Below are 53,571 nucleotides of genomic sequence, written 5' to 3'. Positions count from 1 at the left end.
TGAACGATGGTATTTTTATTATCCTGTTTGTTTAGTTTGAAATTTTGATGGACGCTTAGCTCAGTTGGGAGAGCATCGCCCTTACAAGGCGAGGGTCACTGGTTCAAGCCCAGTAGCGTCCACCACTTTCTCTAAGTGGAACGATGGTATTTTTATTATCCTGTTTGTTTAGTTTGAAATTTTGATGGACGCTTAGCTCAGTTGGGAGAGCATCGCCCTTACAAGGCGAGGGTCACTGGTTCAAGCCCAGTAGCGTCCACCACTTCTCTTTATTTTATATCACCTTTCGTAATACAAAACGCTAATCACTGGTTCAACAACTTCGTTGCGAGCCGACAGCAGCGTCCACCACTTCTCTTTATTTTATAACACCTTTCGTAATACAAAACGCCAATCACTGGTTCAACAACTTCGTTGCGAGCCGACAGCAGCGTCCACCACTTCTCTTTATTTTATATCACATTTCGTAATACAAAACGCCAATCACTGGTTCAACAACTTCGTTGCGAGCCGACAGTAGCGTCCACCACTTCTCCTATCGTTCGTACGCTCTTTAATCATGCCAAACGGTCTATTGGCCAATTTCCTTGTGGTAACCCGTGAGTTTAACGACTAGACTTTGAATGCGGCACTAGCAATGTGCATTTAATGTGGGGGATATTATGAAGCTCGACTTAGCTAAGCAATCTCAGTTACTGATAGCAGAAGATCAGGCGCTAGCTAAAAGCCACATGAAGTATGCATTAGACCAGCTTGGATTTCAGCACGTAGACTATGTCGACCGCGCTTCTCACGCCATTACCGCCCTCACGAATCAACATTATGATGCAGTTATTTGCGCATATGATCTCCGAGAAGATCACGGAGGATACGGGCTTTTTGAACAGTTACGAGCTGAACATACTATTCCTTTAACCACCGGCTTTGTGTTTACCAGCGCCGATACCAGCCCCGAAGCCGTGCACGCTATAATAGAGTTACAACCCGACGAATTCCTTGCAAAGCCTTTTTCTGTAAATCAGTTAGACAAACGCCTTTTTAAAGTGCTCCGGCGAAAAAAGGTTCTAGCTGAGGTTTACGAACATATGGATAGAGGCAATTTTGAAGATGCATTAGACGCTATCGATGCTTTTCTTATAGAGCCACGTAATGCTGAGTATTTCCCCTTAGCGCTTAAAACCAAGGGCGACTTACTGTTGCTTTGCGCGCATTACCACGATGCCAAAGACTTCTTTGAAGCGGTTATCAATGTGCAAGATTTCGCATGGGCCAAATTCGGACTCAGCAAGTGCTATGTACAACTAGAAGAATTTGACAACGCGGAGAAAACGGTACTTGAGTTAGCCTTTAACCGTAAAACTATGCTTCCTGCGTACGATCTATTATCGGAACTTAAAATAAAGGAACACGCTTTTGATGACGCGTTAGAGTGTATCACCGTTGCCAGCGATATTTCTCCTAGAAATATTTCCCGCCACCAAAAAGCGCACCAACTCTCGCGTATTACTCACGATTACAAAAGCCAATTCGATAGCGCAAAAAAAGTGGTGCGATATGGTAAAGACTCTATTCACGATACCCCCGATATCTACCTTGCGGCGGCGCGAGCTGGGGTCGATTTTGCTATGACTGCTGATGCAGCTGATACCAATAATATAGTTAAACAAACCAACGACTATTTAAGACAGTTAAAAACCGCCCACCCTAAAGCTAAAGTCAATGAGCAACTGCACGTTATTAATGCCCGCTTGTGTTATTTACAAAACGATAGCGATAAAGCAAAAACCATGATGGAAGCGCTTAATTTAGATCATTGGGAAGATAAGCCAGCAGAAGAACTAATAGATACAGCAAAAGCGTTTCATGAAGTTGGTTTACAGGGAAATTCAATAAAGATACTGGAAACCTTGGAGCTGAAACAAGCCAATAATGGCGATAACGACAGCTTGCTTAGCCAATATATAAAACAAGAGAAAACAGAAAAGGCCACCATAGCGCTAAGCCCAAGAAGCTTGAACAATGCTGCCGTATTACATTACCAAAAAGGCGAACTCACTAAATCTTTCGAGGTATTTCACCAAGCTTTTAAAATAATGCCCAAAAACCCCGCCATTGCGCTTAATTTGCTACAAGCGCTAATTAGCAAACGCGGCGCCCCTCAAGGGGACACCGTTGGGATAGCAAAATTGATTAAACGCTGCCGTTTTTCCATAGAAAACGCTAAGTTATCCGAGGAACAGCAGGTTCGTTACGAGAATATTAAAAGCCGGCTGCTTCAGGTAGCGTAAACCACCACCGTTTCGTGATATACGCTATCTTTGTACTCAAGTTCATGGCTAAAGCGCATACCTAGCTTTTTCATAATATTTATCGAGGCGGCATTGTCAGGGTTTGCTATGGCAGAGAATTGATCGATGCCATTTAAGTACAGCGCATCCTTTATCGCTTTGGCGGCCTCGGTAGCATATCCCATGCCCCAATAGGCGCGCTTGAAACGCCAACTAAGCTCAACGTTGTCTATCTCTGGCGTTGCCGTAAAAAAACCAAATGGACGAACAAGGATCCAGCCGATACTTTCTTTACTATCAAGCGTTTCTACGCGCCATAACCCCCAACCTAATGCTGGGTTTGAGTAGGCTAAAACCCGGGGTATAAATATATTGTCGATGTCCTCCTTTGACGACAATTTCCCCCCGTTGATATAGCGCATTACTTCTTCATCTTGATCGAGTTCCCAAAGAAACTCTTTGTCCGCTTCAGTTACATAATGAAAAGAGAGACGAGCACTATTTCTTACAAGCATATATTTCCTTATATTCAACTCTTATTGTTATGTGTTATTGCTAACTTTTTATTATTTTGACAGTGACTAAGCTAGCCTCCAAGCATTGCTAAATGCTTGGTCGCACCTGTATTACCTTCGTGCAGAAAATGGGTTTCATGTTTTTTCCCTAAACATTCAACTAAAAAATGCTTCACTTGTTCAACGTCGCCGTGAGTCAACAAGTCTCGCATATCTATTCCCTGTTCGCTAAATAAGCATAAATGCAATTTACCGTTTGCCGCTACTCTAAGTCGATTACAACTTTTACAGAAATCTTTACTGTAAGGCATGATTAAACCTATTTTCCCGGCATAATCAGGGTGAAAGAACTCTTGAGCGGGGCCTGCGTCTTTACGCCTTATTAAAGGCTGCCAACCATTTTCAATAAGTGTTTCCCGTAAAGGGCCACCGCTTTGATGTTGTTGGGTAAAAAACTGTGGTAAATCTCCCGTTTCCATTAACTCAATAAAACGTAAGGTAACGGGCATTTCTTTCAACCACCCCAGAAAACGGTTTAATCTAGCATCAGAAAAATCGTTCAACAATACTGTATTTACTTTGACTTCTAGTTCAGCCTCTACTGCCGCATCTAAGCCCGATAAAACCTCTTTCAATTTATCTTGCCCTGTGATGGCAGCAAACTGACGAGGGTCTAAACTATCAATGCTCACATTAACTTGGTGTAAGCCCGCTTGCTTCCACGCTTTAGCATGCTTCGCCATGCGCGCTCCATGGGTGGTCATGGCTACCCGTTCAATACCGGGTGTATTTGCAGTAAGCGCTAATATATCAAGGAAGTCTCGTCGCAGGGTGGGCTCGCCCCCGGTTAAGCGAACTTTAGAGGTACCTAATTCGGCGAACGCGTATAACAGGGTTTGAATTTCATTGGCGCTGAGAAACTGATCACTAGAAGGACCTTGGTACCCATCGGGCAGACAATACTGACAACGAAAGTTACACGCTTCCGTTAACGATAATCGTAAGTAATGAAATTGTCTTCCAAAGCTATCTTCTAACAAAGTTTCTCCCAATTCAGGTTGTACCAATAAAAATGGATGTATTGCAGTGTATTATACCTAGTGTACGCCCGCGCAAAGCAGAATGAAATAATCACGGCTGTATAAATAATAATGATTCGTTCTCGTGCTCCTCTATTTTCCTCGTTAAAAGGGCGTCCAGCTTGTTTTCTTGCATGGCACTTAGCCTTGGAAAACTTTACTATAGGGTATATACGACAGGCTTTCTTGCCCTAATCATTCATGCTTACCCTTTGAACCTTTTGGGCCATAATCAAGTAACAGCCTGCAAACAATAACAACACTAATAAAGAGTAGTCATTCTTCATGCGACCACGCAACTACACCGTTCACGATAATGCCCCCGTAAAATGGCAAGTTCTGCGCCAGCTTTGGCCGTATCTACTCGAGTTTAAAAGTCGCGTTGCGCTTGCTCTGGTGTGTCTTGTGGCAGCAAAACTCGCCAGTATCGGGCTTCCTTATGTACTTAAGTATACGGTAGATAGTTTAAACGGCGACTTAACCACCCTTGCTATTGCTGTGCCAATTAGTCTCATTGTAGCCTATGGCGTTTTACGGCTGTTGAATGTATTACTCGGTGAAATACGAGATACCCTGTTTGGTCGTGTTACCGAACGGGCTATGCGGCGGCTGGGGTTAAAAGTTTTTAACCACCTGCATCATTTAGACTTAGGTTTTCATTTAAATCGTCGTACCGGCGGCCTTTCAAGAGATATTGAACGAGGCACTACAGGTATCAGTTTCTTGATGCGCTTTATGGTGTTTAATATTGTGCCCACCTTGCTCGAAATTTCACTGGTAGTGGGTCTGCTCTTATTTCAATTTGGCGTGTCGTTTGCTCTTATCATTGTAGTTAGTGTTATTTGCTATGTGGCTTTTTCTAAAAAAGCCACTGACTGGCGTACCCGCTACGTACAACAAATGAACGAAGCCGATTCAACCACCAATTCCCGCGCAGTTGATAGCTTGCTTAACTTTGAAACCGTAAAATATTTCAATAATGAAACCTTTGAAGCTAATCGCTACGACAGTGATTTAGCGAATTGGGAAGTTGCCCGGCGGAAAAACCGTTTATCGTTATTCGCCCTAAATGCGGGGCAAGCCAGCATTATCGCTATTGCTATGACCGCAATGATGGCAAACGCTGCGTTTGGGGTTATTAACGGCAATATGACCATCGGTGATTTTGTCCTTATTAACGCATTCACCATGCAAATATTTATGCCACTTAATTTTTTAGGCTTTGTATACCGCGAGATTCGGGGCTCTTTAGCCAACATCGATAATTTGTTCGCGCTATTAGCTCAATCGCCGGCTGTAGTAGACAAACCTGACGCCCGAGCACTACATGCGCCCACTGCCTCTATACAATTCGATCAGGTACACTTTCGCTATCACCCCCCTCGCGCTATCCTAAATGGGATTAGTTTTAACGTTAAAGCTGGCCAAAAGGTGGCCATAGTAGGGGAAAGCGGCGCTGGAAAATCTACCATCATGAAACTGCTGTTTCGCTTTTATGACGTGAATGACGGCGCTATTCGCATCAATGGTGAAGATATACGCGGGCTAACCCAACAGAGTTTGCGTAGCCATATTGCTATCGTGCCGCAAGACACAGTGTTGTTTAATACCACGTTAAAAGAAAATATTGCTTATGGAAACCCGCAGGCAGATGAAGACGCCATTGCCAAGGCTATCGAGCTGGCCCACCTTACTCCGTTTATAGCCAAGTTACCTGACGGTTTAGACACTACGGTTGGCGAACGGGGGCTCAAACTCTCAGGCGGAGAAAAACAGCGAGTTGCCATCGCCCGTGCACTCTTAAAAGGGGCGCCAATAATGGTATTTGACGAGGCCACATCATCGCTTGATAGTGGCTCTGAACAGGTCATACTTGATGCGCTTCGTGATGCGGCAAAAGGCCATACTAGTTTGGTCATTGCTCATAGGCTCTCCACAATAGTAGATGCAGATGTCATTTTAGTTATGAGTAACGGTGAAATTGTTGAGCATGGTAGCCACACGCAACTACTACAAAAAGCTGGTATTTATGCCACCTTGTGGGACGCTCAGCAAAAGAACACTGCTACCCCCGCAGAATAACAGAAAACCATGACGGCTAAAGAGAACACATGAACCCAACACTCATTAAACAAACGGTTAATCAAGTGATGCCCTTTGGTAAGTACGCAGGACGTCGGCTTTTTCACTTACCCGAGCCGTACCTGGTATGGTTTCATAAACAAGGGTTTCCTAACAATAAGCTCGGTGAACAGCTTGCTCTGATGTATGAAATTAAACTTAATGGCCTAGAATCCGTGGTAGAGCCATTACTCGACGAAGACTAATTGTTATGTATGCGACTCCTAAGAAATTAAAAGACACCATCGTCAATCAACGAAGTCTGCAACTGCACAAAGCAATAGCTGACAAAGTTCTCGCGTCGCCTCACCTATTAGAAAAGGCGAAAGATAACCTAGAAGCGCGTTATAACAATGGACTAATGCGTTACGGAAGCTATATGTTATGGCAAGGAATTTTAGAAACGGCGGGCTCGCCAGAAACCTTTAAGCAACTCCTTTTAGCCCAAGATGAACGAACGGCGAGTTTACGTAAAAGCACAATATTTGTAGGGATACTTACGGAACAAGAACGTGAAGACGCCCTTTCCGCTATGCCGTAGGCTGCCCATTGTGGGCAGTAACCTTTATAAGCAGGCTTTTATAGATGATTTATACGACTTCCCTATTTTCAATTGACTGGCATTAGCCACTACCACAGTGTCGCTGGTGGTGCTGGTAACCTTATGTTTATTGACCACAAACGACTTGTGAATTTGAATAAAGTCTCGCCTAGGTAAGGCTTCAAAGAGTTGTTTTAGCGTACTGTTGACTAACACCATGTCTTTTTCATTCCATACCTTTACATAATTGCCATAGGCTTCAAGATAGCGAATATCCTCTACCTTTAATCGATGGTGTTCCCGGCCTACTTTTACCCGTAAAAACGGTACGTCATTTTGTGAATCGATGCGACTTCGAACTTTTTCTAACGCTTTAGCTAAGCGGTTTGCGCTTACCGGTTTTAGCACATAATCAGCTACATCAAGTTCAAAACCGTCAACGGCGTACTCCGAATAAGCGCTTACCACCACAACCTCGGGTGGGTTCGCCATCACTTTAAGCATTTCAATGCCACTTAATGCTGGCATATTTATATCTAAAAAAAGTAAGTCTACCGGGTGTTTCGCTAGATATGTGAGCGTGTCTGCCGCATTAAAACACTGGCCCACTATATGAATATCCTTATGTTGGTGTAAATGATGTAAAATCACTGTATGAGCTAAGGGTTCATCATCAACAATTAATGCCGTTATCATGCTTGTAGCTCCAATGATAATATGGCTATCCAATACCCATCGCGCGCTTCACTTATTAGGCGGTTATTTACCCCAGGTAACAGCGACAGTCGTCTGTGGACATTGGCTAACCCTACCCCGCACTGATCTTTTTTGGTTCCATTTAGGCCGCTCTTGGCTCTGTCTGGGTTTACGCCATACGGCACATAGGCGTTTTTACAGATAAAGTGAAGTACGTTATCGTCAATGGTCATCTGTATATCTAAAAAACTTCCGGTTGGCGTTTTCTCTATGCCATGTTTAAACGCATTTTCTAAAAGCACAATAAGCAATAAAGGAGGAATTCGATAGCGTGAGTCTGTTTGAGGCCAAGAAATATTGAAACGGCAGTCGGTTTGATACCTAAGCCTTTGCAATGCCAGGTAATCATTTAAATAGGCTATTTCATCTTCAAGCCAAACCCACTCTTGCTGCCCTTGGTACACCGTATAGCGCAGTAAACTTGACAGGTGTTCAATGCTTTTGGGCGCTTGGTCCGATTGCTGTAGCGTGAGGGCGTAAAGGTTATTAAGCGTATTGAAAAGAAAGTGTGGGTTAATCTGCTGCTGCAATAATTGTAACTCGGTGCGTACCTTATCTTTGGCAATACTGGCTAGTTTCACATCAAAAGATTTACGCTCAAAGGCTAATATAACGGGCGTGGTTACCGCTAAAATGACGAACATAAATCGAAAATTATCTAAATCAAAAGCGTTGGCGTTCTCTGAAGGCAATAACGTTAATTCAGACACATTGCTTAGTGGTAATAAAAGGACAGTGGCACTTAGTAGCGGTGCAGATAGTAAAATAAACAAGAGCGAGCAGGCTGCAAAGGGCGTTAAGCCATGTACAGAGAGTACCCGTCTTATTAAGCAGTATCGATTTATCCAATAAATAAAAAACAAAATAAGGCCTAGCCATAAAAACTGGCTAACGTAAGCCAAAAAACGCGGAAATTCACTTACTACCAGATACAGATCCACACGCATTGCCAGGGGCTGATTATTCATTGGATCAGGGGTAGATAGGAAAATGCCCGTACACCCTATAACCCAAATAAAAATAGTCGTTGCTACCATCGCATCAAGTGAGAATACATGCTGTATCCAGCTTGGCGCTTTCACACCTATGCGAAACTGCGACTTATGAAAATGATGCAGTGCCCCTAAGACACTCGCAGTAATGAAAAACCAGATTATTTGACTGTCCAATTTTTGATTGCTTAACTCTGGAGTTAACAAAGATGGCTTAGGAGAAATCTGCGCAGAAATAGCCGTTAGCGAAAGTGAGGTATGCAGTGGAAATACAAACAGCGCCCCCGAATACAAGGTAAAAAGAGCGAGCCAAATTATCCCCCCTCTCGGCGAGGACATGTTACTTAGTGCGGCCTGCGCAAGTAAATAAGGCAGCGCTAGAATAAGCGCTTTAAGGTGTAGCAGGGTAAACAATACTACCCCGCCATTTTGCGCAGCAATAAAGACCACATTTGCCGATAGAACAATAGCTGCAAGCAAGGGCAACGTCGCTTGCAGCATGTCGTTATGCTTTTTTAGTTGTAAATTCATCGAGGTCTCTTTAACAGCTCGTACATACAATGACGGTAAAAATTGTCAGATGCACAGCAAAAATGACGAAAGTGTGTTTTTAGTTGATAAACGTAAAAAGCGCCGAAGAATCTTACCTTTGTCATTTTAAAACCGCGATTCATCACCCCTGTATATCCCTAAACACACCAATACGTATAGTGGCGCCTAATATTGCTACTCACCATCATACCTCACCCTCTCGGGATTGTGATAGACGGAGACGTTTCTATGCTAAGTATTTCTAATTTAAACAAAACCTACTTCGATGGCACCAAAGCCATCAGCAATATTTCATTGCAGTGTCCTACCGGTATGGTAGGGCTTTTAGGCCCAAACGGCGCGGGCAAATCAACACTTATGCGAACACTTGCCTGTTTGCAGCCTCCCGATTCAGGTTCCATTACCTTCAACGGCATTAACGTTCTGCAAAACCCGAATGCATTGCGATCCCAGCTCGGGTATCTGCCTCAATCTTTTGGGGTCTATCCTCACATGAGTTGCCGACAATTGCTTTGGCACATAGCCACCTTAAAAAAAATTGATAAACGGCAAGCAGCCCAGCAGATAGCCACATTATTGTCTCTTACCAACTTAACTCAAGTCGCCAATAAACCGGTTACCAGCTATTCGGGGGGGATGCGTCAAAGGTTTGGTATCGCGCAAGCTTTATTAGGCGATCCTAAGTTTATTATCCTTGACGAACCTACTGCCGGGCTTGACCCCTTAGAGCGACAGAGGCTACACAGTTTACTGGTGAAAATAAGCAAGCAAACCTTAGTGCTGCTTTCCACTCATATTGTGGAAGACATAGAAAATTTATGTAGCCGAGCGGCAATTATGATGCAAGGGAAAATTGTCGATAGTGGCGAAATTGCAGCGTTAATTGCGCCTTTGTCAGGCAAGATCTGGGAAATGGATCGGCGCCCAGAATGTGGCATTGTGGTATCAGAAAGTTACCACTTCGGGAAAGATAGATGGCGGGTTTATCACTCTGAAATACCCCATACAAACGCCATCGCGTGCGAGGCTACGTTGGAAGATAGGTACTTTTTCCAGCTCAATAAGGAGCCTAGCTAATGCTTCTTTTCATCTCGGGTATTATCAACGAGTGGCGATTATACCTTCGCCAACCTAGCGTTTGGCTGAGCCTACTTATCGTTCCAGGTTTTGCCTTTCTGCTTGCGCAAGGCCTTTCCGTGGAGGGAGATATTCTTACCAAGCGACTTACACTACTTAATAATGCCTCTATTATGCTTACTTTGCCCATTGCGGTGGGCCTGTTAACCCCTTCGCTATTACAACGGGACCACATAAGCCAGATGGCGGCGCTTATCTATGTTACCCCTTCCACGGCACTTAGCCGCTATATTTATCGCGCCAGTGCATTTTTCTCACTACTCATGCTGCTTATGGCCATAAGTGTAATACTCCAAGTGGCCACCATTGCCCCGTCTTTATCTCAAACAACGGGGCTGCTGGGTATTACGCTACAAAACTTAATTGTGTTGGATATACCAATACTTTTATTGTTTACAGCAATCGCCATGTTATGTGGGCGTTGCTTTAACTCCCCCATGCCAACCTATTTCACGCTGTGTATAGTGTGGGTAAGTTACGTTATGTTGGCATCGGTTAATGGCGCGCCGATATTAGCTGGGAGCAAAATTGTAAACCCTCAGCTGTATTTCATTATGTCTTGGCTCGACCCTTATGGGTTTACCGACATCTATCGCCAGATAGAACAAAACGCAAACTGGGCTATTACCCCAAAAACCGCGGTCAACAGGCTGATATATGGGGCTATGGCCATAGCCATGTTATATCTATCCCGACCTTCTCTTGTCCCCACTTTATACCCAGCACTTCCCCCTATCTCCGGGGGCGAGACTACCGGCTGGCGTAAGATGAAAGGCAACACTACTTATTTACTGGCTTTGCCTTTCACCAAACTGCTAGCACCGCTTAGGTACAATAAAAGAGCCATAGTCACCTGCAATAGTATTCAGCTTCTTATTAGGCCCCCCTCACTGTTAATGGCATATTTCATATACGCGGGCATGGTCTTCTCTGAAGTATTGTCTGCCATAGATTACGCAGAACCTTTTGCTACTATTTTTCCTACCAGCGCCGATGCTCTAGGCCGCATAGTATGGGATGTAATGCCTTTTGGTGGGTTTGTGCTTATGAGTATCTGGGCTTGGCAACTGTGTTGGCACAGCAAAGCAAAAGGGATAGATGAACTCACCGCTGCCACACCGATAACAAATCTACAGCTTATTGCGGGGCAATGTTTCGCCCTTGTGTTTATGTGGGCCGCGTTTCTTTTACTCACAGCAACGGCGACGCTAATTGCTGAACTCTACTTTGGCAGTAGCATTTCGCTTCTAACTTATTGCGCCACCCTGTTGCTAACTGGCCTGCCCGTTCTGCTTTTTGGCCTTTTATGTATCGCCATTCATCATCTATCGCCGGCGCCACTTATAGGCGGAGCACTGTGTAGCATGTTAATACTCATTAAGTTTAGCTCACTTATGGGGCTATTCGGTATTCCCCATCCTCTATGGGACATTTCAGGGACCCCCTTGCAACCCGCCAAACTAAGGGTGGGCTTTGAAATGAGCATTTCCGCATTATTGCCCTTTCTACTTTACTGGCTAGTGATATGTGTCACATTACTTGCAGTGGCGATATGCCGAACTCACCGCGGCACCGGTTATACGCATTTAATGAGCAAAGGTACATCTGTCCCCTTAGTGACGTGTATGCTTCTCATTTTGTCTGCCACTGTGTTTATGCATAGCGCACTAAAACAAGAACGCGCGCTCATGATGCCTAACGAGCGCCACCTTATAAAAGCAAATTATGAACAGCGTTTCCAACATTGGCAGCAAATTCCGCAACCCGTGGTAAGTAAAATAGATGCTACCGTTCATTTTTACCCCCAGAAAGGCTATGCCGACATTGCGCTTAATGTATCGCTTAAAAACAATAACAATACTCCTATACACCGTGTTCTTATCGGCAATCACCCCGACTTTTTACCAAATCTCCTGCAACTAGAACATGCAAAACTACTAAGCCACGACACCCAAACTCAGCAACGTATTTTTGCATTTAGCCGCCCACTTAAACCGAATGAAGAGCGTCTTTTAATGGTCAATCTACGGGTTGAAAACCAAACCTTGTGGACTTCGCCTACCCATCATGTGGTGACCGAACCATTTAGTTACCTAAGAGGCGTGCCGCTTATACCCCACGTTGGATTTAACGATAACTTCACCCTTGCTGATCCTACACTTAGAAAAGAATATGGGCTGTTGCCACAGCGTTTCCCTTTGCCCAGCGAACTCACCCAGGCAAATAGAAACGCCAATAGCGAGGCGAAACCAATCATCCTAACATCTACAGTTATTGCACCTGTTAACTACCACGTAGTCGCACCCGGAGAACTATCAAAAACATGGACGATAGAGCAACAGGGGCAAAAACGGCGTGTATTCCGCTTCGAAACCGGGGCGCCAATAAGCGCCATACCTGCATGGATAGCCACCACCTTTAAAAATACTAAACACCCTTTAGTGGTAGCCAAACGACCGCTAATGTTAAATATGATAGGCACGGATGACGAAGATGCCAGTAAGGTTCACATAAAGGCGGTAGAACACACGTTGTCTTGGTTTGAGAACGAGGTAGCGCCCTACCCTTACAACCAATTAAACATGGTTTTCGCGCCAGATTTAGGCCCAAGCGGGTATGCGCTGCCACAAGTCCTTATTTTTGATCATTTACTTTCCATGCGTGCTAAACCGACTACGCCGCACCTTGATCAAAGGTACAGACGAGCGGTACATGAGATTGCTCACCAGTGGTTCGGCCACCAATTGGGTTTCGGGTTATCCGCCGATAGTTCATTGCTAATCGAGTCGTTAGCAAAATATGTTGAGCTGGTCATGCTTGAAAAACACTATGGGAAAGATGCTATGAATGCGCTGATTGAATACGAAAAGAGACGCTACCAACAGTTTCAGCAAAGGTATGTAGGCCAGCCAGTGGCCTTTATAAATGCCAGCGAAACCCCCGATATTTACTCTCGCGCTACCCTTGTATTTGCGCAATTTCGACAACGTATCGGCGATAAACCTATTACCGACAGTTTGCAGCATCTATTTGAGCAACAACGTATGAGCAAGGCCCCCGTTGCAGCAATAGATTTTGTTAGGCAGCTAAAGCAGCACACAGAGGTGCAATATCATGCTGATATTAACCGCCTGTTTCTTGCTCCTGGGTACAGGTAATCAATAATAAGCACCAAGTATGTCTAGCCGAACAGACGGGCTCTTATCGTGGACATAAAAAAGCTGCGAATTCGCAGCTTTTTTTGTCTGACAAAGAAAGTTAACTTCGGTTAACAGTACTTTATATAGATTGGGCTTTATGCACTACGTAAATGATCGGCTACTAAGAATGCCATCTCTAATACTTGATCGGCATTTAGTCGCGGATCGCACTGAGTTTTGTACGCTTGTGCTAAGTCATCATCACTAATTTGATAGGCTCCCCCCGTACACTCGGTAACGTGTTGGCCCGTCATTTCTAAGTGAATACCACCCGCATGCGTACCTTCGGCTTCGTGGGCTTGGAAAAACTGTTTAATTTCCCGCAAGATAGCATCGAAGTTACGGGTTTTATAGCCACTAGATGCACTGAAGGTATTGCCGTGCATTGGATCTGAACTCCATACCACATTACGCCCTTCTGCTTTTACTTTGCGCAGTAACCGTGGCAAGTTGTCCGCTAAATTATCTGCACCCATACGCGTAATTAAAGTTAAACGCCCTGGGTCGTTATGCGGGTTAAGCGCATCGATGAGACGAATAAGTTCATCTTCTTCCATGCTAGGCCCTACTTTCACACCGATGGGGTTATGAATACCGCGGAAAAATTCAACATGCGCGTGGTCAAGTTGACGCGTACGTTCTCCAATCCATACCATGTGAGCCGAACAATCATAAGGCTTACCCGTTAGCGTATCTACCCGGGTTAGCGCTTGCTCGTAGTTAAGCAATAAAGCTTCGTGCGAAGTAAATAGCGAGGTTTCATGTAAGGTAGTGCTAGATTGTGAATTAATGCCAATAACATCCATAAACTCTAGTGAGTCTTGAATGCGCTTCGCCATATCGTGATAGCGCTCTTTTAATGGGTTATTTTCAACAAACGCCATATTCCAACGGTTAACTTCGTGCAAATCAGCTAAACCGCCCTGGGCAAAAGCACGCAGCAAGTTAAGCGTTGAGGCACTACGATGATACGCTTCAAGTAACCTATCTGGGTCGGGTTGTCTCGCCGCTTCGGTAAACTCAAAACTATTGATAATATCGCCACGATAGCTAGGTAAGGTAACGCCATTAATGGTTTCGAAGTTCGATGAACGCGGTTTAGCATACTGTCCTGCCATACGGGCTACTTTTGTTACCGGACAGCGGCCTGCGAAAGTAAGCACAATCGCCATCTGCAGAATAACCTTAAAGGTATCGCGAATTTTAGGTGCATTGAACTCATCAAACGATTCGGCGCAATCGCCCCCTTGCAGTAAAAAGCCTTTTCCAAGGCTTACTTCACCTAATTGGCGTCTTAACTCTCGCGCTTCTGCAGCAAAAACCAAGGGTGGATAGCTACTAAGGGTGTCTTCTACTTCTTTAAGACGTGCGTTATCTGCATATTCAGGTTGCTGAAGGATTGGCTTTTGTCTCCAGCTATCTACTTGCCAATTACTCAATGAGGCTCTCCTAAGGATTCGTTGTCGGCGGAAAAAGTACGAACGGTCAGTGCGGGGATTTTACCACAAAAATTAGCCCACTATAGGGGCACAAACTTGAATTTCTAGAAAGTCGTCCCGTTCTTTCACAGCAAAGTGACAATCGAAGGTATTTTCCAGGTTCTGCGCCGTCATAACTTCGCCTACCGCGCCATAACTTGTAACCTGCCCGTGCTTCATAAAAATAATATCTTGGCCATAATTAGCGCTTAAAGAAATATCGTGACAACTCAGTATTAATGTATTGCCCAATTCACACAACCGCGTGCATAACGCCAGAAACCCATATTGATGGCGAATATCTAACCCCTGCAAAGGTTCATCTAACAACAACACTGCTTCGCCTTGTTCGATGGCCGGCCATACCTGCATTAGAGACCGGCAAATCTCTACTCGCTGGCGTTCACCGCCCGATAAGCGGTTTATCGATTGGCTAAAATACCCCCCAACTTCTAATGCCTTTTCCAGCATCGTCGGCACAATACTTTGTTCATCATGGGAAAAAAACGACAAATAATCGGCTACTGAAACGGAAAATACCGCTTCAGAATGTTGGGCGAGTATGCTTCTAAAGCTTGCTAATACGGGTAATGGCCATGCTTCTATAGGCCTTTGATTGAGTAGCACCTGCCCAGCTGTGGCGGGCACTATGGCCCCTAACGTGTTAAGTAGCGTTGATTTACCCGCACCATTAGGCCCTAATATATGTATGCAGCGACCAGATGGAATAGTTAAATCCACTTCTTTTAGTCGATGGGATACCGACACTTTATCTACTTCGAACGTTGCTTTCATCGAAGCTGCCCCTTCAACAACGCCCATACCAATAAGGGGCCACCAAGTGTTGCAGTAATCATTGATACTGGAAGCGTAATTGCACCAGTATATTCTGAAGCTAATACCACCATTAATAATAAACTAGCCCCACATAAACCGCTAATAGGCAGTAGTAAACGGTTATCATGGCCCAAAAATAAGCGTAACACGTGGGGAACAAGTAACCCTACAAATGCAATCGCGCCGGCTATAGACACTGCGGCTCCTACCCCAATAGCACAAGCAATTAAACTTTTCTCAGTAAGTCGTTGTACCTGCACGCCGCTGCTTAGCGCGGCTATATCGCCAGCATATAAGCGGTTGAAGTACACCGCTTGTTTAATTTGATACGCAAGGCTAAGCACAATGATTGGGCCGCTCACTAATAAAATGGGCCATGATGCTTGATACACGCTCCCCATTAGCCAAAATGTTAGGTTGCGCAGTGATTGTGCATCGCTAAAAAGGTATAACCAACCAATAATTGCGCCACTTAGGGTAGAAATAGCAATGCCAGACAAAATTACCGCAGTTGCAGAACCTAGCAGGGTGCGCGCCAACCGATAGATGACAAACGTGGTCGTAAGCGCGCCAATAAAACAGCCTAGGGGTAATATATAGTGTAGATACCCTTTCGCCCAATCTGGGGTAATGAGCAATAACACTGCAGCCACTAAACTAGCTCCACTCGTGATCCCTACTATGCCGGGGTCTGCGAGGGGATTTCGCAACACTACCTGTAAGGTGGCGCCGCTCACCGCTAGTACAGCCCCCACGAGCACCGCAGTTAGCACCAAGGGTATCTGTAGTGCCAGCGTAATATGCTGTTTTAATGACAAGGGAGTATCTTGTAGCCACACCCGTGCAAGCACTGCCAATACTAAAACAGCGCTTACACTAAAGGCGAGTAAAAACGCAGATTTGTGTGCTGATTTACCGGCCATCTACTAACCTAGTTTAAGGTGTTCAATAAGCCCATCGGCAGCGTCTTCAATAAGATCCAACACCAACTCAAAGCCCCCTTTCCCGCCATAGTAAGGGTCTGGTACTTCTTCTTCGTCAGCACCAGCTAACGCCAAAAATAAGTGAATTTTGTGCTGATACTCGCTAGGACATATTTTATGCAAGTTATCGAGATTGCTTTTATCCATTGCCAAAATGTAGTCAAATTTTTCAAAGTCACTTTCATCTACACGACGGCATTTAAGACCTTTAAAGCTATAACCTCTCGCTGTTCCCGCCGATTGCGATCGTTTGTCGGGCGCTTTACCAATGTGATAGCCATGGGTGCCAGCAGAGTCGATAATGAGATCAAGGCCGGCATCAGCAGCTTTTCGAATGAACACCGCTTCTGCGGTTGGGGAGCGGCAAATATTACCTAGACATACAAACAACAACGATGTCTTTTCGCTCATGTTGAATTCCTTTTTAATGCTATAGACGGTCTGTGACTAAACTTTATGGTTAGTTTCACGTATGATGGCCGCTCGGAAAAATGTGGAGCTGTTATGACCGCACATGTATTAATGTTAAGTAGTTCACGTGAAGGTGACGAAGCCTATCTAGCACACGCTAGAGCGCATATTCTTGCACACTTAGGGGATATTCGCGAACTCCTGTTCGTTCCCTTCGCTGCTGTTACCCAAAGTTATGATAATTATGTCGAGGCTGTAGCAAAAGCACTGCCTGAATGTACGCTCATTGGTTTGCACACCCTTGATGATCCTGCCTCTGCTATTCGCCATGCTAAAGAGAATAACCAAGCGATTGTTGTTGGTGGCGGCAATACTTTTCACCTTTTGCATACGTTGTATCGTCAGGCGTTAACTGTACCGCTTAAGCACGCTATCGCTGATGGTGCGGCCTATATTGGATGGAGCGCAGGGTCAAATATTTGCGGGCAGAGTATTCGTACAACCAACGATATGCCAATTATTGAACCGCCAAGTTTTGACGCCCTTGAAATAGTGCCGTTTCAAATTAACCCGCACTACACAGATTTTCATCCGCCAGGGCACAATGGCGAAACCCGTGATCAACGACTTGCGGAGTTCACAACCTTAAACCCAACCCTTCCTGTGGTGGGTATACGAGAAGGTACCGCTTTAGTGTTTAGCAATAAAACACTATCGTTGATAGGTGACAAAGGCGGCTTTATTTTTAAAGGTGAAACAAAAACCGCCATAGGGCCCAACGACGATTTAACTGAGTTGCTCGATAGCGGTGAATAAAAGGTGTTGATGAGGTACCCGGTTGTAGGGCACTTCTAGTAATAAAGGCGCGGGCAATTCCCGTTTTAGGGTGGCTAAGTTTTCGTTATAGCGGGCCATATCTCCGCTAATATCATTTGCCACCCAACCTTTTAGTGTTAATCCATCGCGTATTATCGCCTCAGCAGTTAAAAACGCATGGTTCAAGCACCCTAGTTTCATTCCTACCACCATTATCACCTCCATGTTTAACGACGAGATTATATCCGGTAAAAACACCCCTTGGCCTAACGGCAGTCGCCATCCCCCCGCTCCTTCCATAAGCAATAATTCCGGTTCATAATGCTGTAACGTTTCCAGCCCCTTCGTTATGACTTTGCCACTCAGCTCAATATCGGCCTCCGCCGCAGCAATATGGGGTGCAATGGCGGGAATTAGCCGAATAGGGTTTATTTCATTAATGGGTACGGCTATGCCACTTGCTTGTTGTATAGCACTAGCATCCTCATTAACCCAAACACCATTAACATTTTCGCAGCCCGCCGCTATGGGTTTATAACCCACATTCGTTTTCCCAAGCGCAGTGGCCCCTTCTAATAATAAACGGGTCACATAGGTTTTTCCCACTTCCGTGTCGGTGCCGGTGATAAAGTACTGTTTCATCGCTTCTCTAATCTAAAATGGCTGACCAAATAAGACAAAGGCAGCCCAAGTTCACATTGCTGTTCGCCCATAAGGTTACGATAGGCCATATCTAACGCAGCAATATCCCGTTTATTTAAGCTTTGCTGATGGCTATGGGTAACCCCTGCTCCCACGTTTTTAATGGAGCGCAGCACCCCCATTACGTGCGGGTGTCTATCTACATAGACGTTAGTAATTAAGCGGTTTACTGTAAAGCCGATGTGAAGAAAGGCGCTAAGCCATTGCGTGTAGGTTGCCATGGTCGTCAGTGCAGGAGATAAGCCTGCAGCCGCTCTCGCGTTATGAAGCTCTTCAAATGAACCGGCTACCATAATACTAAGCTCGGCAATGCTGCCCGGTTTCATTACACGATAAAGCTCTTTTGCCACCTCGCACGGCGCTGAACACCACTGCAGTGCCATGGAAGAAAATATCCAATCGACAGACATACTAGGCAATGGCAGCTGTTGCGCACACCCGTGTAAAAAACTTATATGCGGATAGTTGTCTTGGGCATAACGCACCATACCTTTTGCAATATCCACCCCTTGTACTTGAAAGCCTCGGCGGTGTAAGTGCGCAGTATGTAGCCCTGTACCACACCCCACATCAAGGCCTTTGCCCGGTAAAGATAACGGCAAAAATGCCATTGCCTTGGCGGCAATTACCTTTTGAATACGCGCTTCGTTGTCGTATTGGCAAGCAGCCTTACTAAATGTACAGGCAACTTTTTGTGTATGCGACATGTCACCGGCATCACAATCGCGTTTTTTTTCACTCGGCGAAGGTATTGGTAAAATCGCATTCACAGTAACGCCTCGTATGCTAGGGTTAATGCATCAATTAGTACATCGACATCCTGTTTACTATGGGTTGCACTTAGGGTTATTCGAAGCCTATCTTCACCTTTAGGTACGCTGGGATAACGAATCGCCGGAACCCAAATACCTCGTTCTTTTAGGCCATCACTTAGCGCCATCGCGCGCTGTGGCGACCCTACAATAATAGGCTGTATGGCGCTCGTACTTGGCTTAAGTAGTAACACGTCTCGCCCTTTATTCGGGCTAAATTGGGTAACAAAGCGGTGGCGAAAATACGCTATATTGTCGTGTAATTGCCGTTGTCTGCTATTATCTGACGCGAGATAGGTTAGCGAATATAAGGTTGCTATCGCTTGGGCCGGTGGCATCGCGGTGGAATAAATGTAGTGTTTTGCAAAATTTATCAAATAATCGATTAAATCTTGACTACCAGCGATAAACGCCCCCGCGGTGCCTATTGCTTTGCCAAAGGTACCCATAACCACAGGCACCTGTTGCTGAGATAGGGAAAGTGACTCTGTTGTGCCTAACCCTCTCTCTCCCAACACCCCCATGCCGTGTGCATCATCTAGCATTAACCACGCATTATTATTGTGGGCCAGCGAGATTATCTCATCAATGGGGGCGCTATCTCCGTCCATACTGAATACGCCTTCCGTCACGATAAGTTTGTCTTCAGCGCTCTCTTTGTTCAATAAGGTAGCAAGGTGCTGCATATCGTTGTGAGCAAATCGTCTGACGTTTGCATCGCTTATCATGGCTGCTTCTAAGAATGAAGCATGCATAAGTTTATCGGTAAACATACTCACATTTGCGGTTTTATTACCTGCTAATGCCATACATATTGCTTGGTTAGCAGCAAAACCTGAATTAAACAGCAAAGCGGCTTCGCGATTTAACCCTTCAGCTATATAAGACTCTAACGCTAGATGGGCTTGAGTATGGCCAGTGACTAAAGGAGACCCGCCACTACCAGCACCGAACTGTGCTAGCCCTTCTACCCAGTTTTGCAATACACCTTCGTGGTGACGCATACCTAGATAGTCATTACTGGCGAAATTTAAGTAATGCGCATCGTTAATGCAGATGATGTTATCTTTTTCATACTGCTGACATTGGCGCTGACGCAAATACCCCTGTTCACTACGCTGTTGTAGTACGGGCCCTAGCCACTGAAATGACATTACACCTCCGATGTTGCGTTATTGGTGCGCACCTTGGTGGCGTCATAAAACAATTCATTGCTGCCACCCGCTTTGTGTTGCGCAATCTCTTCTTCTAATACTTGTTGATGCGCGGCGTCAGAGAAATCTCTCGTACGCTCGGTATTAATACCTAACTTCTTAAATAGCAGCACATCTTCATGGGTATCAGGGTTTGATGTTGTAAGTAGTTTACAACCATAGAATATTGAGTTGGCGCCTGCCATAAAGCATAACGCTTGCATTTGCTCATTCATCGCCTCGCGTCCCGCAGACAAACGAACATGCGATTTCGGCATCATTATTCGCGCCACGGCAATGGTGCGAATAAACTCGAAATAATCGAGGTCTTCTACACTGTCAAGAGGCGTACCTTTGACCTTAACCAACATGTTGATGGGCACACTTTGCGGCTGTTCGGGTAAGTTAGCGAGCTGCACCAACATACTGGCCCTATCGCTGACAGTTTCGCCCATTCCTACAATTCCACCCGAGCATACATTCATGCCCGCGGCTCGCACATTTTCAAGTGTATCTAACCTATCTGCATACGTACGGGTGGTGATAATGTCGCCATAATATTCAGGCGATGTATCTAAATTATGATTGTAATAGTCTAACCCTGCTTGTTTTAATGCTACCGCTTGATCTCGGGTTAGCATACCCAGCGTCATGCAGGTTTCTAAGCCGAGTTGTTTAACTTCTTCTACCATTTTCACAATATACGGCATATCACGATCCCGCGGGTTGCGCCAAGCAGCCCCCATACAAAACCGCGTTGAACCAGCGTGCTTAGCCTCTTTCGCACGCTCAATTACTTTTTCGATTTCAAGCAAACGTTCTTTTTCAAGACCAGTATCATAACGCGCGCTTTGTGGGCAGTATTTGCAATCTTCTGGACAGGCACCTGTTTTTATTGATAACAAAGTACTCACTTGTACTTCATTGGGGTTGAAGTGTTCGCGGTGAATTACCTGCGCCTTAAACAATAAATCGTTAAACGGTAGTGCATAGAGGGCCTCTACTTCGGCCTTGCTCCAGTCTTGGCGAATTGTATTATTGTGCGCGTGAGACGCAAAAGCCGTTGTCATTGACTGTCCTTTACTAATGTTAAATGCTGGCTTAGTCTATGCCCCAACACAAAGTTGTCAACTCTGACCATTTCATAACATTTACTAACGGTTATATTTTGAACAATATAGAATTTGATAAGCAGCATATTTGGCACCCTTATACATCCTCTGTTAACGCCTTGCCTTGCTATGAAGTGACAGGGGCGAAGGGTGCTAAGCTTACGCTTGCCAGTGGTGAAGAACTTGTCGATGGCATGTCGAGTTGGTGGGCTGCCATTCATGGCTACAATCACCCCACCCTGAATAAAGCAGCGCACGATCAGGTAGATGCGTTCTCACATGTCATGTTTGGCGGCATCACCCACCAGCCCGCTATCAATGTCTGTCGTACGTTGCTAGATATGGTGCCAGATGGATTATCTCGGGTATTTTTAGCAGACTCAGGCTCTGTGGCAGTAGAAGTAGCGATTAAAATGGCTATTCAATACTGGGCCTGCCAGGGGCGTAGCGAAAAATCTCGTATTGTCGCACCGCGCAATGGCTATCACGGCGATACCTTTGCCGCTATGTCGGTGTGCGATCCGATAAATGGGATGCATAGCCTGTTTGAAAACGTGCTAAGTAAGCAATTATTTGCGCCCGCCCCCCAAACGCGTTTCGGACAAACCTTTAGTGAAGACGATATTCTGCCGATGGTGGAAATGTTTGAAAATCATCACCATGAAATAGCTGCGTTGATTTTAGAGCCGATTGTACAAGGCGCGGGGGGCATGCGTATGTATCACCCCGAGTATTTAAAGCGCTGTCGACAGCTGTGCGATAGTTATGATGTATTACTCATCTGCGACGAGATTGCCACAGGCTTCGGACGCACAGGTAAATTATTTGCCTGTGAACATGCCGATATCTCTCCTGATATTTTATGTTTAGGAAAAGCACTAACCGGCGGTTATATGACCATGGCCGCTACGCTTTGTACCGAAGATGTTGCATTGGGCGTGTGTCAAGGCGAGCCTGGCGTATTTATGCATGGCCCTACCTATATGGGCAATCCTCTTGCTTGCGCGGTGGCAAACGCTAGTTTATCACTCATTAATCAAAACCATTGGCAAACGCAAGTACAGGCTATTGAGCAACAATTACAGAGCGAACTGGAAAAATGTGCCTCATTAGCTGTGGTAGCAGATGTTCGCGTACTCGGTGCCATTGGTGTAGTTGAAACCCGTGCACCGGTGAACGTAGCAGAAATTCAGCGCCACTTTGTTCGCCATGGCGTATGGATAAGACCCTTTGGAAAACTGGTATATATTATGCCTCCTTACATTATTAGCGCCACACAATTGTCTGCACTTACCCACGCTATCTTCAGTTACTTACAAAAGCAGGGTTAGCGGGCCTTACTGGGTTAATCTATTATTGAGTGTAGCCTGGTAAGAACAGCAAAAAATATACGGAAAGACCAATAAATCGCTGCGTCGATATCGCATTTTTTGCGACTATAATAGGGGCGTGCATAAGGTTCGAATGGGTGTAACATGATTGTTCGATTGTTTGACAAATTTGTTTTTGCATTGCTTTTTATTGCGGCCTTACAAGTCCCTATTTTAGCCGATCATTACCGTCAGTACTTAACTGGTTATTATGACGCTACCCGCGACGAGGTAAATGCAATAGCCGCAATGGCGCAACGTCACGGGTATGTATCGGCGAGTGCGTTACTAGAATCACTGGCGCAGAACAGTGAGCCTGTAGTACGTGAAGATGCTAAGCGAAAAGCGGCCATGTTCGAAGAGCTTATTGATATTGAAGCGGGAATTCGAACACTTACCTATGGCCACTATTTTGAAAAATTAGGCTACATGTTCACCCCTACGCGCACCGATACTTTAGCCCGCGTGGTTACCAACTTTAAACCCGCTATCCCCCTCACGCCGGCCAGTTTAGCCTTTAGCCTACTCACAGCCATCTTGGTTAATGTATTTTTGTGGAGCCCATACTTTTGTTACTGTGGAATACGAAAATTACGAAGAAGACAGCATCACCCCGCGTAGTCTTGTTTACCTTAATCGCAAACATGAATCGCTTAGTCGCAGGCGCATTCGCTTATCTGAAAAATCAGTGCATAAGCTGGCATTGATCATGCAACCTCTCTTTTAACGCACCTTAATACTTCCGTCACATTAGCGGAAAAATATATAGGTTATCAGTAAGTTAAGTTTTAGGAGATAGTAATATGCAGTCAGATAAACAACTTTTAATTGGGAAAGTGTTGCAAATTAAAGACAAAATTAACGCAAAACGCCACCGTATCCCCTCAGACCTTCAAGGTGAATGGAATTCATTAGACGCAAAGACTGCGTGTCTAGATAGCGATGCTAATGCAATACATGAAGGGCAAAGCTTGGTTAAACAGACAGGGTTTTCAGCGTCAGAGCCTGAATTATCACGAATTCTTGACCGTCTAGATACGCTTAACAAAGAAGTAAGTGTTGCACAAATACCGCATTAATTACTGTGCGCTAGCGCATGGGATTTATTTAGCGGCAGGTGCCTACCCGCCATTACAATAACGGGTGGCGCCGCGCAACTGGGTTATTTGCTTATTTTTACCAACGCACTTACTTTGCGCTTTCCATAACAGGCTTACCTGACAAAAGTCGCTTCTGCATGCGTATAGCATCACTTTGGTCATCATAGTAGTTGTCGTACATACCAAAGATGACAAAACCAAGCTTTTTATAAAGCGCGATCGCCCCTTGGTTATTGCTAGACACTTCTAGGCGCATAAAGGGCTTTCCCCGCGTTTTTGCCACCTCTTCTAGCCAACGAATTAACTCTGCCGCCACCCCTTTACCTCTCGCTTGTGGTGATACCGCGATGGAATATAAGCGGGTTAGTTGGGTACCGCGTCGAAGCAATAGCAACGCATAACCTAAGATTTCAGGAGTCTGGCCTATCTGACTTTTCTTGTTAGTGACCGCTGACTCTGCGATCACTAGTTCAGCGTGTTCGCTGCGTATATGATGCTTAAAGCTACGTGCAGATAAACGGTCGGTTTGAAAACACAGGGCTTCTAGGTTTAACAACGAACTAATATCGCCAAGCTCAGCGTTTCGCACCACGATGGATGCCGCATGCGCTTGTACACCAGTTACCCTACTTTCACCACGGGGTTCTGCCGCGGTGCTGGGTTTAATATCACCTTTCATCGGCCTCGTTGCTCCAACCTGCTAGCGAATTCCTGCATTATTATCTCGTACAGGACGCTGCCTAAATACTTGTCTTCCACGCCCCCATCAATACTGGGGTTATCGTTAACTTCAATAACATACACTTTATTGCCTGTGTGCTTGATATCGACCCCATATAACCCGTTACCCACCACTTTTGCTGCCTTTATTGCTGCCTGTAACACCACTTTTGGCACCTCAAATGTGGGCAGAGTCGTAAAGCCGCCTGAGGAAAAACGCTCGCCCTGGTGATGATATATTTGCCAATGGTTTCGCGCCATAAAGTACTTACATGCGTAAATAGGTTTTCCCCCTAAAATGCCAATACGCCAATCGAATTCAGTGAATATATATTCTTGTACTAATACCAACGCCGATTCATGCAACATGCTAATTAGCTTCTGCTTTAGTTCCTCTCGACTTTGCGCTTTGTGCACACCACGGGAAAACGAGCTTTCTGGTAACTTTAACACCATGGGGAGGCCAAACTGGCTGATTAACGTGTCACACACCTCATCATTTATGTGAGAAACAAATGCAGATTTAGGCGCAGGTACCTTTTGATACGTAAAGGCATCTTGCAAAAACACCTTATTACAGCAACGTAATATAGACTGGGTATCATCCATAACTACTATGCCTTCTTGTTCTGCTGCCCGCGCTAGCCTATAGGTATGGTGATCGATAGCCGTGGTTTCTCGAATAAAAAGCGCGTCATATTGAACAAGCTCTTCCGGGCTTAATTTTTCAACCACGTTGGCACGAAACCCCAATTTTTCGGCAGCTTTAACAAAGTGCCGCAGCGCCCTACTATTACTGGGCGGGGTGTCTTCTTGCGAATTCACTAAAATGGCCATATCCCAACGGGAACGTTTGGTCGCCTTAAACGCTTTCCATTGTTTTTGTGTGTAATCGTGAAGGGCATCAATACACAGGCCTTGCTGCATTGCATCAAGTTGCGAAAATGCCCGACTCTGCACTTCTGCCACCCCAGTGAGGCTGTTTTTGTGTGCATCATTTTTAGCAATAGCAGTATCACGTTGTAGCGTGAGTAATAAAATGGGACATGGGTATTTTTCAAACGCTTGGCGCGCCAAGCGCTTAAAACGCTGATCTTTCGTTGCGCCAAAAAGTACTAAAATAGGCACCGAGGGTAATTCAGTGTCTTTGGTCGGCGCACTAAACGCGAACGGAATGCGATCCACGTGCCTTGCTTCCGCTAAGCGTAAATCGTTGATGGTACTGACCGCTGGTAACACCATGTGATTACGTGCTTGGGCTAACAAAGAGCAATAGTAGCCTTCACCTAAGTAGCGACTGGTATCGCATAGGTTGATGACACGCACCTTACTTTCATTAGCTTTTGGAAAGTCGGCGAGATAGTCGTTAAACGTAACCACTTTAAGCGTGCTACCGTCAAAGAGATTAACGTCGTCGGCGACAATAAGGGTGTTATGCATTAATTAGCTTCTAAAAATTAAGTTACAATACAGTTGTTTAGCGTTAATATTAACGACTAAACAGTTATCCAACAGATATTTATGGCACGCAGTTTACGCTTAAAACGATAAATGCACAGCGTATTCAGAACGGCTTTTTTTCATCGTTAAGACAACAAAAAATGATGCAAAAAATAGCGCGACTTTGACGTAGGAGAAAATATGTTACTAGCCGGTTTGGCCATTGCTATAGGGTTACCTGTATTGTTATGGAGTGCAGGAAAATTCGTCGGTGGCGCAGCATCTATCGCCAATCACTTTGGTGTCTCGCCACTATTGATAGGTATGCTGATCATTGGTTTTGGTACGTCGGCGCCAGAAATAGTCGTTTCCATTTTCGCCGCTATAAATGGCAATTCAGGAATAGCGCTAGGTAACGCCTATGGCTCTAACATCGCCAATATTATGCTCATATTAGGGCTAACTGCATTGATAAGCCCTATTGCAGTTCGCTCTAACATAGTCAAAAAAGAGCTTCCCGTTTTACTCGGTATTACCTTTTTCGCCGTTTGGCAGGTGTTAGATGGCACCGTATCTAAAGACGACGCCTTTTCCTTGCTTGGTTTATTTGTGTTGCTTCTCTCATGGAGTATTTGGCACGGCATGAAAGGCGATAAAGACGTGTTGGCCGACGAATATAGCGAAGAAATCAATGCCACTGAGGGTACAGTAAAAACCCATCTTATTTGGCTTATATCTGGGCTGCTATTATTGGTGGCAAGTTCACGTATGTTGGTATGGGGATCGGTTGAAGTAGCCACCTTCTTTGGCGTAAGCGACACTATTATTGGCCTTACCGTGCTAGCTATTGGCACCTCACTACCTGAATTAGCATCCTCGTTAATTGCCGTGAAAAAAGGCGAGCACGACCTTGCCATAGGGAACGTTATTGGCTCAAATATGTTCAACACATTAGCCGTTGTTGGCATTGCCGGTACCCTACAACCTATGTCGGTAAGTGCTGACTTCTTATATCGTGACGTGCTAGTAATGATAGCCGCCACTGTAGCCTTGTTTGTATTTTGTATTGGTATCAAGCGCCAAGGCCGCCTAAACCGGTTGGAAGGCGCTGCGTTTTTAGCTGCCTATATTGGCTATACGTACTGGCTAATTACCGTCGCCTTTATTTAAAGATATCAAAGGTTGTCACCAGCGTTACCAAACAAATGGTTGAGATGGCTACCAACACAAATAAATTGGTGGCCATATTATCGCCCCGTCGCCGGTTGCGGCGGGCGTGAATAACCATACTCACCAAAGCCAGCCCCAATGCCAACTGCAACACCATAAACAATGCTTTAACATATTCAGGTGCCCAAGTGTTATCACCTTCTATTCCCCAATAGCGCTGCACGCCACTAATAAAATCGGGTCGAGCGTAGTGAAACAGTACCAACGCAACCACCAGTGAAAACCAGCCCACTGCATTTAGAATTAACATCAGACGGTACAACGCTGTCTTTGTTCTGGGCTTTACTCGCCGCTCTTTAAAGGACGGTGAAACATTTTTATTTCCCATTTGTCACTCTGTTCTCTGGTATCCATCTTTAGGTTAAGTATACTAGCGTGCTGTTAACTTGCGCTTTCCACCATTTAAAGCTTATGCATGGCCATGCAATGCTTAAAAAAAACCGCGAGAATGCATTTTCAGAATACTATTTATGATGATATGTCGAGTTATCGGCAACAAAATTCAAAACATTGACATTTAAGAATATGAGTTGTGCATAGGCACTTTGTTGTTGCGTATTACACTGAGCAACAAGAAATCAGTAAGACGGAGAAATTAACATGATGCACGCGCCCGTTGTCGACGTACTTAAAGGTAAGTACGCAGTTGGCGAATCGGTAACCGTTAAAGGTTGGGTAAGAACACGCCGTGATTCTAAAGCAGGGTTATCTTTTATTGCGCTACACGATGGTAGTTGCTTTGACCCAGTGCAAGTTATTGCACTGAATTCTCTGTCAAATTATGCAGATATACAGCGTTTAACTGCGGGTTGCTCTTTGGCGGTAACTGGCACAGTTAAAGAGTCTCAAGGTAAAGGTCAAGCACTTGAAATTGACGCTACAACCGTTGAGATTATGGGGTGGGTAGAAAACCCAGATACATACCCTATGGCAGCTAAGCGTCACAGTATTGAGTATCTTAGAGAGTTTGCACACCTTCGCCCACGCACTAACGTTATTGGCGCAGTTACCCGCGTTCGCAACTGCTTGTCTCAAGCTATCCATCGCTTTTTCCACGAAAAAGGCTACTACTGGATTTCCACACCTATCTTGACCGCAAGCGATACCGAAGGTGCAGGCGAAATGTTCCGAGTATCTACGCTAGACATGATGAACCTTCCTCTCAACGACAAAGGTGATGTAGATTACTCAGAAGACTTTTTCGGTAAAGAAACCTATTTAACGGTTTCAGGCCAATTGAACGTTGAGACCTATTGTACTGCAATGTCTAAGGTATACACTTTTGGCCCAACCTTCCGTGCTGAAAATTCAAATACTTCTCGTCATTTGGCTGAGTTTTGGATGATTGAGCCTGAAGTTGCTTTTGCTGATTTAAGCGACGTGGCGCAACTGGCTGAAGACATGCTGAAGTATGTGTGTAAAGCCGTGCTTGAAGAGTTGCCCGACGATATGGCATTTTTCGCCCAACGAATTCAAAAAGATGCCGTTAGCCGTTTAGAGAAATTAGTCAATTCTGACTTTGTTCGTATGGACTACACCGATGCTATCACCATTTTACAAAACTGCGGAAAACAGTTTGAATTCCCAGTAGAATGGGGTATCGACTTATCTTCTGAGCATGAGCGCTATTTAGCTGAAGAGCATGTTGGCGCACCTATTATCATGCAAAACTATCCGAAGGACATCAAAGCCTTCTATATGCGTATCAATGATGACGGCAAAACCGTTGCTGCTATGGATGTATTGGCACCGGGTATTGGTGAAATAATTGGTGGTTCGCAGCGTGAAGAGCGTTTAGACGTATTTGATACGCGCTTAGAAGAGATGGGGCTTTCGAAAGAAGATTACGCGTGGTATCGCGACCTACGCCGCTACGGTACCGTACCCCATTCAGGGTTCGGTCTAGGATTTGAACGTTTAGTGGCCTATGTTACAGGCATGCAGAATGTTCGAGATGTTATCCCGTTCCCAAGAACTCCTGGAAATGCCAGCTTCTAAAGCGTCCTCTTTAATCAATAAAGCCCAGGCACTGTCTTGGGCTTTATTTTTTATCAATAAGCGAATTGTACGCCTATTTATATCCGTCAGGGTTAGTATACTTTCAAAGGCTGTTTTTATAGGTTCTAGACGAGGGTGCTAAAGGACGTTCCCAGTAATCCAAGTTTTGCCAAAGTGCGTATTTATCATTCCCGCTCGCTTATGAATGCGCTATGCTGCTAATAAATGAAAATCAATGATTTAACCCAAGGCCCCCATTATGGTAGGCTACCTAGAGAGGCCATATTCTCCCTAATGACTGAAAGTTCCAGATTAACTGTCGTTTGTGAACAATGCCATCAGGATGCGGTGCTTCCCGGATTGAGCCATCGCGAGCGAGCGGTGTGCCCGAGGTGCGGCCATACGTTACTTACCTTTAGGCGTAATGCCACCGAACGTTTATTAGCGTACGCGGTAAGCGCGTTAGTCTTCTTAGCTCTTTCCTTGCCTTTTAACTTCCTTACCTTTAAAGCCAGTGGGCAAAAACATAGCATCGACTTGCCCGGTGGGCTTTCTGTACTTATGGAGCAAGACTATTTTTCATTAGCGCTTATAACGGGGCTTGCCACTTTGGTGTTACCCGGTATGGTTCTGTGTGGTTTAATTACGCTGGGATTAGCAAGGAAAAAGAATGCCCGTACGCCATTTACTCGGCGCACCCTTTATACCGTTAAAACGTTACTGCCATGGAGCATGGCCGAAATTTTCTTAGTGGGTACCCTCGTCAGTTTAATTAAAATAACTGAATTAGCGGATGTTTCTGTTGGGCTGTCTTTTTACGCATTTATTGGCTTTACCACCTTTATGGCACTCACGCTTTCTCAGTTCGACAGTGCAAGTTATACACTCTGGTTAAACGATGGCCAATTGCCTGCTCCTAAAGCGCTGTCAGAGTCGCAAGCATTCACCAGTATTCAACGAACGTGGGCGTTATTGCTTACCGCCTCTTTGCTTTATATTCCTGCCAATATGCTACCTATTATGCATACTGAGTTATTTGGCACTGAAACACCTAATACTATTATAGGTGGCGTTATTTCTTTGTGGGAATCGGGCTCCTACCCTATTGCCATCATTATTTTATTGGCCAGTGTTGTTGTTCCGGTAGCAAAAATCATTATATTGGCTTGGCTGAATTACTCGGTACATGCACAGCGTTCGAGTTCCGAGCGTACGCGTATTCGTTATTATCGAATAACCGAAGCTATAGGAAGGTGGTCGATGATAGACGTTTTCGTGGTCGCCGTATTAGTAGCGCTTATTCAGATGGGTAACACAATTTCAATTTATCCTGGGCAAGCGGCATTGGCCTTTTGCGCAGTAGTATTCATTACAATGGTAGCCGCGATGACTTTCGATTCTCGGCTAATTTGGCAGCACTGGAAACAATTACCATGACTGAAGCGGCAAAGGTAAAACCTACGTCATCTATCTCACGTATTTGGATTATTCCCATTTTAGTTATCATAATTGGTGGCTGGATGGTGTATTACCAATGGAAAAACCAAGGCCCGCTGATCACCATAGAAATTCACTCTGCTACCGGTATTGAAGTAAATAAAACTCCCATAAAAGTGCGAGATTTAGAAATAGGACAGGTAAAAAAGATAACCCTAAAGCCGGATTTAGAAGGGGTATTGGTTACTGCTAGAATTGACGCTAACGCCGCACATTTACTTACCGAGAATACCGATTTTTGGGTAGTGGCGCCGCGCATTAGCTTCTCTGAAGTGTCTGGGCTTAACACCCTATTGTCAGGAAGTTATATTGCTATGTCAGCCGATGACACAGGCGCGGAAAAACTGCATTTTACCGCCCTTGAACGTCCACCTGTTACACCGCCAGGTACACCTGGGTTACATGTTATTTTGCGTAGCGATGACGAATTCGCCTATAAGCCCGGCGACCCTATTATTTACAAAGGCTTCAAAGTTGGCGAATTTGAAGATGCCGAATTTAACATTGAAGAGCGCGTAGTGTATTACGATGCCTTCATCGAAAGCCCGTATCATAAGCTAATTACCAAGAACACCCGTTTTTGGGACGTAAGTGGTGTGAAACTGTTGTTAGAATCAAGTGGCGTAAAGGTAGAAACAGGTAGCCTTGAAACGTTACTGGCTAATGGCATTACATTTGGAGTGCCAGACGGAGTACCTACCGGGCAACAAGTTGACAACAATACGCAATTTACTATTTATGAAGATGTCTCCTCTGCATCCAATGCCCGCTTTAAACTGGCGGCCGAGTACTTGTTGCTTATCGATGAAAGTGTACGTGGCCTTACGGTAGGGGCGCCAGTGGAATACCGCGGAATTGAAATTGGTCATGTTACCGCTATCAATTCCTTCCCTGCGGTAGAAGGTAATATCCTAGAGCAGGATTATCCTATCCCCGTAATTATAAATATCTATCCGGGAAAAGTTCGCCAGCCTGATAATCAACAGGGTTTAAAAGCGATTCAACAGACTATTCGAAACTGGCTAAAAAAAGACTTAAGAGCCACGTTGAGAATGGGTAACGTGTTAACTGGCGGCCTATATGTGGATTTACAACACGTGAGCAACCCCGAAGGCGACAGTCAAATTCAAACGATAAACGGGTACGAAGTGATCCCCACAGTATCCAATGAATTTACTCAGCTTACCCAAAAAGCAGATGCGATCCTTGATAAGATTAATCAACTACCGCTCTTAGAGATGGTAGACAATGTTCAATCCGCGGTTGAAGATATGAAGTTGGCGGCGCAATCAGTAGAAACCGCCAGCGATGATTTTGATGTGCTTATTGCCGACATTGATGCTAAGCAACTAAACCAAAACTTAAACCAAGTATTAGTAAGCTTAGATAGCTTATTGCAAAACTACAGCGATGGCGGACTAAGTAAATCTGAGATAAAGGAAACCGTGGATGCTATGCAAGAGACTATGCGTAACTTGCAACCGTTATTGCTAAAACTTAACCAAGCACCCAACAGTTTAATTTTTAACGATTCAAATAGTAGCGGGCTCGAGCCTAAAGCGAAACGCTAGTGTGAGTAGAAGAATGTTTAAAATAATGAATAGAAATCCTATGTTGGCGTTACGTATACGTGGTTTCGGTATCCCCACGCTTATGATGTTAGGCGCGATGTTAACAGGCTGCGCTACCTCAGCGCCGCCCTTGTCATACTATTTGTTGCACGATGTGACGGAAAATAATGCCACGAGAGATAGTGTCTCGCAAAACAATCCTAATGCTTTGGTTTTGATTAACCGGGTTGTATTACCCGATTATCTAAAGCAGAGAGGGTTAGTTTTTCAAACCAGTGACACAGGCATTCATATAGCCACCGACCATTTATGGGCTGAACCCATGGACGAAGGTCTAACCAAGCGCCTTCGCGATAGTTTAACTCACCACAACCTTGAGTTAATCACTCATGCCATGGGCGCGCAAGAAGTAGACGTCTATCTTACCCTTAGAATAGATGATTTCATTGCTTCACACCAAGGCGACATTATTTTGCGCGGCGAATATTTTTTATCCTACGCGGACGAGGTCGATGAAAGTGCGCGATTTCACGTTTCCCTACCCCTTCCCCATGATGGTTTTGACACCAGTGTAAAAGTAATGCGACAGGCGCTGGCTACCCTTGCCGATAAAATAGCCAGTGACATTAATGCCAAATGAGCCCCCTGTTAAATGAACTCGTACGTTATATGCGTTAGAGAACTGCTTCTCTTCTTTCGCTTACTCGGCGAAAAACGCCCTTATTTGCAAGACGTTAACCGCGATATTTTTACTGGCGCTATGTCTTTATTACCTAGACGGTTATTACGCGGTTCTTTCGTACGCCCGGATTTTAGGGGCTTTACTCATGTTTCGTTACAAAATATACATATTTAGCTTAGTAGATTAGCGTTACACTCAAGAAACTGGATTTTCGTTTTTGAAGTTGACGCATCATGACATGGTTAAAAATTGCACTTCCCTTGGGTGTTTTAGTCGCTGGCTATTTTGCAATGAAAGGTATCGAAGTTTCTGCCGCAGATAACGTTGAAAAAGAGGTTGTTGATACCCGTCCTACTGTGACAACCTTTTCCCTTAGCCCAGAGAATATTACCGTAACCCTCTCTTCTTACGGCGAGGTGCTGCCGCTAGAAACCACTAATTTAGCAGCGCAGGTTACCGGAGAAGTAGAATCGTGGAATCCTAAATTCGTTTCAGGCGGTATTGTTCGCCGTGGCGAAACCCTTTTTTCAATAGAAAAAGACAGTTATGAGGCGGCGCTGTTACTAGCAGAAGCCAACCTATCCAGCGCCCAAGCCCAACTTATTCAAGAGCAAGCCCAAGCGGAAGTAGCGCGTATCGAAGCTAAAACCATGCCCGACGCGAGAGTGACTGATTTGTACTTGAGAAAGCCACAAATGATGAGCGCAGAAGCAGCGGTTAAGTCGGCGCAAGCACAATTGAAAATAGCCCAACGGGATTTAGAAAATTGCCAAGTGAAAGCACCATACGATGCACTTATTGTTTCTCGCGATATCAGTACCGGTGACTACATCACTCAAGGCACAAGCGCAGCGGTAATAAATAATGTGGAATACGCCGAAGTCACCTTTCCCGTAGCTGGTTTCGACCGTCACTTTTTAAGTGACGAAATTATTGGTAGTGAAGCTACCTTAGTGCTCGACGATCAACAAAACACCCATATCCCTGTTACTATTCACCGCGATACAGGGGTGATTGATAATGCTACTCGCATGACACACTTAGTTGCCCGTATTAGCGACCCGTACGCAATTAACGACAGCAACCCCGCCATAAAATTCGGTACTTACGCAACGGTACTATTTAAAGGCGTAACTCTAGAGAATGTCTTCCGTGTGCCACAGGAGCTGGTTACTAACCGTACCCTGTGGACATTAGATGAGGAGAATAACTTAGTGTCGCATACTGTTGAAGTGATACGCGAAGATGGGTCTGACTTTTTGCTTCGCGGCACATTCGACGCCAACAGTGTTGTACAGTCATTACCTGAGTACCCGCAAGAGGGCATGCCGGTAAGGGTAATTAATCATAATGACGACTTAGTCGCGAACCGTGTTAAAACACAGTAAAGGGTTGTCATGGAAAATAGATTCGATACACAGCATGGTTTAATTGCCTGGTTCACCCGCAACGCCGTAGCCGCTAATCTTCTAATGATTTTTATTATCATCATGGGTATAGCCAGCTATTTCACTATTCAACGGCAAATGTTCCCGAATATTGAAATAAACTACATCACCGTTCAAGCTTCCTACCCTGGGGCATCACCACAAGAAATTGAAGAAAGTATCTTCATAAAAATCGAAGAATCACTTAAAGACGTTACCGAAATAAATCGTATTGTTTCGCGCGCTTTTAGGGGCAGCGGCCGGGTAACACTAGAAATTGATTCTGATGAAGAGTTAACCGATGTACTCGATAAGGTAAAACTTCGTATCGATGGAATTGCGACCTTTCCATCGGGTATGGAGCCGGTTCAGGTATCGCAAATTGAGTTTCAACAAGATGTAATTCAAATGCCTTTAGTGGGCGACCTTCCCCTACGTGAACTAAAGTCGATTGCCAAAGAAGTTGAAGACGAACTACTCCAATTAGGTAATATTTCACTGGTAAACATTTCCGCACCTTTAGATGAGATTGCAGTTGAAATTAAACCTGATGTGTTACGTAAATATAACCTCACGATTGCTGATGTAAGCCGGGCTATTAGTAATTATTCGGCTAACATTTCTGCCGGACAGTTAAGAACTGATGCAGGCATTATTTCAGTACGGGTAGAAAATCAGTTTTATAGTGGTAACGAGTTCGCCCAAATTCCCGTTAAAATAGGCAGTGGCGGGGCTAAAGTTCTACTTTCTGATGTGGCGACAATTAACGATGGCTTCACCGAGGGTGAGCGTTACTTTAAGTACAACGGCATTAACGCCATCTGGATTTCAATTAAAGCGACCAAATCACAAAGTACCATCCCTGTCGCCGACTCCGTTAAAGCCTACATTGAGAAGAAAAATCAAGAACTCCCTAATGGTGTGAGCTTAGAAGTATTGGTTGATATGACCTATTACTTGAATGCACGACTGGAAATGATGCTTTGGAACCTACTTCAAGGCTCTATACTTGTGGCGCTAATGTTAACCCTGTTCTTACGCTTTAGATTAGCCGTATGGGTTATGGTGGGGCTGCCTGTATGTTTCTTAGGTGCGGTGATGTTAATGCCGGTATTTGGTATTAGTATAAATATTCTCTCTTTGTTTGCTTTTATAATGGTGCTGGGAATTGTTGTTGATGATGCAATAGTCATTGGCGAAAGTGCGTATACGGAAATTGAAAGCAAAGGAGGCGGCATCGACAATGTGGTTCGGGGCGCCAAAAAAGTAGCCACACCCGCCACATTTGGGGTATTAACCACCATCGCGGTATTCGCCCCTTTTACACTAAGTAGCGGCCCAGAGGGAACGTTTTTCTATAATATCGCCGTGGTAGTGATTCTATGCCTTGTGTTCTCGTTAATCGAATCTAAGCTTATCCTCCCCTCACACTTAGCCCATACACGCTTTAGTCCGGTAAAACAAACAAGTTGGCGAGCTAAGTTCAACCGCCGCTTTTACGGCTTCGTTAACGGTCCGTATCGGCGTACGCTAGAGAAAGCCATTGAGTGGCGTTGGGCAGTATTAATGATGTTTGTTGCCATGCTGATGATTAGCTGGGGGCTGATTGCTGGCGATATGGTGCGCATGGTTCCAAACCCTAAAGTGCCCCATGATTTTCCTAACATACGCATTGAAATGAATGAAACTGTGTCAGATGAAGCCACTATTGAAGCCCTTAAAATGGTAGAAAATACTGTGTTAAAGGTAGAGGCACAAATAATCGATGAGTTTGGTATGGGTATGGTTCGAGACAGGTTAGTATTTAATCAAGAACGCACCGAAGGGCAAGTAATTACACCTTTAGTTGCCGAAGACGACCGCCCTATTGATACCTTTGAGTTAGCCAGACGATGGCGAGAAGCCATGCCCGAAATTGCCGGCATGAAATCGCTGACGGTAATCGATGATGTAAATGGAGGGGGTGACGATGGCGAATTTGGCTATTTATTATACGGACCTGATATCAGTACCCTTAACGCAGCAGGGCGTAAATTTATAGAAATGCTGCAGCAACAAGAGGGCTTGTTTGATATTAGCTCTACTATCGACCCTGCCAGTAAAGAAATACAAATGACCCTACTGCCTGTAGCCTATGATTTAGGGCTTACATTAACTGACATTGCGGCTCAGGTAGGGGCTGGCTTCTACGGCGGCGAAGCCCAACGGGTTATTCGCAACGGTGAAGAAGTACGGGTTATGGTGCGTTACCCTGAATTTACTCGAGAACGCTTTGCCGACTTAAAATATTCGGTAATCAAAACCCCGAATGGACAAGATGTCGTGCTCGGCGATGTGGTTAAACTGTCGGAGAAACCCGGAATAAGTTATATACGTCGCGAAGGTGGTTATCGCAGCGTGTATGTAATGGGAAGTATTGATGAAGAAGCAGTAGAGCCCAACGAGATTGTAGAAACCATCAAAGATACCCTACTGCCCCAATTACAAGCTGAATTTCCCTCGGTAATGACAGAACTTGGCGGTGATATAGAAGAACAGCGTGCCCAGCAAAGTGAGCAAATACTCTTCTTCTTAGCCGCTATGATAATGGTTTACATACTGCTGGCTGTACCATTAAAGAGCTACGGACAACCGCTTATTATCATGTCGGTAATTCCCTTTAGTCTTACCGGAGCTATTTGGGGCCACTTCCTGTTAGGCTTAGATCTTAGCATGATGTCAACATTCGGTCTTATTGCTGCAGCGGGTGTGGTGATCAACGACTCGCTTGTTATGACAGACTTTGTCAATCAACGTCGCGCCCAAGGGTATAGTATAAAAGACGCAGTAACAGAAGCGGGTAGCGCTCGATTTAGAGCCATTACGCTAACCTCCATTACCACCTTCGCCGGGGTATTGCCGATAATGTTTGAGTCTAGCCTACAAGCAGCGTTCGTTATACCTATGGCCGCAGCACTGGGCTTTGCTGTGCTCTATGCAACCCTAGTAACGCTGATTCTGGTGCCTTGTTTATACTTAATACTGCTTGATTTAATCGGCCCGTTTTCAGCGCTAAGGCGTAAATTATCAGGCGGGAAACGCCGGCATAATGAGATAAACGATGACACAGCATCAGGCAACTTTGACCACACAGCCCAGAGCGCTGAATAGTTAACGTTAGCCCCCCTATAATAGGTGTGCAGGCCTTGCGCACCTATTGCTGTGTAAACCCGCTGATTTTGGTTACTTGTGCACAAAACGACGGGCGTTTTCGCCGTTTTTTACAATGCGTGTTTGATAAAGGTGGGTTTATTTATTTTCATAACGGCTTAATATTAAGGCAGCGGCGCTATCAGCCACTGTTTGCTTTTTGAGTTCACTCATAACGGGTTCTATTTTCATTAACTGCGGCCAAAAGCATTGCCCTTTCACCAAACTGTCTAACTCGTCGACCACTTGTTGCAAATCATCAAAAACAATTCGTTTGTCGGCATAGGCCGCTTTTAACCAACGGTGCATGGCCGTTTCTTGAGCTCTAAGATGGGCAACTTCGTCTTTCAACTTATCCGGCTCGTAAAAGAAATGGCCAATAGCCACCCGTGCCAATTCTAAGTGCTCTTCGTCCGTAACAAAGTCAATCTCGGCCCGAATAAGCGAGACAAGTTGTGCTTGTAGAGGCTTTGATGTTTGATAAATAATATCAATATTGACCAGGGCATTATTCCACTGCTCTTTAATAAGGTGCATCACCAACTCTTCTTTTGCCGAAAAGTGATTATACACAGTGCGTTTAGATACTTGCGCCATTTCAGCTAGCTTATCCATGCTAGTGCCAATGACACCGAATTCCTGAAACGCGTGTTTTGCTGCTAAAATAATAGCTTCGCGCTTTTGATCACTTCGCGTTCGTATGCTAACCATAATCCAAGATACCAATAAAAATATATTCACATTCTACACTGAGAAGTTTACTTTTCAACGTGACGCACCTAAAATGCACTCCTTAGTTTACTTTTACTTAGCCAAGAGTTTAAAACCACTATGTCTCAATTGCGTAATTTCAGCATTTTAGCTGTTACTTTTTTTACTACCATTGCCCTCATTGGCTGCACATCTGAAAAAGAGGTTGCTACCCAACAAGAAGCGCCGCGCTACGTTAAACTGGCTGACGTCAGCGAAGTTACCGGCGCGGACGCATTCACCTTTCCAGCCGTCGTGTCTGCGGTTAAAACCGTAGACTTGAGTTTCGAGGTTTCTGGCCGTTTAGTTCAAATGGACCTAGTTACCGGCAGTGACATCGAAAAAGGCAAATTGCTGGCCACCATAGACAGACAACCTTTTGAGCGCCGTAAAGATGAGCAGCGTACACGTTTAGACCAGGCAAAACGTGAATTAGACAGAATTGAAAAAATGTTTGCCCAAAGTTTGGTGTCGCAAAGCTCGCTCGACTCTGCAAAAACGGCCTATGAATTAGCGGTTATCGAATTAAAGAATGCCGAGCAAGATCTTAGCTACACTGAATTATACGCGCCGTTCGATGCAAAGGTTTCCCAGCGCTTAGTGGAAAATAACAGCTTTGTGGCAGCGGGTACGCCTATTGCACGCCTTCAAGATGTTTCTAAAATCTACTTTAATATTAATGTGCCTGAGCGTTTACTTACGGCAAACTTAGGCAGAGATATCAAGCAGGCAAGTGCGACCCTTGCCACCAATAGAGATCAGTGGTACCCGGTAAACTATGTAGAGCACAGCACTCAGCCCGATCCGGTTTCACAAACTTATGAAGTTGTATTCGCTATGGAACCGCGCCCTGATTTACCGTTAACCCCTGGAGCGCGGGCGGTGGTTAAGGTTACACTTCAGGGCTCACCCTACCCTAATAGCGTAGTGGTGCCTGTATCAGCCCTTGTTGAAGATGAAAATAATGGCTTTGCCGTATGGGTTTACGATGAACAAACGGGCTCTGTGTCTAAAGAAACCGTTGACGTTGACCATATAGAAGACACTATGGCAATTATTAGCAGCGATCTGCGGGCGGGTGAAAAAGTCGTTGCTGCCGGCGCCGCGAAAATGCGCGCAGATATGAAGGTTCGCCCTTATACGGGAGAGCTGTAATTTATGGATATTGCACGTTACTCCATCGACAAACCCGTTAATATTTGGCTTATGGTGATTATTTTATTACTCGGTGGTCTAATTGCCATGAGTAATATAGGCCGCTTGGAAGATCCGGCGTTTACCATAAAGCAAGTGAAAGTATACACCGCCTACCCGGGTGCGGGCGCGCAAAAAGTAGAAAAGGAAGTGACCGAGCCTCTTGAGATTGCCATTCAGCAAATGTCGCAGCTAAAAGAGCTAAATTCGGTCTCATCGCCTGGATTGTCTGAAATTACTGTCGAAGTAGAAAGTAACTACGACAGTAGCGCCCTTCCGCAAATATGGGACGAGCTAAGAAAACGTGTACGTGATGCATCGTCTTCGCTTCCTACAGGCAGTGCCGACCCGGTAGTATTTGACGACTTTGGCGATGTTTATGGCTTGTACTACGCGTTAAGTGCGCCAGATTTCAGCCCCAGTGAGTTGCGTGAATTTGCTCGGGTAATTAGACGTGAGCTATTGACCACCGATGGCGTGGCCAAAGTGACTGTTACGGGCGTAAGAGAAGAACAAATTGTTGCCTATGTTGACCCTTATCAACTGGCTGGCCTGGGCATTTCATTTCCCGATTTAACCTCGTTATTTGAGGACAATTTGCGCCCATTTACCGGCGGCCGAGTTAAGATAGATGAAAAAAACTTACGTCTTATTGTTGAACGAGCGCCAGATAAACTTGAAGAAATATCTAATTTATCCCTGGTGATCCCTGGCACCAACCGCTCTATTAGGGTGGCTGATGTGGCAACCCTTAAGTTAGAGCCTGCGGATATACAACCTGTAAGCATTCGCTATAACGGTGAAAAAGCTCTTACCTTAGCCGTATCTGCGCTAAACGATGTAAACATTGTAGATGTTGGAAACCATGTAAACGCAAAAGTAGAGCAACTACTAAAAGCGCTGCCAGTAGGTATCACCCTTACGCCAATTTATGACCAAGCCGCTGTGGTTGATGAGTCGGTGGATGGCTTTATCAGCAACTTAGTGCTTTCAGTGCTAGTGGTAACCCTCACCCTATGCTTATTTATGGGCTGGCGCTCAGGTGTAGTAGTTGGCTTAGTATTACTGGTTACTGTTATGGGCACCATTTTAATAATGTGGCTAATGGATATTCAGCTACAGCGTATCTCATTAGGCGCGATGGTAATTGCCATGGGAATGCTGGTGGACAACGCTATTGTTGTCGCTGAAGGAATGATGATTCGCATGGCTACAGGTAATACGGCGAAATCATCGGCAAGCTTTATTGTAAAGCGTACTCAATGGCCCCTACTTGGTGCTACCGTCATTGGCATAGCCGCCTTCTCAGGCATTGGCTTATCTGACGACGCTACCGGCGAGTTCTTGTATTCCTTGTTCGCAGTAGTGCTTGTGTCTTTGTTAATGAGCTGGGTGCTAGCGGTAACCTTAGTGCCTGTCTTAGGAACCTACTTTTACCGCAAAGGTATGAAGCAAAACGACAGCAATCAGCCTTCTTTGATGCAACGTTGGTTTACCAGCATTCTCACCCACGCCCTCAAACTGCGTTGGGTAACCATTGGGGTGCTATTGGCGATAACCGTGGTAGCCTACGCCAGTTTCGGTATGGTTAAACAAGGCTTCTTCCCGCCTTCTAACGCACCTATCTTCTTTGTTCACTATTGGGGCCCGCAGGATAGGGATATACGTGCCACGGAAGAAAAAGTGAAAGAGGCAGAGCAACGTATACTTGCGCAAGATAATGTTACCGCTGTAACCACATTTATCGGCCAAGGTGCAGATAGATTTACGCTAACCTATGCCCCAAAAAGTGCCAACGAAAATTACGGTTTCATGTTGGTGCGAGTTAACGAATTAAGCAATGTGGAAGGGGTAATCAGTCGTCTTGGTCATAGCCTAGACGATATTGATTTAGACGCCAGTTTTTACTTTGAACGCATGCAGTTTGGGCCCGGCTCAGGAGCTAAATTAGAGGCCAGATTCTCAGGCCCCGACACTGATGTACTTAGACAACTAGCGGAACAGGCTAAGGCTATTATGCATGCCGATGGCAGCATCAAAGATATTCGCCACAATTGGCGTGAAAAAGGGTTTGCGGTTAATACGCACTATGACAACTATAACGCTGGTATCGCTGGTGTTTCTCATTCCGATTTTAGTCAAACCGTTCGCTATGTTAGTGATGGTCTACCCCTTGGCACCGTACAAGATGGCGACTATGCCTATAGCATAGTGGCTAAAATGGGACGTGCTGAAGACTCTGACTTACAAGCACTACGAGAAAGCCAAGTATGGTCGTCTCAGCAACGACAGTATGTACCTTTTACCCAGGTTTCTAGCGGGCTTGAAATGCTTACTGAAGAGTTGCGTATTCACCGCAGAGATAGAGTAAGAACGATTACTGTAGAGGCTGAACCTGGTGATAGTGAAACCGCGGCAAAAGCCTTTGCTAGGATACGTCCAGAAATAGAAAAAATGCCCCTACCAGAGGGTTACCAATTAGCGTGGGGTGGCGAATATGAAAGCTCTGGCGATGCTCAAAAAGCATTAGGTGCAGGCCTCCCAGTAGGCTTTTTGGTCATGTTTATTATCTCAGTACTACTGTTTGGACATGCACGTCAGCCACTTATTATTTGGTTAGTGGTGCCCATGGCAGTAGTGGGTGTGGTAACTGGGCTACTTGCCACCGACATGCCCTTCGGGTTTATGTCGCTATTGGGCTTTTTAAGCTTATTTGGCATGCTAATTAAAAACGCAATTGTGCTTATTGAGGAAATAGATCTTCAAATTGAGGAAGGGCGTGAAATTCGAAAAGCCATTGTAGAAGCAACGCTAAGCCGTTTGCGGCCAGTATCATTGGCCGCGATTACCACTATATTAGGTATGGCGCCGCTTCTATTTGATGCGTTCTTTGCTGATATGGCGGTAACCATAATGGGGGGGCTAGCGTTTGCTACCGTATTAACGCTTATAGCCGTACCCGTGCTGTATAGCTTGCTATTTAAGGTAAGTTACCGCAAAAGCGCGCACGAGGGTTAATAGACTAACAAGGTGAAACAATACCCTTTGCTTGAAGAGAAAGTAGCTTCGGGCTTAGGGTATTTTTTACCTTATTTACGCCACCTTCCACCTAACGCTTTGCTTCAACTCTCGTTTGCATAAATTTCATAATATCCCGCCACGAAAGCATACCTACGGTATGGCTATTTTTATCGACAATAGGTATACAAGAAATTTTATTGTTATTAAACAATTCAATAGCAGTAAAAATAGCACTTTCAGGATGAAGTGTGATCACCTCTCGCGTCATAATTTGATGGGCTTTTCTATCTAGCGTTGCGCGGTCTTTTTGTCGCTCACTTATGGTATCTACAAACGGGCTTATTGTTTTTAACAAATCTCTGTCAGAGATTATCCCTTGTAATTTATTGTCGTGCTCTACGACTAAATGGTGAAACCCTGTGGCCACAAACAATTCTCGTAACGACTGTAAACTGTCATCCATATGAACACTTACTACACGGCTGGACATAATATTCCCAACGCCCATTTTTACTCCTTCATTTTTGCTGTTTCATTCACGATATATCTCGATAGTAATAATACTACTCTGTTTTATCTTGCCGTTTTTGACTTTAAGCAAATCTGACGCACATACTAAATCTAAGCAAGAACAGCAGACGCTTAAAATAGGAAAGATAAGGAAGTAGGCATAAAGCGAGACAATGAAAAGAACACCACTAGACGTAGCGAAAAGGTCTATCAGGAGGTTATTTATTATAAAAAAGCCGCAGCACCATACAGGTACTGCGGCAAAGGTGTGCTAAGGGAAGCACTACGGGTTTGAACCGTTATATAAAGCCTAAAGAGGCGTTTAAAAAAAGCCCAAGGGTGAGGGTTAATTTACTGTAACCACGACTTTGCCAATAGCCTTACCGCTGGCCAAACGGTCATGCGCTTGAGCAATTTGTTCAAAAGTAAAATCTTCAGCATCGATAATAGGCTTCAATGCACCTTCATCTATAATTTTGCTAAGTATGTGCAGGATTTCGCCATGCGCTTCTCGCCCCACGTTATGGATCATTGGCAGCAACATAAATACAACGTTTAAACTTAACCCTCTAAAATGAACAGGGGACAAATCAGTTTCTAACAGTGATAACGTAGTAGATACTTGGCCGTTTAGTTTCGCTGCTGCGAAAGAATTTTGTAGATTATTTCCCCCTACCGTATCAAAAATGACATCAAAGCCTACGCCATCGGTATGCTTAGCAACATAGTCATCCACCGATTCAGAGCGATAGTCGATGTACGAGGCACCAAATGATTCAATAATGCTTTTTTGTTCATCTGAGCCGCCGGTAGCAAATACATTCGCCTTCATGTAATTTGCTAGCTGAACAGCAATATGGCCCACACCACCGGCGCCACCATGAACAAGTACGTTTTGACCTTCACTGGTAAGTGCCCGGGTTAAGCCTTCATAGGCAGTAATACCAACAAGCGGGATAGCTGCTGCTTCTTTCATTGTTAGTGCTTTAGGTTTATGCGCAATTAAGCGTACATCTGCGAGCATTTTTTCAGCCAGTGCGCCTTGTAAATCTGCTAGCCCACCCGCACATCCGTAAACCTCATCGCCTACGTTAAAATTGGTTACTCCCTCACCAACAGCTTCAATTGTTCCGGCGAAATCCATGCCTAACACGCCTGGAAGTTGCGGAGCGAAAGGAAGATCTGCACCCGACTGGCGGATCATCATATCGATTGTATTAACGCTACTTGCTGCTATGCGCACTATAACGTGGCCTGCTTTAATTTCAGGTTGTGCAATATCTGTTTGCGTGAACTGCTCTGAACCACCAAATTCGTTTATTACCATCGCTTTCATCGTTAAGCTCCTTTAAAGCCTGTTGTGTAAGTACGAATCTATAATAAACACTAGAAATGAAGATGATAATTGGGGTATAAAAGCAAACAGTTTTTAGATTTTATTGATAATAGCCATGAATATTGAACACCTTAAACTTTTTGTTCGTATTGCGAGTACCGCCAACATTAGCTTAGCGGGCCGCGAACTCAATATTTCTCCCGCTGTGGCAAGTGCTCACATCGGCAAATTAGAAGACACGCTAGGAGTGCGGTTAATTCATCGAACCACAAGAAAAGTCTCTTTAACCGATGAAGGGAAGGTATTTCTGCCCCATGCTCAGGAAGTACTCGACAGTATAGAAACCGCACAAGCGGCGGTAGGCGCAGGGTCACAAACGCCTCAAGGCACACTGCGCGTTACCGCCCCAGCATCTTTTGGCCGAATGCATTTAGTTCCGGCTATTAATGAATTTGTGAGTAAATACCCTAAGCTTAATATCGATTTTCGCTTCAGCGATAGTATTTTGGATGTAGTAGAAGGTGGCTTTGATGTGGCTATTCGAGACGCGGAATTAAAAGACTCTAATCTACATGCCAAAAAACTCGCTAACGATAAGCGTATCATCGTTGCTTCCAAAGGCTATGTAGAAAAATACGGGGCACCGAAAAACCCGCAAGAACTAAAGGATCATAAGATAGTAAACCTAACTGGATTAGAAGTTTGGGACTTCAAAACAGCACAAGGGGTTAACGCTATAAAAACCCATAGTCGCTTAAAGATGGATAACGGTGAGGCGGTGAGAGATGCGTGTATTCAAGGGTGTGGTTTGTCATTGACTGCCACTTGGTGCAGCTATTCTTACTTGGAAAGTGGCGAACTTGTGCAAGTATTAAAAGACCACCCGCTAGCCACCGATTGCGCATTATGGGCCGTGTATCCAACCAATAGGCTATTAGCTCCAAAGGTGCGTGCATTCATCGACTTTTTAGCCGAACGTTTTAGTGGCACCCCTTATTGGGATGCGCGCTTAACTGATATTGTAAGTTAGTATAGAACCACAAGAAGGCTTTATATAGGGTAGCGAACCGCCACGCTAATATTTAACCAGCATCCTGCTTTCTATGCTTTTACGTACGAAGTTTTCAATGCCCGGCTCTTGCATATCTAACGCACTATGGGCGAGATGTGGAATGGTTTTATTGTCGTAAATATTAAATATAATGCCTTCATCTATTTTCATCTTTGACTTATAAAACCACTGATGCGCAGGATTTGCGGCAACGCCTAAAATTTCGCCTTTACGATCGGGATAAATAAGATCAATACGCATCCAATCATCGTTGTTCATTGAGCTTGGGCAAATAAAACCTAATGGCGATGACATTATCGTGTTTTCTATAGGCCGCCATAAGTTTACAAACCCAAAGTGCTCTTTAGCATACGCTTGGGCCTTATGTTCACCAATAAGGTCTACCAACCGTTTTTTTATACCTGCTTCACTATAATCGTTGTGAACATTTCGTGCTGGGCGGCGAGAGGCGTTTTCATCGTCTATGCGGATAGTGTGATCGAAAACAAAAACCTCCTTTGCGCCTATTTGAGACTTTAACAGGCTGTGAATACTCTGGTTATAGGCTAATTCTTCTGACCCTGTAAACGATGCTGGAACCGGCGCTAACCCGTCTAAAAACCGAATGCCATGGTGGGTAAAAGATAATGATGAATGATGCTTACGAAGGTCTTTAACTTGAACCTGCGTGGCAACAAGCTCTGGAGAAATTAAATTTCCGTCTATGCCGTCTACATCAAACTCGAATGCTTGTACGTACGGCTTTTTGACATGGTAATTCACAGTTGCGTTCATTTAGCTACCTTCATCAAGAATATTAAACGTTACTGGGGAGCAAAGTGCTTTATTTAACACCCACAAAAACAAGACTGCGAACTATAACGACAATAAAAATATTGAAAAACCACCCATACCTTGAAGCAGTATTTAGATTATTTTGATAATAAAACTAACCCGCTTCCCCCTTAATGAAGCTTAAATAACCGTTGTAATAACGGCCTTTTATTTTCAACAAAATCTATATTCTGACTCAATTATTTGCGCATTTTTATTTTCATTCCTACGTAATATCCTTTCATCATTGAAGCGCTAAGGTAACCCCTTCTCTTGCGGCGCAGTTAATTTGGAGAGATTTCATGTCTGACATACACAACAACTTAGCAGTTGCTAACAACAGTGCACTACAACAAGCTCGCGCATTAGACTTACCCAGTCGAAACGAGATGCTTCAGCGCGCACCCGCAGTTGAGCAGTTTTGGTATAGTAATCGTCTATTACTTGAACGCGCATGGCATCAGTGGGATGAGCAAAACACAAACTTGGGACAATGGGTTAACGAGTCGCTAATAAGCGAGCCTTTACGCAATGCTATTGCTTTAGCCTGGGAAGACCCAAACAAAGAGCAAGAAGTCGCTAACTTATGGGAAGAAGTATTACCAGGCGTTTATCAGGCACAACTTTTTGACCCAGCAAAGCTTTCACTTCTGCGAGATTATCTAAGTGCGGCGGCTGACGCCAAGATTCCGCTTCGCCCACCCTATGGCATTGCCTTAAATAGAAATGGCGGCATGTTAGACAAACGATCAGAGGGCTATTTAGCAGCGCCCAGCTTTCAAGCCTTTTATAAATTGATTATGGACAAGTATATGCGTCCAATTTCGCGCATGCTATTTCCAGAATCAATGGGATTTGATTCTCAAACCTTTGGTTTCTCGATTCAATATCAAGATGGCATGGATACCTCACTACGCCCGCATACTGACGCCTCGACAGCAACAATGAACGTTAACTTAAACGTACCTGGGGAAACATTTAAAGGCTCTGAGGTTGACTTTTTTAACCCTAAAACAGGTAAAGTGACACGCACCGTATTTGCGCCTGGCGTGGCGGTGTTACACCGAGGAAGCGTTCCTCACGCTGCGCAGCCCATTACTGGAGGGAGCAGAACAAATATGGTGTTATGGTTGTATGGAGAACGTATGCAAATTCCACGGGGCACCTTGCCTACGCGCAAGGCTGATGCGAACGTTCGCTGGACCATCCCAACCGTAGAAAAAGACGATATAGCGCCGTTTTAATTTGTGGTGGCGATGCTAAATAACATTACAGCATCGGTAAGATTAACCGCTTAAGCAAAAATGGGCCACGTGACTATAGGTAACGTGGTCCACTCTTTAATTTATCGCCAACCGCAAAGAGTAAAAGTAGGCCGTGCTATCTATACTCTCACGCGTTGGCTTTGGTATAAGTCGCACCAGCCCCTACTAGTTAATAGTTTTACCCAGCATGCGTTTTAGCGTGCCATCTTTATCAATTAAATGATGCTTTAACGCACCCGCCACGTGCAGCAATAGTGCAACAATAAGCGTATAGCCAAGATAAAAATGTATAGCCCCGCCGGCTTTAGATAACGCGTAATTAATAGGTAACGTTTTCTCGGGGTCATCAACACTATAATTAGGTGCAAATATTTCTACCCCAAACACGTCTAACCCGTGCCCGCCTAACACCGACCCCATAAGACCGGAAATTGGCATAAGTAGCGTAGCGGAAATAAGTACCCAGTGCACAACTGCGGCAAGTTTACGTTCGATAGGTGTGTAGTTTGTATTTGCAGCGGCCGCCGGCCAACCGTTTTTCATTCTCCACACAACCCGCGCTAACGCCACAAAAAGCACTAAAAAGCCAAACGCTTTGTGCCAAGGATATAATTCGTAAACGTCATTTTCTGACATGTAAATACCCACTGCGAGCAATCCAATAATGGTTAGCCCTACCAGCCAGTGTAAAAGTACTGTTGTAGTTGCAAATTTATTATGGTTATCGTACTGCATGCTTTCCTCGATTTTTTATTGTGCACTGAGATGCTTGTGTCCTTTACATGCATCTAAATGGCAGACATCTCCTCGCTGACACGAGGAGCCTGATAAACGAAAGCAAATTATAGACCGAAATAAAAGGCCATGAACTTTGATTCATTCATGGCCTTTTATTTTTTGTCTTTTGTGCCCTATTCTTGAAACGACACAAAAGATTGGCAGAAAGGTTGGGTTATCGGAATTGAGCGATCAAGGCGTCCATTTCTTCAATTAGCGTTGTAACGTTTTTAGCATCGCTTGCGAATGGGTGCGGCGCAGCGAATGTATTATGATCGTTGTCGAAATACTCCCCCGCCACATGGGCAAAGCGCGAAGAAAAGGCCGCATCAACGAGAATCTGTGCACCTATATTAAGGTCGCCACCGGCGATACCGTAAGCGGTTTTCACCATTTTACTGCCTAATAGCGATTTGGGGTTAACCGCTACCATTTTAGGTCCACTTTCAGTATTTTTAGCGTATTTAGCTCCAAGGTACTGGGTCCACATCGTAATAGCCAACTTGCTTTGTGCGTAGGCTGCGCCATCAGTAAGGGGTACATTTCCTTTTAGCGCACTAAAGTTTACGGGAGATTGCGCTGCTGAGGACAAATTGACCACACGGCTTTCGCTGCCCATAAGAGTTAAAAGCGAAGTGGTAAGAATATAGGGCGCGATGGTGTTAACCATAAAACGCGCATCTAACCCGGTTGAAGTAGTAGGGTTATCCATACTAAAAACACCCGCATTGTTAATGAGTACATCAAGGTGGTTCGTTTGTGCTTTAACATCGCGCACCACCTGATAGACTTCTTCGAAGTCACTGAGGTCACCTTTCACGGTAGACAGTGAACAAGACGGATATTGTGCCTCGAGCGCGCCTTTAATATTATCCAGCTTATTCTGGTTTCTACCATGCAAAATAATGCGGTGCCCTTCTTTGGCAAGCATTTTAACTGTTTCTAGGCCGATACCGTCTGTCGCACCAGTAATTAAAATTGTTTTCAAACCTTCTCTCCTGTTTTTATAAATGCGTATCGTGCAGCCTAGAATGAAATATTGAACCTTTACCGTAACCAATAAATGCATGTGCTGATAAACGCAACCAAAAGATTGCATCTACCTTATTCACGGTGTAACACGGTAAACCTAGGATAAGAAACAGGTTACCAATGGTCGCTTTACTTGATAATATCTTTAAAACAAGAAGCACCTTCAATGAAATCTTAATAATCCCCGGTCATTTTTCTAATTGCTTATAACGGCAGTACATTATTTATAAAAACCTCCTAGCCACCGCCATAAATAAGACTTAGACTGCGGGAACAAAAATAAAAACGACAGGTATTATGCGTGCTCAATAGGAAGCCGCGTTCGACACTACACGTAAGCCAGCACATCAATTTAAAAGTATGTAGCAAGCAATACCCAGAAAAAGGTAACCGTGTAGTGAGGTACTTATTTTTATAGAAACAAGGGTTCTCAATTTAATGTCACAACAAAAAGTAGGTTTAGTGGGCTGGCGCGGTATGGTTGGTTCGGTATTAATGCAGCGTATGCAAGAAGAGCAAGACTTTACCCACATTGAACCCACGTTTTTCACCACATCGCAAAAGGGCCTTCCGGCACCTGACTTTGCAGGTAAAGACGCAGGCGTATTAGAAGATGCTTTTGATATCGAGGCATTACGTCAGCAAGATATAATTATTACCTGCCAAGGCGGTGATTACACAAAAGACGTGTATGCAAAATTGCGTGATGCAGGCTGGCAGGGCTACTGGATAGATGCGGCTTCGTCATTACGAATGGCCGATGATGCCATCATTGTTCTTGACCCAGTGAACGGCAAAGAAATTACCGAAGGAATCGACAAAGGCGTACGTACATTTGTAGGTGGAAACTGTACTGTATCTCTTATGCTATTAGCGTTAGGCGGGCTTTTTGAGCAAGATTTAGTAGAGTGGGCGTCACCAATGACCTACCAAGCGGCATCAGGCTCTGGTGCTAAGCATATGCGCGAACTTATATCGCAAATGGGCGCCATTCACAGCAATGTTAAAGATAAAATAGATGATCCCGCTACGGCTATTCTGGATATTGATCAACAAGTCGCCGAGTTTATTCGCAGCGACGACTACCCTTCAACCCAGTTTGGTGTGCCTCTGGCCGGCAGTCTAATTCCCTATATCGACTCTCAGCTTCCTTCAGGCCAAAGCCGCGAAGAGTGGAAAGCCCAGGCTGAGGCGAACAAAATATTAGGAATAAGTGATGCGCCAGTCCCTATCGACGGTATTTGCGTACGTGTAGGTGCGATGCGCTGTCATAGCCAAGCTATTACCTTAAAACTGAAACAAGACCTTCCACTTCAGGAGATTGAACGGATTCTAGCCGAGCACAACGAATGGGTGAAAGTGATCCCTAACGATCGCGACGACACCATGCAGTCGCTAACGCCCGCCACTGTTACCGGTACGCTTTCTATCCCGGTTGGACGTATTAGAAAGCTTACTATGGGGCCAGAATATATTTCAGCGTTTACTGTTGGCGATCAGCTATTGTGGGGCGCAGCAGAACCGCTTCGCCGTATGCTCCGCATTATATTAAGCCACTAGACGGTTATTGCGTTGTCAGCCTAAAGATTCTAGGTAAACCCCCAAACACCTATAAGCCCTGTTAGTTTCTAACAGGGCTTTTTTATTATATATAATCCGTAACTCAAGGGGGTTGGCTGCGGGGCAACAAAGCCGTTCTTTTCAAACGTATTCACTACCTTATCGCCTTCAAAAACGGTTAACTGCGCATTTATCTGGTTTATTAAGGCTGGTTTTATTATGCTGAGATAACAAATAAAAACAAAAACTACAGGGATCATGCTGACATGGAACCTAACTATCAGCACTACACGTTAACTGAACTATTAGACGCACTTGAAAATATAGATAAAGAAGCTTACCCCGAACGTGTACTTGAAATTCGCCAACAAATAGAAACGCTTAACGCCTGCAATAATAAAGACAATAGCGGTACTTCTGCTCGCCCACTAAACCCTGTACATGCTCAAAAATACGCTGACGAACCTCGCACATCAAACTGGTTAGTAGCTTATTGGCGAGGTCACTTTTCATTACCTATTAGCTATTGGGTGGTGGGCATTGGCGTATCAGTAATGACATACTGGTTCGACGGCTTTATTGAAACCAAGATTAACGGGGCCGGCACGCGCGTTGAATTAGGTAGCTATATATTTTTACTTTACGGGGTGTTAATTCCTGTCGTGTTATGGCAAGGCGTAGGTGTTTACCGATCTGCAAACCGTCACCCATTCAGGGGCGGATCGCTAGGTTGGGCGGGGGCGGCCAAGACTATCACGATACTTGGCGCAATTGGCTTTACCTTTAATCTATTTTCTACCGGCGTGCCAGCGTTAAAAGAAGCAGTATCATTGGTAACAGAAAAGCGAAGCTATCCCCCACTCACACTGCGGCTACTAAACCATGGCAGTGAACTTGAATTATCCGGGGGGATTGAAGTAGGAAACGAGACGCTTTTGCAACAAACGCTAGAAGCTAACCCTAACATCACCACTCTTCATCTTCATAGTATAGGCGGACGGATATTGGGCGCTGTAAGGCTGGCCGAATTAGTAGAGCAATTTAACTTAGACACGTATGTAAAGGAAAGCTGCGCATCAGCTTGTACCTTGGTCTACCTTGCAGGGAGGCAAAGGTTTATCGGCGAAGATGGCCAACTTTCCTTTCATGCAGCGAGTCTAGGCGGCAGTTCAACCCATGATGATCACCCCTTAAGCGGCACATTGCGCGAGCAATACGAAAATGCCAACGTGCCAGAATGGTTTTTAAAAAAGGTATTTAAAACGCCTAACCACGAGCTTTGGACTCCTACGCATCAAGAACTAATAAAAGCCGGTATTGTGGATGAAGTGGTAGATAGTAATGCATTTGGCTTTAGTGGCTATGGCCCGGCAGAGAACATAACAGTAGCAGATATTGAAGAAGGCCTGCTTTCCCATGCGTACATGCGCGCGATTAAGCAATATGACAACGCCACCTATCAAACCTTTGTTCAATTTAATCTTGATGGTATGCGTGCCGGAAACACGATAAACAGTATAGCCGGTGAAATTAATACGCTATTAAAATCGCGTATTAATCACTACCTCGCCCATGCCAGCGATGAGACCGCAGTTGCTTACTGGAAAGTACTCATTGCCCAAATGGAAGCCCTAGGTAAGGAAACACCGCTGACTTGCGCTTCTTTTGCCTTCCCAAGCGTGGTTCCGCTTGAATACCACTATGGCAACCAAGGCTATTTACCTCAACAACTTATCGATGCGGAATTTAGTGCACTGGCCGCGTTAGTCAACAGCTTCGAAGCGGCCCCCGTGTTACTACCGAAAGAGCACAAAAACGCGCTGGTACGCGATATTGTGGATGCAGTAAAAGCCGAAGACCCCTTATACTATGAGGTAATAAGAACCCCTGATACCTTTCTAGCTACCCCTACAATAATGTGTCAGGCAGCCATATCATTGAATAAGCTTTTTATCGCTTCCTCCATTGACGAGCGTGGCGCCCTGTTGAGGACTATCAACACTGAATAACAATGAATAGTTAGATTTTTAGCGCATTGCATGAATAGTGACTGTCCTATTTTATCATCGATTTTAGTGGCCTCGAACGTTAATTTGTGACTGTCCTATTTCGCAATTAGCCTATTTTACCATCGGGCGTAAACCTATGACTGTCTTGTTTAGTTTAAACCTATGACTGTCTTGTTTAGTTTCATTAGTTTAAACCTATGACTGTCTTGATTAGTTAAACCTATGACTGTCTTGATTAGTTCTATTAATTTGTGACTGTCTTATTTTACGGTCTTATTTTACGCCCCCCTTTTTGTGATAGGCCTATTTTACCACCGGGCGTAAAGCTATGACTGTCTTGATTTGAGTTCATATGCCGTAAGCGTACGGCTAACACATCTTTAGTTCCGTTTTAGATCGGGCATGCTATTGAAATAGCCAATCTACAACAGGATCTTAATCGTTGGATATGAAAGTTGATGTACTCGGTAGACGAACGTTCAG

Annotated in this window: 44 protein-coding genes and 2 tRNA genes; 25 read left to right on the top strand and 21 right to left on the bottom strand. The window is 44.7% G+C overall.

Going from position 1 to position 53,571, the window contains the following annotated elements:
• The first annotated feature begins 49 nt into the window (after window positions 1-49).
• The 3 genes from GTH32_RS07040 to GTH32_RS07030 all read left to right on the top strand — a co-directional run bounded on the left by GTH32_RS07040 (window position 50) and on the right by GTH32_RS07030 (window position 2,288).
• Window positions 50-125, top strand: a tRNA-Val gene (locus GTH32_RS07040).
• A 61-nt stretch (window positions 126-186) separates the two neighbouring features.
• A tRNA-Val gene (locus tag GTH32_RS07035) sits at window positions 187-262 on the top strand.
• 400 nt (window positions 263-662) lie between these two features.
• Window positions 663-2,288 (top strand): response regulator, encoded by a 1,626-nt coding sequence (locus GTH32_RS07030; RefSeq protein ID WP_163084543.1) that lies wholly within the window; start codon window positions 663-665, stop codon window positions 2,286-2,288.
• Here GTH32_RS07030 and GTH32_RS07025 read toward each other — a convergent pair.
• Together GTH32_RS07025 and moaA are read right to left on the bottom strand one after the other, a co-directional pair.
• Entirely contained in the window at window positions 2,276-2,803 is a 528-nt protein-coding gene (locus tag GTH32_RS07025; protein WP_163084542.1) for a GNAT family N-acetyltransferase, read from the bottom strand. The genes GTH32_RS07030 and GTH32_RS07025 overlap by 13 nt on opposite strands.
• Before the next feature lie 71 nt (window positions 2,804-2,874).
• Window positions 2,875-3,843 carry a GTP 3',8-cyclase MoaA gene (moaA, locus tag GTH32_RS07020; protein WP_163084541.1) on the bottom strand — a complete coding sequence of 323 codons (969 nt, stop codon included), beginning with the start codon at window positions 3,841-3,843 and terminating at the stop codon, window positions 2,875-2,877.
• A gap of 324 nt (window positions 3,844-4,167) precedes the next feature.
• On the opposite strand from moaA, the gene GTH32_RS07015 reads away from it, so the two are divergent.
• The 3 genes from GTH32_RS07015 to GTH32_RS07005 are packed head-to-tail and all read left to right on the top strand — an operon-like array spanning window position 4,168 to window position 6,544.
• Complete coding sequence (locus GTH32_RS07015; RefSeq protein WP_163084540.1) at window positions 4,168-5,964, top strand: ABCB family ABC transporter ATP-binding protein/permease; 1,797 nt, start codon at window positions 4,168-4,170, stop codon at window positions 5,962-5,964.
• 29 nt (window positions 5,965-5,993) lie between these two features.
• The gene (locus GTH32_RS07010) at window positions 5,994-6,209 is read left to right on the top strand and encodes a DUF3820 family protein (protein ID WP_163084539.1); all 216 of its coding nucleotides are present in this window, start codon (window positions 5,994-5,996) and stop codon (window positions 6,207-6,209) included.
• A gap of 5 nt (window positions 6,210-6,214) precedes the next feature.
• The gene (locus GTH32_RS07005) at window positions 6,215-6,544 is read left to right on the top strand and encodes a hypothetical protein (RefSeq protein ID WP_163084538.1); all 330 of its coding nucleotides are present in this window, start codon (window positions 6,215-6,217) and stop codon (window positions 6,542-6,544) included.
• 24 nt (window positions 6,545-6,568) lie between these two features.
• Here the strand turns inward: GTH32_RS07005 and GTH32_RS07000 are convergent, their stop codons facing one another.
• Window positions 6,569-7,240, bottom strand: a complete 672-nt coding sequence (locus GTH32_RS07000) for a LytR/AlgR family response regulator transcription factor (RefSeq protein WP_163084537.1) — start codon at window positions 7,238-7,240, stop codon at window positions 6,569-6,571.
• Window positions 7,237-8,823, bottom strand: coding sequence for a sensor histidine kinase (locus GTH32_RS06995; protein ID WP_163084536.1), 1,587 nt, complete (start codon window positions 8,821-8,823; stop codon window positions 7,237-7,239). Before GTH32_RS06995 ends, GTH32_RS07000 begins: the two co-directional genes overlap by 4 nt.
• 249 nt (window positions 8,824-9,072) lie before the next feature.
• Between GTH32_RS06995 and GTH32_RS06990 the strand changes: the two genes are divergently transcribed.
• Window positions 9,073-9,921 (top strand): ABC transporter ATP-binding protein, encoded by an 849-nt coding sequence (locus GTH32_RS06990; protein ID WP_163084535.1) that lies wholly within the window; start codon window positions 9,073-9,075, stop codon window positions 9,919-9,921.
• Entirely contained in the window at window positions 9,921-13,139 is a 3,219-nt protein-coding gene (locus GTH32_RS06985; protein WP_163084534.1) for a M1 family aminopeptidase, read from the top strand. The genes GTH32_RS06990 and GTH32_RS06985 overlap by 1 nt, the downstream gene beginning before the upstream one ends.
• A gap of 137 nt (window positions 13,140-13,276) precedes the next feature.
• On the opposite strand, the gene GTH32_RS06980 is transcribed toward GTH32_RS06985, so the two are convergent.
• From GTH32_RS06980 to GTH32_RS06965, 4 genes are all read right to left on the bottom strand, one after another.
• Window positions 13,277-14,620 (bottom strand): class II 3-deoxy-7-phosphoheptulonate synthase, encoded by a 1,344-nt coding sequence (locus GTH32_RS06980; protein ID WP_163084533.1) that lies wholly within the window; start codon window positions 14,618-14,620, stop codon window positions 13,277-13,279.
• Window positions 14,621-14,692: 72 nt separating this feature from the next.
• Window positions 14,693-15,454, bottom strand: a complete 762-nt coding sequence (locus GTH32_RS06975) for an ABC transporter ATP-binding protein (RefSeq protein ID WP_163084532.1) — start codon at window positions 15,452-15,454, stop codon at window positions 14,693-14,695.
• Window positions 15,451-16,419, bottom strand: coding sequence for a FecCD family ABC transporter permease (locus GTH32_RS06970; protein ID WP_163084531.1), 969 nt, complete (start codon window positions 16,417-16,419; stop codon window positions 15,451-15,453). Before GTH32_RS06970 ends, GTH32_RS06975 begins: the two co-directional genes overlap by 4 nt.
• 3 nt (window positions 16,420-16,422) lie before the next feature.
• Entirely contained in the window at window positions 16,423-16,890 is a 468-nt protein-coding gene (locus tag GTH32_RS06965) for a low molecular weight protein-tyrosine-phosphatase (RefSeq protein WP_163084530.1), read from the bottom strand.
• A gap of 93 nt (window positions 16,891-16,983) precedes the next feature.
• Here GTH32_RS06965 and pepE point away from each other — a divergent pair, with 93 nt between their 5' ends.
• The gene (pepE, locus tag GTH32_RS06960) at window positions 16,984-17,706 is read left to right on the top strand and encodes a dipeptidase PepE (RefSeq protein ID WP_163084529.1); all 723 of its coding nucleotides are present in this window, start codon (window positions 16,984-16,986) and stop codon (window positions 17,704-17,706) included.
• Here the strand turns inward: pepE and bioD are convergent.
• Genes bioD through bioB form a run of 4 tightly spaced genes read right to left on the bottom strand, consistent with a single transcriptional unit; the run spans window position 17,677 to window position 21,483 of the window.
• On the bottom strand, window positions 17,677-18,348 hold the full coding sequence (gene bioD / locus GTH32_RS06955) for a dethiobiotin synthase (RefSeq protein ID WP_163084528.1): 672 nt from the start codon (window positions 18,346-18,348) through the stop codon (window positions 17,677-17,679). The genes pepE and bioD overlap by 30 nt on opposite strands.
• The gene (locus tag GTH32_RS06950) at window positions 18,345-19,178 is read right to left on the bottom strand and encodes a methyltransferase domain-containing protein (RefSeq protein ID WP_163084527.1); all 834 of its coding nucleotides are present in this window, start codon (window positions 19,176-19,178) and stop codon (window positions 18,345-18,347) included. Before GTH32_RS06950 ends, bioD begins: the two co-directional genes overlap by 4 nt.
• A complete protein-coding gene (gene bioF, locus GTH32_RS06945; RefSeq protein ID WP_163084526.1) occupies window positions 19,175-20,374 on the bottom strand; it encodes an 8-amino-7-oxononanoate synthase in 1,200 nt (399 codons plus the stop codon). The genes GTH32_RS06950 and bioF overlap by 4 nt, the downstream gene beginning before the upstream one ends.
• Complete coding sequence (bioB, locus tag GTH32_RS06940; protein WP_163084525.1) at window positions 20,374-21,483, bottom strand: biotin synthase BioB; 1,110 nt, start codon at window positions 21,481-21,483, stop codon at window positions 20,374-20,376. Before bioB ends, bioF begins: the two co-directional genes overlap by 1 nt.
• A 98-nt stretch (window positions 21,484-21,581) precedes the next feature.
• Here bioB and bioA point away from each other — a divergent pair, with 98 nt between their 5' ends.
• The 3 genes from bioA (at window position 21,582) to GTH32_RS06925 (ending at window position 23,974) form a co-directional block, all read left to right on the top strand.
• Window positions 21,582-22,856 carry an adenosylmethionine--8-amino-7-oxononanoate transaminase gene (gene bioA / locus GTH32_RS06935; RefSeq protein ID WP_425482363.1) on the top strand — a complete coding sequence of 425 codons (1,275 nt, stop codon included), beginning with the start codon at window positions 21,582-21,584 and terminating at the stop codon, window positions 22,854-22,856.
• Between the two features lie 144 nt (window positions 22,857-23,000).
• Complete coding sequence (locus tag GTH32_RS06930) at window positions 23,001-23,516, top strand: DUF2937 family protein (protein ID WP_163084523.1); 516 nt, start codon at window positions 23,001-23,003, stop codon at window positions 23,514-23,516.
• Between the two features lie 182 nt (window positions 23,517-23,698).
• The gene (locus GTH32_RS06925; protein WP_163084522.1) at window positions 23,699-23,974 is read left to right on the top strand and encodes a hypothetical protein; all 276 of its coding nucleotides are present in this window, start codon (window positions 23,699-23,701) and stop codon (window positions 23,972-23,974) included.
• 109 nt (window positions 23,975-24,083) lie between these two features.
• On the opposite strand, the gene GTH32_RS06920 is transcribed toward GTH32_RS06925, so the two are convergent.
• Window positions 24,084-24,674, bottom strand: a complete 591-nt coding sequence (locus GTH32_RS06920; protein ID WP_163084521.1) for a GNAT family N-acetyltransferase — start codon at window positions 24,672-24,674, stop codon at window positions 24,084-24,086.
• The gene (locus GTH32_RS06915; protein WP_163084520.1) at window positions 24,671-26,155 is read right to left on the bottom strand and encodes a RimK family protein; all 1,485 of its coding nucleotides are present in this window, start codon (window positions 26,153-26,155) and stop codon (window positions 24,671-24,673) included. The genes GTH32_RS06920 and GTH32_RS06915 overlap by 4 nt, the downstream gene beginning before the upstream one ends.
• Before the next feature lie 201 nt (window positions 26,156-26,356).
• Here GTH32_RS06915 and GTH32_RS06910 point away from each other — a divergent pair, with 201 nt between their 5' ends.
• Window positions 26,357-27,325 (top strand): calcium/sodium antiporter, encoded by a 969-nt coding sequence (locus GTH32_RS06910; RefSeq protein ID WP_163084519.1) that lies wholly within the window; start codon window positions 26,357-26,359, stop codon window positions 27,323-27,325.
• On the opposite strand, the gene GTH32_RS06905 is transcribed toward GTH32_RS06910, so the two are convergent.
• Complete coding sequence (locus tag GTH32_RS06905) at window positions 27,318-27,713, bottom strand: hypothetical protein (protein ID WP_163084518.1); 396 nt, start codon at window positions 27,711-27,713, stop codon at window positions 27,318-27,320. The genes GTH32_RS06910 and GTH32_RS06905 overlap by 8 nt on opposite strands.
• A 272-nt stretch (window positions 27,714-27,985) precedes the next feature.
• Here GTH32_RS06905 and asnS point away from each other — a divergent pair, with 272 nt between their 5' ends.
• From asnS to GTH32_RS06875, 6 genes are all read left to right on the top strand, one after another.
• A complete protein-coding gene (gene asnS / locus GTH32_RS06900; protein WP_163084517.1) occupies window positions 27,986-29,383 on the top strand; it encodes an asparagine--tRNA ligase in 1,398 nt (465 codons plus the stop codon).
• A gap of 225 nt (window positions 29,384-29,608) precedes the next feature.
• Window positions 29,609-30,820 (top strand): paraquat-inducible protein A, encoded by a 1,212-nt coding sequence (locus tag GTH32_RS06895; protein ID WP_246223172.1) that lies wholly within the window; start codon window positions 29,609-29,611, stop codon window positions 30,818-30,820.
• The gene (pqiB, locus tag GTH32_RS06890) at window positions 30,817-32,451 is read left to right on the top strand and encodes an intermembrane transport protein PqiB (RefSeq protein WP_163084516.1); all 1,635 of its coding nucleotides are present in this window, start codon (window positions 30,817-30,819) and stop codon (window positions 32,449-32,451) included. Before GTH32_RS06895 ends, pqiB begins: the two co-directional genes overlap by 4 nt.
• Window positions 32,452-32,476: 25 nt before the next feature.
• Window positions 32,477-33,091 (top strand): PqiC family protein, encoded by a 615-nt coding sequence (locus GTH32_RS06885; protein WP_163084515.1) that lies wholly within the window; start codon window positions 32,477-32,479, stop codon window positions 33,089-33,091.
• A gap of 275 nt (window positions 33,092-33,366) precedes the next feature.
• The gene (locus tag GTH32_RS06880; protein WP_163084514.1) at window positions 33,367-34,521 is read left to right on the top strand and encodes an efflux RND transporter periplasmic adaptor subunit; all 1,155 of its coding nucleotides are present in this window, start codon (window positions 33,367-33,369) and stop codon (window positions 34,519-34,521) included.
• Window positions 34,522-34,530: 9 nt separating this feature from the next.
• Window positions 34,531-37,710, top strand: coding sequence for an efflux RND transporter permease subunit (locus GTH32_RS06875; protein ID WP_163084513.1), 3,180 nt, complete (start codon window positions 34,531-34,533; stop codon window positions 37,708-37,710).
• A gap of 138 nt (window positions 37,711-37,848) precedes the next feature.
• On the opposite strand, the gene GTH32_RS06870 is transcribed toward GTH32_RS06875, so the two are convergent.
• Window positions 37,849-38,460, bottom strand: a complete 612-nt coding sequence (locus GTH32_RS06870; protein WP_203565403.1) for a TetR/AcrR family transcriptional regulator — start codon at window positions 38,458-38,460, stop codon at window positions 37,849-37,851.
• Window positions 38,461-38,580: 120 nt separating this feature from the next.
• Here GTH32_RS06870 and GTH32_RS06865 point away from each other — a divergent pair, with 120 nt between their 5' ends.
• Together GTH32_RS06865 and GTH32_RS06860 are read left to right on the top strand one after the other, a co-directional pair.
• Window positions 38,581-39,654, top strand: a complete 1,074-nt coding sequence (locus GTH32_RS06865) for an efflux RND transporter periplasmic adaptor subunit (RefSeq protein ID WP_163084512.1) — start codon at window positions 38,581-38,583, stop codon at window positions 39,652-39,654.
• Between the two features lie 3 nt (window positions 39,655-39,657).
• Complete coding sequence (locus GTH32_RS06860) at window positions 39,658-42,711, top strand: efflux RND transporter permease subunit (RefSeq protein WP_163084511.1); 3,054 nt, start codon at window positions 39,658-39,660, stop codon at window positions 42,709-42,711.
• 91 nt (window positions 42,712-42,802) lie between these two features.
• Here the strand turns inward: GTH32_RS06860 and GTH32_RS06855 are convergent, their stop codons facing one another.
• Both GTH32_RS06855 and GTH32_RS06850 read right to left on the bottom strand, forming a co-directional pair.
• Window positions 42,803-43,222 (bottom strand): CBS domain-containing protein, encoded by a 420-nt coding sequence (locus GTH32_RS06855; RefSeq protein WP_163084510.1) that lies wholly within the window; start codon window positions 43,220-43,222, stop codon window positions 42,803-42,805.
• A 348-nt stretch (window positions 43,223-43,570) separates the two neighbouring features.
• Entirely contained in the window at window positions 43,571-44,560 is a 990-nt protein-coding gene (locus GTH32_RS06850; RefSeq protein WP_163084509.1) for a zinc-dependent alcohol dehydrogenase family protein, read from the bottom strand.
• Window positions 44,561-44,675: 115 nt separating this feature from the next.
• Between GTH32_RS06850 and GTH32_RS06845 the strand changes: the two genes are divergently transcribed.
• Window positions 44,676-45,590 carry a LysR family transcriptional regulator gene (locus GTH32_RS06845; RefSeq protein ID WP_163084508.1) on the top strand — a complete coding sequence of 305 codons (915 nt, stop codon included), beginning with the start codon at window positions 44,676-44,678 and terminating at the stop codon, window positions 45,588-45,590.
• 45 nt (window positions 45,591-45,635) lie between these two features.
• Here GTH32_RS06845 and GTH32_RS06840 read toward each other — a convergent pair whose 3' ends face one another.
• Window positions 45,636-46,406, bottom strand: coding sequence for a CmcJ/NvfI family oxidoreductase (locus GTH32_RS06840; protein WP_163084507.1), 771 nt, complete (start codon window positions 46,404-46,406; stop codon window positions 45,636-45,638).
• 341 nt (window positions 46,407-46,747) lie between these two features.
• Between GTH32_RS06840 and GTH32_RS06835 the strand changes: the two genes are divergently transcribed.
• Window positions 46,748-47,689: a 2OG-Fe(II) oxygenase family protein gene (locus GTH32_RS06835; RefSeq protein ID WP_163084506.1), complete on the top strand. Its 942-nt coding sequence runs from the start codon at window positions 46,748-46,750 to the stop codon at window positions 47,687-47,689.
• 186 nt (window positions 47,690-47,875) lie between these two features.
• Here the strand turns inward: GTH32_RS06835 and GTH32_RS06830 are convergent, their stop codons facing one another.
• Complete coding sequence (locus GTH32_RS06830; protein WP_163084505.1) at window positions 47,876-48,445, bottom strand: cytochrome b; 570 nt, start codon at window positions 48,443-48,445, stop codon at window positions 47,876-47,878.
• Window positions 48,446-48,662: 217 nt separating this feature from the next.
• On the bottom strand, window positions 48,663-49,475 hold the full coding sequence (locus GTH32_RS06825; RefSeq protein WP_281360020.1) for an SDR family NAD(P)-dependent oxidoreductase: 813 nt from the start codon (window positions 49,473-49,475) through the stop codon (window positions 48,663-48,665).
• 482 nt (window positions 49,476-49,957) lie between these two features.
• On the opposite strand from GTH32_RS06825, the gene asd reads away from it, so the two are divergent.
• Together asd and GTH32_RS06815 are read left to right on the top strand one after the other, a co-directional pair.
• The gene (asd, locus tag GTH32_RS06820) at window positions 49,958-51,079 is read left to right on the top strand and encodes an aspartate-semialdehyde dehydrogenase (RefSeq protein WP_163084504.1); all 1,122 of its coding nucleotides are present in this window, start codon (window positions 49,958-49,960) and stop codon (window positions 51,077-51,079) included.
• A gap of 266 nt (window positions 51,080-51,345) precedes the next feature.
• The gene (locus tag GTH32_RS06815) at window positions 51,346-53,088 is read left to right on the top strand and encodes a COG3904 family protein (protein WP_163084503.1); all 1,743 of its coding nucleotides are present in this window, start codon (window positions 51,346-51,348) and stop codon (window positions 53,086-53,088) included.
• The last annotated feature ends 483 nt before the right edge of the window (window positions 53,089-53,571 follow it).

The organism is Alteromonas profundi (assembly GCF_010500865.1).
Classification (GTDB): domain Bacteria; phylum Pseudomonadota; class Gammaproteobacteria; order Enterobacterales; family Alteromonadaceae; genus Alteromonas; species Alteromonas profundi.
Note: the sequence above shows the minus strand (reverse complement) of the source record. Positions and strands in the feature narration are given on the sequence as shown.

What these genes read in the sequence shown, in the direction of transcription:
- GTH32_RS07030 (WP_163084543.1), top strand. Translation starts at nt 663, where the DNA reads ATGAAGCTCGACTTAGCTAAGCAATCTCAGTTACTGATAGCAGAAGAT.
- GTH32_RS07025 (WP_163084542.1), bottom strand. Translation starts at nt 2,803, where the DNA reads ATGCTTGTAAGAAATAGTGCTCGTCTCTCTTTTCATTATGTAACTGAA.
- GTH32_RS07015 (WP_163084540.1), top strand. Translation starts at nt 4,168, where the DNA reads ATGCGACCACGCAACTACACCGTTCACGATAATGCCCCCGTAAAATGG.
- GTH32_RS07010 (WP_163084539.1), top strand. Translation starts at nt 5,994, where the DNA reads ATGAACCCAACACTCATTAAACAAACGGTTAATCAAGTGATGCCCTTT.
- GTH32_RS07005 (WP_163084538.1), top strand. Translation starts at nt 6,215, where the DNA reads ATGTATGCGACTCCTAAGAAATTAAAAGACACCATCGTCAATCAACGA.
- GTH32_RS07000 (WP_163084537.1), bottom strand. Translation starts at nt 7,240, where the DNA reads ATGATAACGGCATTAATTGTTGATGATGAACCCTTAGCTCATACAGTG.
- GTH32_RS06995 (WP_163084536.1), bottom strand. Translation starts at nt 8,823, where the DNA reads ATGAATTTACAACTAAAAAAGCATAACGACATGCTGCAAGCGACGTTG.
- GTH32_RS06990 (WP_163084535.1), top strand. Translation starts at nt 9,073, where the DNA reads ATGCTAAGTATTTCTAATTTAAACAAAACCTACTTCGATGGCACCAAA.
- GTH32_RS06985 (WP_163084534.1), top strand. Translation starts at nt 9,921, where the DNA reads ATGCTTCTTTTCATCTCGGGTATTATCAACGAGTGGCGATTATACCTT.
- GTH32_RS06975 (WP_163084532.1), bottom strand. Translation starts at nt 15,454, where the DNA reads ATGAAAGCAACGTTCGAAGTAGATAAAGTGTCGGTATCCCATCGACTA.
- GTH32_RS06970 (WP_163084531.1), bottom strand. Translation starts at nt 16,419, where the DNA reads ATGGCCGGTAAATCAGCACACAAATCTGCGTTTTTACTCGCCTTTAGT.
- GTH32_RS06965 (WP_163084530.1), bottom strand. Translation starts at nt 16,890, where the DNA reads ATGAGCGAAAAGACATCGTTGTTGTTTGTATGTCTAGGTAATATTTGC.
- pepE (WP_163084529.1), top strand. Translation starts at nt 16,984, where the DNA reads ATGACCGCACATGTATTAATGTTAAGTAGTTCACGTGAAGGTGACGAA.
- bioD (WP_163084528.1), bottom strand. Translation starts at nt 18,348, where the DNA reads ATGAAACAGTACTTTATCACCGGCACCGACACGGAAGTGGGAAAAACC.
- bioF (WP_163084526.1), bottom strand. Translation starts at nt 20,374, where the DNA reads ATGTCATTTCAGTGGCTAGGGCCCGTACTACAACAGCGTAGTGAACAG.
- bioB (WP_163084525.1), bottom strand. Translation starts at nt 21,483, where the DNA reads ATGACAACGGCTTTTGCGTCTCACGCGCACAATAATACAATTCGCCAA.
- GTH32_RS06930 (WP_163084523.1), top strand. Translation starts at nt 23,001, where the DNA reads ATGATTGTTCGATTGTTTGACAAATTTGTTTTTGCATTGCTTTTTATT.
- GTH32_RS06925 (WP_163084522.1), top strand. Translation starts at nt 23,699, where the DNA reads ATGCAGTCAGATAAACAACTTTTAATTGGGAAAGTGTTGCAAATTAAA.
- GTH32_RS06920 (WP_163084521.1), bottom strand. Translation starts at nt 24,674, where the DNA reads ATGAAAGGTGATATTAAACCCAGCACCGCGGCAGAACCCCGTGGTGAA.
- GTH32_RS06915 (WP_163084520.1), bottom strand. Translation starts at nt 26,155, where the DNA reads ATGCATAACACCCTTATTGTCGCCGACGACGTTAATCTCTTTGACGGT.
- GTH32_RS06910 (WP_163084519.1), top strand. Translation starts at nt 26,357, where the DNA reads ATGTTACTAGCCGGTTTGGCCATTGCTATAGGGTTACCTGTATTGTTA.
- GTH32_RS06905 (WP_163084518.1), bottom strand. Translation starts at nt 27,713, where the DNA reads ATGGGAAATAAAAATGTTTCACCGTCCTTTAAAGAGCGGCGAGTAAAG.
- asnS (WP_163084517.1), top strand. Translation starts at nt 27,986, where the DNA reads ATGATGCACGCGCCCGTTGTCGACGTACTTAAAGGTAAGTACGCAGTT.
- GTH32_RS06895 (WP_246223172.1), top strand. Translation starts at nt 29,609, where the DNA reads ATGAAAATCAATGATTTAACCCAAGGCCCCCATTATGGTAGGCTACCT.
- pqiB (WP_163084516.1), top strand. Translation starts at nt 30,817, where the DNA reads ATGACTGAAGCGGCAAAGGTAAAACCTACGTCATCTATCTCACGTATT.
- GTH32_RS06885 (WP_163084515.1), top strand. Translation starts at nt 32,477, where the DNA reads ATGAATAGAAATCCTATGTTGGCGTTACGTATACGTGGTTTCGGTATC.
- GTH32_RS06880 (WP_163084514.1), top strand. Translation starts at nt 33,367, where the DNA reads ATGACATGGTTAAAAATTGCACTTCCCTTGGGTGTTTTAGTCGCTGGC.
- GTH32_RS06875 (WP_163084513.1), top strand. Translation starts at nt 34,531, where the DNA reads ATGGAAAATAGATTCGATACACAGCATGGTTTAATTGCCTGGTTCACC.
- GTH32_RS06870 (WP_203565403.1), bottom strand. Translation starts at nt 38,460, where the DNA reads ATGGTTAGCATACGAACGCGAAGTGATCAAAAGCGCGAAGCTATTATT.
- GTH32_RS06865 (WP_163084512.1), top strand. Translation starts at nt 38,581, where the DNA reads ATGTCTCAATTGCGTAATTTCAGCATTTTAGCTGTTACTTTTTTTACT.
- GTH32_RS06860 (WP_163084511.1), top strand. Translation starts at nt 39,658, where the DNA reads ATGGATATTGCACGTTACTCCATCGACAAACCCGTTAATATTTGGCTT.
- GTH32_RS06855 (WP_163084510.1), bottom strand. Translation starts at nt 43,222, where the DNA reads ATGGGCGTTGGGAATATTATGTCCAGCCGTGTAGTAAGTGTTCATATG.
- GTH32_RS06850 (WP_163084509.1), bottom strand. Translation starts at nt 44,560, where the DNA reads ATGAAAGCGATGGTAATAAACGAATTTGGTGGTTCAGAGCAGTTCACG.
- GTH32_RS06845 (WP_163084508.1), top strand. Translation starts at nt 44,676, where the DNA reads ATGAATATTGAACACCTTAAACTTTTTGTTCGTATTGCGAGTACCGCC.
- GTH32_RS06840 (WP_163084507.1), bottom strand. Translation starts at nt 46,406, where the DNA reads ATGAACGCAACTGTGAATTACCATGTCAAAAAGCCGTACGTACAAGCA.
- GTH32_RS06835 (WP_163084506.1), top strand. Translation starts at nt 46,748, where the DNA reads ATGTCTGACATACACAACAACTTAGCAGTTGCTAACAACAGTGCACTA.
- GTH32_RS06830 (WP_163084505.1), bottom strand. Translation starts at nt 48,445, where the DNA reads ATGCAGTACGATAACCATAATAAATTTGCAACTACAACAGTACTTTTA.
- asd (WP_163084504.1), top strand. Translation starts at nt 49,958, where the DNA reads ATGTCACAACAAAAAGTAGGTTTAGTGGGCTGGCGCGGTATGGTTGGT.
- GTH32_RS06815 (WP_163084503.1), top strand. Translation starts at nt 51,346, where the DNA reads ATGGAACCTAACTATCAGCACTACACGTTAACTGAACTATTAGACGCA.